Annotated in this window: 55 protein-coding genes, 1 pseudogene and 1 riboswitch (1 of these 57 running past the window's edge); of the genes and pseudogenes, 28 read left to right on the top strand and 28 right to left on the bottom strand. The window is 75.0% G+C overall.

The features are described from left to right. From EPD83_RS07855 to trpB, 3 genes are all read right to left on the bottom strand, one after another. On the bottom strand, positions 1–247 hold the 5' end (the start) of the coding sequence (locus tag EPD83_RS07855; protein WP_128367871.1) for a (2Fe-2S)-binding protein. The gene continues 308 nt to the left of window position 1, outside the view; the window shows 247 of its 555 coding nt (coding positions 1–247); the start codon lies at positions 245–247; its stop codon lies beyond the left edge, outside the window. A 127-nt stretch (positions 248–374) separates the two neighbouring features. Then, positions 375–1,169, bottom strand: a complete 795-nt coding sequence (gene trpA / locus EPD83_RS07850) for a tryptophan synthase subunit alpha (protein ID WP_165566430.1) — start codon at positions 1,167–1,169, stop codon at positions 375–377. Beyond that, positions 1,166–2,422 (bottom strand): tryptophan synthase subunit beta, encoded by a 1,257-nt coding sequence (gene trpB / locus EPD83_RS07845; RefSeq protein WP_128368388.1) that lies wholly within the window; start codon positions 2,420–2,422, stop codon positions 1,166–1,168. The genes trpA and trpB overlap by 4 nt, the downstream gene beginning before the upstream one ends. A gap of 303 nt (positions 2,423–2,725) precedes the next feature. Here trpB and EPD83_RS07840 point away from each other — a divergent pair, with 303 nt between their 5' ends. Further along, positions 2,726–3,055 carry a histone-like nucleoid-structuring protein Lsr2 gene (locus tag EPD83_RS07840; RefSeq protein ID WP_128368389.1) on the top strand — a complete coding sequence of 110 codons (330 nt, stop codon included), beginning with the start codon at positions 2,726–2,728 and terminating at the stop codon, positions 3,053–3,055. A gap of 241 nt (positions 3,056–3,296) precedes the next feature. Here EPD83_RS07840 and EPD83_RS07835 read toward each other — a convergent pair whose 3' ends face one another. From EPD83_RS07835 to EPD83_RS07810, 6 genes are all read right to left on the bottom strand, one after another. Further along, on the bottom strand, positions 3,297–3,587 hold the full coding sequence (locus tag EPD83_RS07835; RefSeq protein ID WP_128366080.1) for a hypothetical protein: 291 nt from the start codon (positions 3,585–3,587) through the stop codon (positions 3,297–3,299). 96 nt (positions 3,588–3,683) lie between these two features. Beyond that, positions 3,684–6,710 (bottom strand): bifunctional diguanylate cyclase/phosphodiesterase, encoded by a 3,027-nt coding sequence (locus EPD83_RS07830; protein ID WP_164896224.1) that lies wholly within the window; start codon positions 6,708–6,710, stop codon positions 3,684–3,686. A gap of 236 nt (positions 6,711–6,946) precedes the next feature. Continuing rightward, on the bottom strand, positions 6,947–7,804 hold the full coding sequence (locus EPD83_RS07825; protein ID WP_128366082.1) for a C40 family peptidase: 858 nt from the start codon (positions 7,802–7,804) through the stop codon (positions 6,947–6,949). A 3-nt stretch (positions 7,805–7,807) separates the two neighbouring features. Beyond that, positions 7,808–7,972, bottom strand: a riboswitch (cyclic di-AMP (ydaO/yuaA leader). 192 nt (positions 7,973–8,164) lie between these two features. Next, entirely contained in the window at positions 8,165–9,004 is an 840-nt protein-coding gene (locus EPD83_RS20620; RefSeq protein WP_128366083.1) for a hypothetical protein, read from the bottom strand. Between the two features lie 135 nt (positions 9,005–9,139). Further along, complete coding sequence (locus EPD83_RS07815; protein WP_128366084.1) at positions 9,140–9,838, bottom strand: metal-dependent transcriptional regulator; 699 nt, start codon at positions 9,836–9,838, stop codon at positions 9,140–9,142. Between the two features lie 10 nt (positions 9,839–9,848). Next, on the bottom strand, positions 9,849–11,090 hold the full coding sequence (locus EPD83_RS07810) for an MFS transporter (protein ID WP_128366085.1): 1,242 nt from the start codon (positions 11,088–11,090) through the stop codon (positions 9,849–9,851). Positions 11,091–11,189: 99 nt separating this feature from the next. Between EPD83_RS07810 and EPD83_RS07805 the strand changes: the two genes are divergently transcribed. Continuing rightward, entirely contained in the window at positions 11,190–11,930 is a 741-nt protein-coding gene (locus EPD83_RS07805) for a hypothetical protein (RefSeq protein ID WP_128366086.1), read from the top strand. 10 nt (positions 11,931–11,940) lie between these two features. Continuing rightward, positions 11,941–12,741 carry an SDR family NAD(P)-dependent oxidoreductase gene (locus EPD83_RS07800; RefSeq protein ID WP_128366087.1) on the top strand — a complete coding sequence of 267 codons (801 nt, stop codon included), beginning with the start codon at positions 11,941–11,943 and terminating at the stop codon, positions 12,739–12,741. 220 nt (positions 12,742–12,961) lie between these two features. Here EPD83_RS07800 and pdxH read toward each other — a convergent pair whose 3' ends face one another. Further along, positions 12,962–13,639: a pyridoxamine 5'-phosphate oxidase gene (gene pdxH / locus EPD83_RS07795; protein WP_128366088.1), complete on the bottom strand. Its 678-nt coding sequence runs from the start codon at positions 13,637–13,639 to the stop codon at positions 12,962–12,964. Between the two features lie 212 nt (positions 13,640–13,851). Between pdxH and EPD83_RS20615 the strand changes: the two genes are divergently transcribed. The 3 genes from EPD83_RS20615 to serC all read left to right on the top strand — a co-directional run bounded on the left by EPD83_RS20615 (position 13,852) and on the right by serC (position 17,380). After that, positions 13,852–14,745, top strand: a complete 894-nt coding sequence (locus tag EPD83_RS20615) for an NYN domain-containing protein (RefSeq protein ID WP_165566429.1) — start codon at positions 13,852–13,854, stop codon at positions 14,743–14,745. Positions 14,746–14,890: 145 nt separating this feature from the next. Next, positions 14,891–16,009 (top strand): citrate synthase 2, encoded by a 1,119-nt coding sequence (locus tag EPD83_RS07785; protein ID WP_165566428.1) that lies wholly within the window; start codon positions 14,891–14,893, stop codon positions 16,007–16,009. Between the two features lie 243 nt (positions 16,010–16,252). Continuing rightward, positions 16,253–17,380 (top strand): phosphoserine transaminase, encoded by a 1,128-nt coding sequence (gene serC / locus EPD83_RS07780; protein ID WP_128367050.1) that lies wholly within the window; start codon positions 16,253–16,255, stop codon positions 17,378–17,380. Between the two features lie 173 nt (positions 17,381–17,553). Here serC and EPD83_RS07775 read toward each other — a convergent pair whose 3' ends face one another. From EPD83_RS07775 to EPD83_RS07765, 3 genes are all read right to left on the bottom strand, one after another. Continuing rightward, on the bottom strand, positions 17,554–18,864 hold the full coding sequence (locus tag EPD83_RS07775) for an MFS transporter (protein WP_128367049.1): 1,311 nt from the start codon (positions 18,862–18,864) through the stop codon (positions 17,554–17,556). After that, positions 18,861–19,310 carry a MarR family winged helix-turn-helix transcriptional regulator gene (locus tag EPD83_RS07770; RefSeq protein ID WP_235950402.1) on the bottom strand — a complete coding sequence of 150 codons (450 nt, stop codon included), beginning with the start codon at positions 19,308–19,310 and terminating at the stop codon, positions 18,861–18,863. The genes EPD83_RS07775 and EPD83_RS07770 overlap by 4 nt, the downstream gene beginning before the upstream one ends. A 438-nt stretch (positions 19,311–19,748) precedes the next feature. Further along, positions 19,749–21,248, bottom strand: coding sequence for an NCS2 family permease (locus EPD83_RS07765; RefSeq protein ID WP_165566427.1), 1,500 nt, complete (start codon positions 21,246–21,248; stop codon positions 19,749–19,751). 138 nt (positions 21,249–21,386) lie between these two features. Between EPD83_RS07765 and EPD83_RS07760 the strand changes: the two genes are divergently transcribed. Together EPD83_RS07760 and EPD83_RS07755 are read left to right on the top strand one after the other, a co-directional pair. After that, positions 21,387–21,650 (top strand): DUF2530 domain-containing protein, encoded by a 264-nt coding sequence (locus EPD83_RS07760; RefSeq protein WP_205859457.1) that lies wholly within the window; start codon positions 21,387–21,389, stop codon positions 21,648–21,650. A gap of 53 nt (positions 21,651–21,703) precedes the next feature. Next, the gene (locus tag EPD83_RS07755) at positions 21,704–22,801 is read left to right on the top strand and encodes a mechanosensitive ion channel family protein (protein ID WP_128367697.1); all 1,098 of its coding nucleotides are present in this window, start codon (positions 21,704–21,706) and stop codon (positions 22,799–22,801) included. Between the two features lie 17 nt (positions 22,802–22,818). Here EPD83_RS07755 and EPD83_RS07750 read toward each other — a convergent pair whose 3' ends face one another. Together EPD83_RS07750 and EPD83_RS20950 are read right to left on the bottom strand one after the other, a co-directional pair. Further along, positions 22,819–23,565, bottom strand: a complete 747-nt coding sequence (locus EPD83_RS07750; protein ID WP_128367698.1) for a DUF3027 domain-containing protein — start codon at positions 23,563–23,565, stop codon at positions 22,819–22,821. Continuing rightward, on the bottom strand, positions 23,565–23,963 hold the full coding sequence (locus EPD83_RS20950) for a cold-shock protein (RefSeq protein WP_128367699.1): 399 nt from the start codon (positions 23,961–23,963) through the stop codon (positions 23,565–23,567). The genes EPD83_RS07750 and EPD83_RS20950 overlap by 1 nt, the downstream gene beginning before the upstream one ends. Before the next feature lie 159 nt (positions 23,964–24,122). Between EPD83_RS20950 and EPD83_RS07740 the strand changes: the two genes are divergently transcribed. Further along, positions 24,123–25,454 (top strand): MFS transporter, encoded by a 1,332-nt coding sequence (locus tag EPD83_RS07740; RefSeq protein WP_165566426.1) that lies wholly within the window; start codon positions 24,123–24,125, stop codon positions 25,452–25,454. A gap of 22 nt (positions 25,455–25,476) precedes the next feature. Here EPD83_RS07740 and EPD83_RS07735 read toward each other — a convergent pair whose 3' ends face one another. Further along, positions 25,477–26,412: a hydroxymethylglutaryl-CoA lyase gene (locus EPD83_RS07735; protein ID WP_165566425.1), complete on the bottom strand. Its 936-nt coding sequence runs from the start codon at positions 26,410–26,412 to the stop codon at positions 25,477–25,479. Between the two features lie 147 nt (positions 26,413–26,559). Here EPD83_RS07735 and EPD83_RS07730 point away from each other — a divergent pair, with 147 nt between their 5' ends. The 6 genes from EPD83_RS07730 to EPD83_RS07705 all read left to right on the top strand — a co-directional run bounded on the left by EPD83_RS07730 (position 26,560) and on the right by EPD83_RS07705 (position 33,916). Continuing rightward, positions 26,560–27,237 (top strand): hypothetical protein, encoded by a 678-nt coding sequence (locus tag EPD83_RS07730; protein ID WP_128365551.1) that lies wholly within the window; start codon positions 26,560–26,562, stop codon positions 27,235–27,237. A gap of 66 nt (positions 27,238–27,303) precedes the next feature. Further along, the gene (locus tag EPD83_RS07725) at positions 27,304–28,017 is read left to right on the top strand and encodes a response regulator transcription factor (RefSeq protein WP_128365550.1); all 714 of its coding nucleotides are present in this window, start codon (positions 27,304–27,306) and stop codon (positions 28,015–28,017) included. Next, entirely contained in the window at positions 28,017–29,555 is a 1,539-nt protein-coding gene (locus EPD83_RS07720) for a sensor histidine kinase (RefSeq protein WP_128365549.1), read from the top strand. The genes EPD83_RS07725 and EPD83_RS07720 overlap by 1 nt, the downstream gene beginning before the upstream one ends. Positions 29,556–29,633: 78 nt before the next feature. Then, entirely contained in the window at positions 29,634–31,034 is a 1,401-nt protein-coding gene (locus EPD83_RS07715) for a S1C family serine protease (protein ID WP_128365548.1), read from the top strand. A 228-nt stretch (positions 31,035–31,262) separates the two neighbouring features. Beyond that, entirely contained in the window at positions 31,263–33,161 is a 1,899-nt protein-coding gene (locus tag EPD83_RS07710; RefSeq protein WP_128365547.1) for a DUF2339 domain-containing protein, read from the top strand. Positions 33,162–33,247: 86 nt separating this feature from the next. Then, a complete protein-coding gene (locus EPD83_RS07705) occupies positions 33,248–33,916 on the top strand; it encodes an HD domain-containing protein (RefSeq protein ID WP_128365546.1) in 669 nt (222 codons plus the stop codon). Between the two features lie 52 nt (positions 33,917–33,968). Here the strand turns inward: EPD83_RS07705 and EPD83_RS07700 are convergent, their stop codons facing one another. Then, a complete protein-coding gene (locus EPD83_RS07700; protein WP_128365545.1) occupies positions 33,969–34,751 on the bottom strand; it encodes a DUF4031 domain-containing protein in 783 nt (260 codons plus the stop codon). Between the two features lie 115 nt (positions 34,752–34,866). Here EPD83_RS07700 and EPD83_RS07695 point away from each other — a divergent pair, with 115 nt between their 5' ends. Then, on the top strand, positions 34,867–35,157 hold the full coding sequence (locus tag EPD83_RS07695; protein WP_128365544.1) for a WXG100 family type VII secretion target: 291 nt from the start codon (positions 34,867–34,869) through the stop codon (positions 35,155–35,157). Positions 35,158–35,213: 56 nt separating this feature from the next. Then, on the top strand, positions 35,214–36,146 hold the full coding sequence (locus EPD83_RS07690) for a PrsW family intramembrane metalloprotease (RefSeq protein ID WP_128365543.1): 933 nt from the start codon (positions 35,214–35,216) through the stop codon (positions 36,144–36,146). Positions 36,147–36,150: 4 nt separating this feature from the next. Here the strand turns inward: EPD83_RS07690 and EPD83_RS07685 are convergent, their stop codons facing one another. From EPD83_RS07685 to EPD83_RS07660, 6 genes are all read right to left on the bottom strand, one after another. Beyond that, positions 36,151–38,703, bottom strand: a complete 2,553-nt coding sequence (locus tag EPD83_RS07685; protein ID WP_128365542.1) for an ABC transporter permease — start codon at positions 38,701–38,703, stop codon at positions 36,151–36,153. A 2-nt stretch (positions 38,704–38,705) separates the two neighbouring features. Further along, positions 38,706–39,551: an ABC transporter ATP-binding protein gene (locus EPD83_RS07680; protein ID WP_165566423.1), complete on the bottom strand. Its 846-nt coding sequence runs from the start codon at positions 39,549–39,551 to the stop codon at positions 38,706–38,708. A 178-nt stretch (positions 39,552–39,729) separates the two neighbouring features. Continuing rightward, entirely contained in the window at positions 39,730–40,113 is a 384-nt protein-coding gene (locus EPD83_RS07675; RefSeq protein ID WP_128365540.1) for a hypothetical protein, read from the bottom strand. 85 nt (positions 40,114–40,198) lie between these two features. Continuing rightward, complete coding sequence (locus EPD83_RS07670; protein WP_235950401.1) at positions 40,199–41,992, bottom strand: alkaline phosphatase D family protein; 1,794 nt, start codon at positions 41,990–41,992, stop codon at positions 40,199–40,201. Between the two features lie 175 nt (positions 41,993–42,167). Further along, positions 42,168–43,796: a chaperonin GroEL gene (gene groL, locus EPD83_RS07665; RefSeq protein WP_128365539.1), complete on the bottom strand. Its 1,629-nt coding sequence runs from the start codon at positions 43,794–43,796 to the stop codon at positions 42,168–42,170. Positions 43,797–44,003: 207 nt separating this feature from the next. Further along, positions 44,004–44,468, bottom strand: coding sequence for a hypothetical protein (locus EPD83_RS07660; protein ID WP_128365538.1), 465 nt, complete (start codon positions 44,466–44,468; stop codon positions 44,004–44,006). A 131-nt stretch (positions 44,469–44,599) separates the two neighbouring features. On the opposite strand from EPD83_RS07660, the pseudogene EPD83_RS07655 reads away from it, so the two are divergent. From EPD83_RS07655 to EPD83_RS20345, 3 genes and pseudogenes are all read left to right on the top strand, one after another. Further along, positions 44,600–45,827: pseudogene (locus tag EPD83_RS07655) on the top strand (anion permease). 24 nt (positions 45,828–45,851) lie between these two features. Then, positions 45,852–46,157 (top strand): hypothetical protein, encoded by a 306-nt coding sequence (locus EPD83_RS07650; RefSeq protein WP_128365537.1) that lies wholly within the window; start codon positions 45,852–45,854, stop codon positions 46,155–46,157. Positions 46,158–46,165: 8 nt separating this feature from the next. Continuing rightward, complete coding sequence (locus EPD83_RS20345; protein ID WP_205859456.1) at positions 46,166–46,756, top strand: DUF3349 domain-containing protein; 591 nt, start codon at positions 46,166–46,168, stop codon at positions 46,754–46,756. Positions 46,757–46,861: 105 nt separating this feature from the next. Here the strand turns inward: EPD83_RS20345 and EPD83_RS07640 are convergent, their stop codons facing one another. The 5 genes from EPD83_RS07640 to EPD83_RS07620 all read right to left on the bottom strand — a co-directional run bounded on the left by EPD83_RS07640 (position 46,862) and on the right by EPD83_RS07620 (position 49,731). After that, complete coding sequence (locus tag EPD83_RS07640; protein WP_165566422.1) at positions 46,862–47,155, bottom strand: DUF3263 domain-containing protein; 294 nt, start codon at positions 47,153–47,155, stop codon at positions 46,862–46,864. A gap of 177 nt (positions 47,156–47,332) precedes the next feature. Further along, positions 47,333–47,989 carry an HAD-IA family hydrolase gene (locus tag EPD83_RS07635; RefSeq protein ID WP_165566421.1) on the bottom strand — a complete coding sequence of 219 codons (657 nt, stop codon included), beginning with the start codon at positions 47,987–47,989 and terminating at the stop codon, positions 47,333–47,335. A gap of 94 nt (positions 47,990–48,083) precedes the next feature. Further along, entirely contained in the window at positions 48,084–48,500 is a 417-nt protein-coding gene (locus EPD83_RS07630; RefSeq protein ID WP_205859455.1) for an arsenate reductase ArsC, read from the bottom strand. Continuing rightward, positions 48,497–49,237, bottom strand: coding sequence for an aquaporin (locus EPD83_RS07625; RefSeq protein WP_165566420.1), 741 nt, complete (start codon positions 49,235–49,237; stop codon positions 48,497–48,499). The genes EPD83_RS07630 and EPD83_RS07625 overlap by 4 nt, the downstream gene beginning before the upstream one ends. Next, a complete protein-coding gene (locus EPD83_RS07620; RefSeq protein ID WP_165566419.1) occupies positions 49,234–49,731 on the bottom strand; it encodes an ArsI/CadI family heavy metal resistance metalloenzyme in 498 nt (165 codons plus the stop codon). The genes EPD83_RS07625 and EPD83_RS07620 overlap by 4 nt, the downstream gene beginning before the upstream one ends. A gap of 107 nt (positions 49,732–49,838) precedes the next feature. On the opposite strand from EPD83_RS07620, the gene EPD83_RS07615 reads away from it, so the two are divergent. The 8 genes from EPD83_RS07615 to EPD83_RS07580 form a co-directional block, all read left to right on the top strand. Next, the gene (locus EPD83_RS07615) at positions 49,839–50,180 is read left to right on the top strand and encodes an ArsR/SmtB family transcription factor (RefSeq protein ID WP_128368316.1); all 342 of its coding nucleotides are present in this window, start codon (positions 49,839–49,841) and stop codon (positions 50,178–50,180) included. Between the two features lie 26 nt (positions 50,181–50,206). Beyond that, entirely contained in the window at positions 50,207–50,965 is a 759-nt protein-coding gene (locus EPD83_RS07610; RefSeq protein ID WP_165566418.1) for a uracil-DNA glycosylase, read from the top strand. Then, complete coding sequence (locus EPD83_RS07605) at positions 50,962–51,807, top strand: SGNH/GDSL hydrolase family protein (protein ID WP_165566417.1); 846 nt, start codon at positions 50,962–50,964, stop codon at positions 51,805–51,807. Before EPD83_RS07610 ends, EPD83_RS07605 begins: the two co-directional genes overlap by 4 nt. A gap of 74 nt (positions 51,808–51,881) precedes the next feature. Next, entirely contained in the window at positions 51,882–52,277 is a 396-nt protein-coding gene (locus EPD83_RS07600) for a TOBE domain-containing protein (protein ID WP_128366824.1), read from the top strand. Between the two features lie 38 nt (positions 52,278–52,315). Beyond that, the gene (gene modA / locus EPD83_RS07595; protein WP_128366825.1) at positions 52,316–53,119 is read left to right on the top strand and encodes a molybdate ABC transporter substrate-binding protein; all 804 of its coding nucleotides are present in this window, start codon (positions 52,316–52,318) and stop codon (positions 53,117–53,119) included. Continuing rightward, entirely contained in the window at positions 53,116–53,958 is an 843-nt protein-coding gene (locus EPD83_RS07590; protein ID WP_165566416.1) for an ABC transporter permease, read from the top strand. The genes modA and EPD83_RS07590 overlap by 4 nt, the downstream gene beginning before the upstream one ends. Next, positions 53,955–55,265: an ABC transporter ATP-binding protein gene (locus EPD83_RS07585; protein ID WP_205859453.1), complete on the top strand. Its 1,311-nt coding sequence runs from the start codon at positions 53,955–53,957 to the stop codon at positions 55,263–55,265. The genes EPD83_RS07590 and EPD83_RS07585 overlap by 4 nt, the downstream gene beginning before the upstream one ends. 427 nt (positions 55,266–55,692) lie before the next feature. Beyond that, the coding region (locus EPD83_RS07580; RefSeq protein ID WP_205859452.1) for an acyl-CoA dehydrogenase family protein at positions 55,693–56,423 on the top strand (731 nt) is incomplete at its 3' end.

The following is a 56,423-nucleotide window of genomic DNA, read 5'->3' as shown; positions in this document are numbered from 1 at the left end:
CGGCCTCCTCCCCACCGACGAGGTCCAGGACCGTCGCGGACCCCCACGAGCCGATGACGACGTCGGTGAGGGCGGGATGCAGGGCGTGCCCGAACCACTCGCCGCGCAGCACCCGCCCGCGGGCCCCGTCCCCGAAGAGCCGCCCGGCGGTGGCCGCGGCCGCGTCCACGACGTCGTCGAGGGGCTCGAGCTCCTCGAGCCGCCGGACCCACCGCACCGTCGGGGGTGGGGTCGTCGTCACGTGCATGGTGCCTCCTGCGTCGAGACGGGGTGCACCGGCCCGACCGGACGCCGCACGCCCGGACCTGCCGGTCCCGACGCACGCTACTCCCGTCGCTCGCGGCGCGCCCCGACGGCGACGAGCCGAGGCCGGCTCAGCGGGTGCCGGCCACCAGCGCGTCCAGCAGCTCGCGGTAGCCGGGCTCCCCGCCGTCCAGCCAGGCCTGGGTGCCGGCCGTGCCGACGATGGCGACGTCGGCCAGGCCGCGCAGGGCCCGGACGTCGTCGGCGGTGCGGATGCCGAACCCGACGCCCAGCGGCACCGAGGTCGCCTCGCGGCAGCGCGCGAGGAACTCCGGGACGCCCTGCGAGAGGTCGGTCTGCCGGCCGGTGACACCGGTCCGGGCGGCGCAGTAGACCATCCCCGAGGCGTGCCGGCCGATCTCCGCCAGACGCGCCGGGCTCGAGGTCGGCGTCATGATCTGCACCTGGTCCAGGTCGTTCGCCCGGGCGTGCTCGCGCAGCTCGGCGGCCTCCTCCGGCGGCAGGTCCGGGACGATGAAGCCGCGCATGCCGGCCTCGGCGAGGCGGCCGGCGAACGGCTCGGCGCCCATCCGGTAGACGCTGTTGTAGTAGCCCATGAACAGGGTCTCGAACGAGAACGCCGCCGAGGCCCGGGCGGTGAGGTCGAAGTACTCCTCCCACCCGATGCCGGCCGCGATCGCCTCGTGGTTGGCCTTGACGAACGCCGGACCGTCGGCGATGGGCTCGCTGAACGGCAGCTGGAGCTCGACGAGGTCGACGCCCGCGGCGTCCATCGCCTCCAGCATCACCCAGTTGTCCTCGAGCGAGGGGTAGCCGACGACGAGGTGGGTCATGAGGAGCAGCGGCTTGTCCGCCAGGCGCTCGCGCAGCCGGCCCTCGAGGGTGGGGCGCTGGTCGACGGTCATCGGGCGTAGCCCGCGGCGCGCTGCCGAATGAACTCGCGCCAGCCCTCGTCGTCCAGGGCGTCGGCGACGGTGAAGATGTCCTTGTCCCCGCGCCCCGACTGGTTGACGAGGATGCGCTGGTCCGGCGACAGGTGCGGCGCCTCGCGCACGGCGGCGGCGAAGGCGTGCGCGCTCTCCAGCGCCGGGATGATGCCCTCGGTCCGCATGGCGAGGCGCAGCGCGTCGACGACCTCGGCGTCGGTGACCGACTCGAACCGGATCCGGCCCTGCTGCCCGAGGTGGGCGAGGATCGGCCCGACGCCGATGTAGTCCAGCCCGGCCGCGCACGAGTACGTGTCGTGCATGAGGCCCTCGTCGTTCTGGAGGAAGACGGTGCGGTAGCCCTGGGCGACGCCGGTGCGGCCCTGCCCGCCGGCCAGCCGCGCGGCGTGCTGCCCGGTGTCGATGCCCTTGCCCCCGGCCTCGACGCCGACCAGCTCGACCCCGGCGTCCTCGCCGAACCCGGCGAAGATGCCGGACGCGTTCGACCCGCCGCCGACGCAGGCGTAGACCGCGTCGGGCAGGGCTCCCGCCGCGTCGAGCATCTGGGCGCGCGCCTCGGTCCCGATGATCGACTGGAACCAGGTGACCATCTGCGGGAAGGGGTGCGGCCCGCACACCGTGCCCATGACGTAGTGGGTGTCGGCCATCGACTCGGCCCAGTCGCGCAGGCAGGCGTTGATCGCGTCCTTGAGGGTCCGGGTGCCGTCGGTGACGGCGACGACCTCGGCCCCGAGCTGCTCCATCCAGAAGACGTTCGGGTGCTGGCGCTCGACGTCCTCGGCACCCATGTAGATCGTGCACTCGAACCCGAGCCGGGCGGCCATCGTCGCCGTCGCGACGCCGTGCTGGCCGGCGCCGGTCTCGGCGATGACCCGCTTCTTGCCCATCCGCTGGGCGAGCAGCCCCTGCCCCATGACGTTGTTCGCCTTGTGCGCGCCGGTGTGGTTGAGGTCCTCGCGCTTGACGTACACCTGCGCCCCGCCGAGCTGCCGGGTGAGGTTCGGGCAGAAGGTGACGGGGGTGGGTCGACCGGCGTACTCGGCCATCGTGTCGACGTACAGCCGCCAGAAGCCGGGGTCGCGGCGGGCCGCCTCGAACGCCTCGCGGACCTCCTCGAGGGTCTCGTGGAGGACCTCCGGCACGAACGAGCCGCCGAACTCCCCGAAGTAGCCTCCGGGCGACGGCTCCCACATGGACAGCTGTGCAGTCATGCTTCCTCTTCCCGTTGCGTCCGGGCGGGTCCGTGACGGCTTCCGGCCGGCCCCGGCTCGCCCAACTGTTATACAACACCTGGCGCGCGGGGCTCGTCAACCGCGTCCCGGCCCGCGGGGTCGGACCCGGGAACCGGGCGACCGGTCGGCAAATGCGCCTTTTCCCGGGCCGCACATTCCGCGGAGTTTCCGACAATGCGGTCGGCGACATTCCACGGAGGAGCTCCTGCCGAGAATGCGGAATGCCCTAGGGTGAGTCCCGTACGCCTTCCCACCCTGCATGCACGACAGAAAGGCGCCGCCATGGCCCAGCGCACCATCACCGTCCTCAGTGACGACCTCGACAGCACCGAGTCCGACGACGTCGAGACCGTCGTCTTCGGTCTCAACGGGGCCTCCTACGAGATCGACCTCGGCCCGGCGAACCGGCAGAAGCTCGACGCCGCCCTGGCGCCCTTCCTCGACAAGGCACGCAGGACCGGCGGGCGGGCGCCCGCGAAGCGGTCCACCACCCGGCGCGACGCCGCGCAGACGGCGGCGATCCGCGAGTGGGCCACCGCGAACGGCTACGAGGTCTCGCGCCGCGGCCGCATCCCCAAGCAGGTCGAGGAGGCCTACGAGCAGGCCACCTGAGCAACCACCCACCGCGCCGGGCGGCGGTCGTCGACAGGATGCCCGCCGGCCGGCGCATGTGTGCTCGGCCGCATTCCCGGGGCCGCGATGCGCGACATTTCCCCAGGACGCAGGAATGGTCGTGTCCCCGGACCCACCGGCCGCACCGCATTCGACGACGGACCAGTCGACCGGGACGACGAGCAGCAGGTGGACCCGCCTGACCTGTGTCCCACGGCCCGCCCGCGGCGCGTGTGCCGGGTCAGTCGATGACGCGGTTCTCCAGGTGCTTCGGCGGCTGCGGGACGTCGGTCTCGCGTCGGGTCGCGGTCGTGACGACGTAGGCCTCGCCCCGCACGACCCCCTCGGCGACCGCGGTGACCCAGCTGGGGGCCCGGGGCGGCAGCCCGGCGGCCTCGATGCCGTCGCGCAGCTCGGTGGCGGCGGCGTCCACCGTCCACGCCCGGTCGGTCCGCACCAGCTCGTCGATCACCTGCTGGAGCACGACGTCCTCGCTGTCGTGCCGGGCCAGCTCCTCGTCCTCGATGCTCATACACCTCTCCTACCCGGGTCCGTCGGTCGGCACCCAGCGTGCCGAACCCGCCTGTGAGACCGCCCAACCCTCGACAGGCCGTGGGCGGCCGGCGGTTCAGCCGCCGCGGGCCGTGGCCAGGTCGGCGGCGCCGCGCGGTGCCGGACCCTCGGTCGTCCAGGCCGCGCTGCCCCCGGGGCAGTAGCGGGCGACGAACTCCGCGGCCGGCACCGGCTCGCCGACCAGGTACCCCTGCGCGTAGTCGACCCCGAGCTCGCGGACGACGGCGAGGACGGCCTCCTCGGCGACGAACTCCGCCACCGTCTCCTTGCCGAGTCCCCGGGCCACCCCGACGATCGAGCGCAGGATGGCCCGGTCGACCGCCGACCGGTGCGCGCCGGCGACGAACTCCCCGTCGATCTTCACGATGTCGAACGGCAGGTGCTTGAGGTAGTAGAAGGAGCCGAACCCGGCCCCGAAGTCGTCGATGGCCACCCGGGTGCCGAGTGCGGCCAGGCGCTGGCTGAAGGCGCGCGCCGCGGCGACGTCCGCGACCGCGGCGGTCTCGGTGGCCTCGACGACGATGCGGTGCGCCGGCACCGCGTGCCGGTCCAGGGCGGCGAGGAACTCCCGCTCCACCGACTCGTCGCCGATGGAGTGCGCGGACAGGTTGACCTCGAGCGTCAGGTCCGGCGCGTGCTCGTGCAGCCGGGAGAGGAGCGCAACGGCGTTGCGCACCACCCAGCGGTCCAGACGCGGCGCCAGGCCGGCGCGCTCGGCGACGTGGACGAAGCGCGCGGGCGAGACCGGCTCGTCCCGGTCGACGAGCCGTAGCAGGGCCTCGGCCGCGACGACCCGGTCGGTGCGCACGTCGAGGATGGGTTGCAGGTACAGGGCGAAGGAGTCGTTCTCCAGGGCGGCCTCGACCCGGGCCGTCCACTCCAGGCGGGCCCCGGTCCGGGGCTGCTGGGTGCCGCCCGGGTCGAGCACGGCGTGCCGGTTGCGGCCGGCGTCCTTGGCGTCGTAGAGCAGCATGTCGGCCAGCGCCAGGGGGTCGACCGACTGCTGCGCGGCGGCGGCGAAGGTGGCGACGCCCACGCTCGCGGTCACCCGGCGGTTCACGCCCTCGAGGGTCGCGCAGTGCGCACGCACCCGGGCGACGAGGGCGGCGGCCACGGCCTCGGCGCCCGCGGCGTCCGCGTCCGGCAGCAGCACCGCGAACTCGTCGCCCCCGAGCCGGGCCACGAGGTCGCTGTCGCGCAGGGTGTCCCGCACCAGGGCACCGACGGCGACGATGAGCCGGTCGCCGGCGTCGTGGCCCATCGTGTCGTTGACCTCCTTGAAGTTGTCGAGGTCCAGCAGCAGCAGCGCGCCGGTCGGACCGCCGCGACGGCAGCGCTGCAGGTGCCGGTCGAGCACCTCGTCGAACCGGCGGCGGTTGGGCAGGCCGGTGAGCGCGTCGTGGTCGGCGAGGTAGGTGAGCTTCTCCTCGTAGCGCCGTCGCTCGGAGAAGTCGACGACGTTGACGAGGATGACGTCGTCGTCGCCGTCGGCCACGAGCACCCGGCTCGTCAGCGACACGTGGGCGTCCTCGCCGCTCGGGGACTCGATGGTCCAGTCACCGACGAGCAGCTCGCCCGGGACGGCGACCGCCCGCTCGAGGTACACCGCGATCCGGTCCCGGTGCGCGGGCGCGAGCTCGTCGAAGCTCAGGCCGACGAGGTCCTCGACCCGGCGCCCCGCGAGGGTGGCCAGCGCGTCGTTGACCTCGAGGATGTGGCCGGACATGTCGAGGACGGCGACCCCGTGCGGAGCGTCGGAGATCAGCCGGGCGGTGCGCTCGCGCTCGGCCTCGAGAGCCCGCAGGCGGGCCTGCTCGTCCGACACGTCGTGCAGGACGACGAGCGCGCGGTCCGGCGGGCCCTCTCCGCCGTCGGCCATCGGCACGGCGTCGACGGCGAGGACCCGGGTGGCGCCCCGCCCGGTGCCCGGCACCTCCAGCACGGCCCCGCGCACGGTCTCCCCGGCCAGGGCCCGCACGACCGGCCGGTCCTCGCCCCCGTCGTCGGCCTCCTCGACGTCGTCGGCGGAGCGGGCGGCGACCCGCAGGCCGGCGCCGGCGTCGTCGAGCCACTGCCGGGCCGCGTCGTTGTGCAGGAGGACCTCCCCGGAGCGGTCGACGACGACGATGCCGTCGGGGATGGTCTCGGTGATGACCCGCAGGTCCTCCGCCTGGTGCCGGGCGTGCCGGGCCGCGGCGGCGAGGTCCCCGACGAGGGCGTCACGCTCGCGCTGGACGGTGGCCACGACGACGGCGAGGCCGACCGCCAGGAGCATGTAGGCCTGGAGGGTGACGGCCAGGACGCGCGGGTCGTCGATGGCGCCGAACGGCCCGCCGCCATAGCCCGTGACCAGCGCGAGCGTGCCCACGGCGACGACGCCGCCCTGGGCGACCGCGAACGGCAGCGGCAGGCGCAGCCCGGACCAGATGACGAGGGCGAAGGGGACGAAGCCGAGCGGCAGGGTGCGGCCCGGCCCGAAGACGAGCCACAGCACGGCGAGCGTCGCGAGAAGGTGCGGCAGGGCCCGCAGCGCCGCCCGCCGGGTCAGGAGGGCGGTGGCGTCGCGCAGGGCCAGCCCGGGCGCCGCGACGACGACGACGGCGGCGAGGTTGCGCACGAGCCACACCGACGCGCTCTGCCAGGTCACGGGCGCCCCGGTGGTGGCCAGCCCCGGCATCCCCAGGGCGGCGCTGACCAGGGTCGTCCCCCCGGCCGCCGCGAGGAACCGGTAGACGTCGCTGACCCGCGAGAGCGTCGGTCGGGCGGTCCCGAGGGTGCGGAGGCGCCCGTCCCACGACATGACGCCGCGGACGCCGAGGACGAGGACGGCGTTCGCGCTCCCGTAGGCGAGCGCGGCCGTCGTCGGGACGCCGGTGAGGGCGTTGGCGACGGCCGCGAGCACGGCGGCCAGGCCCGCGGCGAGGCCGAGCTCGAGCCGTGAGAGGGCGTGGAGGCCCCACAGGGCGGCGACCCCGGCGGCCGGCCAGAACAGGGCGAGGCCGGTGTCCGGGAGCGCGGTGGCGCGCCCCACGGCGAGCGCGAGGGCGAAGACGGCGGCGAACGAGAGGGTCCGCGTGGACATGCGTGGTCGGGTTCCTGGTTCGGCGAGGAGGAGCCCCTGCGTGTCCATCGTGCGGTGCCGGCCGGGCTCCCGCCAGCCGGTGCGGCGGATCCGGGCCGCTCGTCCCCGTGATCCGGCCGAACGGCCCGGCCGTCGGGGACGCCGGCGCGGCCCCGGCGCGACCGGCGCCGCGCCCCGGAACGCGCGAACGCCCCGGACCGTGACGGTCCGGGGCGTCGGCGCGGGTGGTGCCGGGGTCAGAACCGGCCGTAGCCGCTGACGCCGGAGAAGACGGCACGCTCCTGGGTGACCTCGCCGGGCTTGCCGGAGTCGACCATCATGCCGCCGCCGGTGTAGATGCCGACGTGCCAGGCGGGCGAGCCGAAGAACACGAGGTCGCCGGGCTGCGGGTCGCTGACCGGGGTGGCCGCGGCCTGCTGCTGGGCCGCGGTGCGGGGCAGCGACACCCCGGCCTTGCCGAAGACGTACATCGTGAAACCGGAGCAGTCGAAGCCGCTCGGGGTGCTGCCGCCGTACACGTACGGGATGCCGAGCAGGCCGCGGGCGATGTTGACCACGCCGCTGGAGCTCTGCGCCTTCGGGGCGGGCGGCGGGGGCGGCGGAGGCGGCGGGGTCGGGGTCGGGGTCGGGGCGGCGGACCGGCTGGCCGTGCCCGTGCTGGACCGCTCGGCGAGAGCCTGCTGCACCGGCGCCGGCTCCGGGGCCACGACGGGCTCCGGCTTCGGCTTGGGCTTCGGCTTGGGCTTGGCCACCGCCGTGACGCCGGCGATCCCGACCGTCTCGGTCATGACCGGGGCGGCGGCCTGCGGCGCGACGAGCGCCGGGGCGGCAGCCGCGACGCGGGTCGTCGTCGCGGCGCGTACGGGGTCGGCGGCCGGCGCCGCGGCGGCGGTCCCGGCGACGGCCGTGTGGCCGGTGCTGGAGCCGACGGCGTGGGCCGGGAGGGCGAAGGTGGCGACGAGACCGCCGGAGGCGGCGAGGACGGCGGAGGCGCGGGCTCCGGTCTCGCCGGCACTGCGGACGATGGTCGAGAGCTCGGCCACGGGGCTGTACCGGGTGGCGCTGCGATGGCGGCCACGAGTGTGCTCGGACACGTGAGTACCTCTCCAGGCCTACGGGGTGAGCTGTCGGGTTCGGGCGAAAGGTTGCCCGGCCGTGCGGCCCCGAAGGACCGTCCGGCTTCACCCCGAGGAGCCCTGCGAGAAGGTGGCTCCGAAGGTGGTTCCCCCGCTCCTGCCTAGCGGATGTGGTGCGTGAGAACCGAGCGGAGGTGGCAGGACTCGGCGGTCCACCGCGCGGGCCCGACGTCCGGGGTCGGTCGGGCGAGCCGAACCTAACACGGAGTGGCGGGATGGTCACAAAACGGTTACAAGGAAACTCTCAGGTGTCGGAGAGACGTCTCAGCCCCCGCCGGCGAGAGCCGGGGCGGGGGCTGAGGACGGTGCGCGGAGGCGTCAGAAGTTGATCGTCACGTGCACGTGGTCGTAGTGGTTCGCGGTGGTCGAGCCGCGGTCCTCCATCATCTTCCAGCCCTGGCCGGGGGCCCAGTAGCGCTGCTGCCAGATGAGGTACTTGACGTTGAACTCGCCGACGTGGGACTGCACGTAGGCGGCGATGGCGTCGCCCTGGCCGGCGCTGGAGATCATGAAGTCGATGGCCTGGCCGGTGCCGTGCTCGTCGGCGCTGGCCCGACGCCCACCGATGGTCGGCGGACCGTAGGCCTGGTCGACGGCCGAGCACAGGCGCTGGGCGTTGGTGATGAGGCCGATGCTCGTGCAGCGGCCGGTGAGGGCGCCGTTGTAGCCCGGCGCGGCCGGCGGGGCCGCCTGGGGCGCCGGTGCCGCAGGCGCGACGGGCTGCGGGGCCGGCGCGGCCTCGACCGGCTCCGGGGTCGGCGTGGGCGTCGGCTTCGGCTTGGGTTTCGGCTTGGGCTTGGCGACGGCCTTGACGCCCTCGACGCCGACCGGCTCGGGGACCCGCGGGGCGGCGTCGACCGGGGCCGACACGGCGGGGGCCGCCGCGGCCGGGGCGCGCTGCTCGGAGCGCGAGGCGGCCTCGGGGGCTCCACGGGTGAGGGCGGCGGCCTGCGCGCCGGCGGTGACCTGGACCGAGGGGTCGACCTCGGCGTCCGCGGACTCGGCCGGGATGGTCAGGGCGACGGCGGCACCGCCGACGACTCCGAGGCTGGCGACGGACTTGACGGCCCACGACGCCCCCGTCCGGGGGAAACCGTCGGGGAAGCGGCGGACGCGGCCGGGCGCACGACGGCGACCGGGCTGGCGGTGGGATGACACGAACGAATCTCTTCCGGGGCGGGAACGGCTCGCAGCGCACCCTACGTGACGACTCCGGGTGGTGTCACGTTTCGGTAACGCGGGTCGTCCAACCCTTCCCCCGACAGGCGCCGGACAGCGCTGCGGACCGCGATGTCAGGCCGGCGCGACGAAGACGTGGACCGCGATGTCGTCCGGCAGCGACACGCCGGTGGACTCGTCGGCGCCCTCGCGGCTGACGACGACCCGCGAGCCCTCGCGGCGGACCCGGGCGGGCTGGCCGGGCATGAGGCCGGCCTCGGTGAGCAGCTGGAGGGCTTCGGAGTCGACCTGCACCGGCTCCCCGATACGGCGGACGATGACGGACGCGCCGCCCTCGTCGGCCACCCGGTCCAGGGTACGCAGCCCGAGCCGGAAGTCGACCATCTCGCCGACCTCGCCGAGCTCGTCGAGCCCGGGGATGGGGTTGCCGTAGGGCGACTCGAGGTGGTCGGTGAGGATGGCGAGGATCTTCTGCTCGACGCGGTCGGACATCACGTGCTCCCAGCGGCACGCCTCCTCGTGGACGTACTCCCACTCCAGGCCGATGACGTCGACGAGCAGCCGCTCGGCGATGCGGTGCTTGCGCATGACGCGGGTGGCGAGCCGCCGGCCCTCGTCGCTCAGCTGGAGGTGACGGTCGTCCGCGACGCTCAGCAGACCGTCGCGCTCCATGCGGGCGACCGTCTGCGACACCGTGGGCCCGGAGTGGCTCAGCCGCTCGGCGATGCGGGCGCGCAGCGGCGTGATGCCCTCCTCCTCGAGCTCGAAGATCGTGCGGAGGTACATCTCCGTGGTGTCGATGAGGTCCGTCACGTCGCCCAGCCTAGTCGGGCGCGCCGACGGCCGGGTCCCGCCGACGGGGGTCGTAGCGCGGCAGCCAGCGCAGAAGCCAGGCCCCGCCGCCCAGCGTGAGGACCCCGACGGCGACGCTCGCCGCACCGATCGACGCCGCGGCCGCCACCGCCGCGACGACGAGGGAGGCGCCGTTGTGGCCGACGAGGGAGAGCAGGCGCCACACCCCGAGGAAGGCCGCACGGCCGGTGCGCGGCGCGGCGTCGGCGCCGAGGGTCATGACGATGCCCGAGCCCAGGCCGTTGCCGACGGCCATGAGGACCGACACCGCGCCGACCGCCGCGAGGGTCGAGGTCAGCGGCAGCACGAGGAGCCCGACGCCGAGGGTGACGGTGACCGGGACCGCCACCCACACGCGTCCGCGGCGGTCCATGAGCGAGCCCGCCGGGTAGAAGAGGAGCACCTCGACGAGCCCGGCGACGCCGAACACCAGGGCCGTCTGCGCCGCGGTGAGGCCCACGCTCTCGGCCCACAGCGGCACGACGACGACCCGGGAGGACCGGGCCAGCCCGATGGCGAGCACCCCGAGCCCGACGGTGGCGAGGACCCCCCGGTGCTCGCGGACGACGGCGGCCACCCGGGTCCGGACGACCAGCCCGCCCGGGACGGTGGCGCCGGGCCCGTGCGCGCCGAGGTCCGGTGAGCCCCAGGCCACCCCGGCGGCGAGCAGGCCGCCCGCCACGGCGATGGCGAACGCGGCGCGCGGGCCGCCCGCGTGGACCACCGGCGCCGCGAGGAACGGCCCGACGAACAGCCCGATCCGGGCGACGCCGCCGAGGGTCGACATGGCCCGCGCGCGCATCGACTCCGGGGCGGCGGCGGTGAGGTAGGACTGGCGGGCCAGGAGGAAGACCGCGCCGGTGGGCCCGGCGAGGACGACGGCGAGCGCGAAGACCCAGAGGGTCGGCGCGAGGAGGGCCAGCAGGGCGGCGGCGGCGTCCGCGACGCCGGCCACGACGAGGGCCCGCCGCTCCCCCACCCGGTCGACAAGAAGGCCCGCGGGGATGGCCGACGCGAGCTCGGAGACCGTGCCGAGCCCGACGAACAGGGCAGCCACGGCCACCGACGCGCCGAGGTCGCGCGCGCTGAGGGCGATGACCGGCGCGGTCGCACCGAGCCCAACCGACCAGAGCGCGGTCGGCGCGAAGGCCGGGACGGCGATGCGGCGCAGCGAGAACGGCTCGTCCCGCGCGCCGTCGGTCCGGCCGTCCATCCGTCCCTCCTTGTCCGCCACAAGTATCTCGACATCAAGATACTCCTCGTGACCCACGCCACAGCGCGCGGTCCGGGCGGGCGTCGGTACGTTGGCCGGATGGAGCTCACCGTCCCCCGCCGCTACTGCGGGCCCCCGGCCTCGGGCAACGGCGGGTGGGTGAGCGGCGCGCTCGCCGCCCACGTGCGCACCGCGGCCTCCCTCCCGGCGGTCGGCGTGCGCCTGTCCTCGCCGCCGCCGCTGGACCGGCCGCTGGCCCTCGTCGCCGACGACCCCGACCCCCTCACCGCGACCGCCGTCACCCGGCTCCTCGACGGCGACACGCTCGTCGCCACGGGGACCGCGGTCGCGCCGCTCGACGAGCCGGTCCCGGCCCCCGCGGACGTCGACGCGGCCCGGGCGGCCGAGGACCGGTACGAGGGCGCCGAGGACCACCCCTTCCCCACCTGCTTCTCCTGCGGCACCGACCGCGCCCCGGGCGACGGCCTCGGCCTGCGCCCCGGACCCCTCGAGGACGGCAGCGGCCGCTACGCGACGACGTGGACGGTGCCGGACGACGTCGACGACGCCGTGCTGTGGGCGGCGCTGGACTGCCCCGGCGGCTGGTCCGCCGGCATCGCGGGCCGCCCGATGGTCCTCGGGACGATGACCGCCCAGGTCTTCGTCCGGCCCGAGCCCGGCGCGCTCGCCGTCGTCACGGCGTGGCAGCGTGGGGCCGACGGACGACGGCACCGCTCGGCGACGATGCTGCACGTCGGCGGCGAGCTCCTCGCCCGCGCCGAGGCCACGTGGATCACCGTCGCCGACCCCGCCGCCGTCCGGCCCGCCGCCCGCGCCTGAGGAGACGCCGATGACCGACCCCGCCCCGTCCTCCACCGCCCCGACCGTCGACCCCGACCCGGCCGACCGCCGGCGCACCGCCGTCGTCACCGGGGCGAGCAGCGGGATCGGCGCCGCGACCGCGCGGCTGCTCGCGGAGCACGGCTACCGCGTCGTCTGTGCCGCGCGCCGGGCCGAGAAAGTCCAGGACCTCGCCGACGAGATCGGCGGCGTCGCCGTCCCCTGCGACGTCACGGACGCCGACGACGTCGCCCGGCTCGCGCAGGCCGCGGGGGAGCAGGTCACCGTCCTCGTCAACAACGCCGGCGGGGCGCTCGGTCTCGAGCCGGTGGCCGAGGCGGACGCCGAGCTGTGGCAGACGATGTACTCCGTCAACGTCCTCGGCACCCTCGCGGTCACCAAGGCGCTGCTGCCGGCGCTCGTCGCCGCCGGCGGCGAGGGCGTGGTCGTCAACGTCGGGTCGATCGCGGGGCTGCTCGCGTACGAGGGCGGGGGCGGCTACACGGTGGCCAAGCACGGCGTCCACGTGATGACCGAGACGCTGCGCCTCGAGCTCTACGACCAGCCGGTCCGGGTCACCGAGATCGCGCCGGGGATGGTGCACACCGAGGAGTTCTCGCTCACCCGGTTCGGCGGCGACCGCGAGCGCGCCGACCAGGTCTACGAGGGCGTGCCGGGCCCGCTGGTCGCGCAGGACGTCGCCGAGGCCGTCGTGTGGATGGCCACCCGCCCGGCCCACGTCAACGTCGACCTCCTCGTCATCAAGCCCCGCGCCCAGGCGGCCCCCCACAAGGTCCACCGCACCACCTGACCCCACCCTCACGTCCCGACTCACCCCACCCCACCCCCGCGTCCCGACTTTCCCGCCCCATCCGGGTCGTCGGGGGTTCGCCGGGGAAGACCGACCACGCGAACCCCGGACAAGCCTTGCGAACCCCCGACGTGTCTTGCGAACCCCGCACGGCCACGCGAACCCCGGACGTGTCGTGCGAACCCCGGACGTGTCGTGCGCACCGGGTCGGCGGCCGCGCTCAGGGCTGGCGGCGCGAGACCTCCCACGACCCGGCGTCGCCGAGGTCGCCCTCGCCGACCCGGGTGTACACGATCCGGTCGTGCAGCCGGTTGCGCCGACCGCCCCACAACTCGACCTCGTCGGGCAGCACGCGGTAGCCGCCCCAGAAGTCGGGCACGGGCACGTCGTCGTCGGAGCCGGTGTCCGGGAACTGCGCGGCCCGCTCCTCGAACGCCGCCTCGAGGTCGGCCCGCGAGTCGGTCGGCTGCGACTGCTGCGAGGCCCAGGCCGAGATCCGCGACGCCCACGGCCGCGAGGCCCAGTACCCCTGCAGCTCATCGGCATCGACGGGGACCGCCCGCCCCCGGAACCGGATGGAGCGGAACATCGCCGGCCAGGTGAGGGCGGCGGCGAGGTACCCGGTCTCGCCGATCTCGCGGCCCTTGGTCGACGTCGTCGCGGTGACGAAGCCGGGGCCGCGCTCGTCGAGGAAGCGCATGAGGACGGTGCGCACGTTCGGCCGGCCCTGGGCGTCGGCGGTCGCGACCGACAGCGCGTACGGCTCGGGGACGTCGTCCTGCGCGTCGGCCCGGGTCACCGCCTCGTCGACCCAGAGCCGGATCTGCGCGTACGGGGTGTCCAGCAGGTCGCTCTCGCTGATGCCCTCACCGGTGTAGTCGACGCGTCGTGGGTCCATGCGCTCCACCCTAGGCCGACCGCACCGGGCGACCTCCGGTCCGCCGGAGGGCTTCGACACCACGGGAGGTCCACCGGGCGGCCGCCCCCGCCTCGTGACGCGCGGGTCACGGTTGCTGCCCGGCACCGGACCGCCCGACGACCGGCGCGCGCTGGTCCACAGGCGACCCCGGGCCCGCCCGTCGGACGGGCACCGCCCGCTAGCCTGCATCGATGACCGACTCCGCGCGCATCGCGCTGCTCATCGACGCCGACAACGCGCGGGCCCGGCGTATCGACGTCATCCTCGGCGAGCTGTCGGCCCTGGGCGAGACGACCATCCGGCGCGCCTACGGCAACTGGACCAAGACCGAGCTCAAGGGCTGGACCGACGTCCTCCACGAGAACGCGATCCGGCCGGTGCAGCAGTTCGACCCGGCCAAGGGCAAGAACGCCAGCGACATGGCCCTCGCGGTCGACGCCGTCGAGATCCTCCACACCCAGCGCCCCGACGCCTTCGCCATCGTGTCCTCCGACGCCGACTTCACCCCGCTCGTCATCCACCTGCGCGAGCACGGCGTCGCCGTCTACGGGTTCGGCGACGCCAAGACCCCGAGCGCGTTCCAGGACGCCTGCACCCGCTTCCTCGTCCTGGACCGGCTCAAGGCGCCGAGCGGCCAGGACGACGCCGACGAGACCCCGGCGCGGGGCGGCCGGTCGGGGCGCACCTCGTCCGGGTCGGCGGCGACCCCTGCCGCGTCAACGACGCCCGAGCCCCTGGAGCCGCTGGACGCCTCCGAGGCACCGGAGCCCGCGAAGAAGACGGCCAAGGCGGGGACGCGCAAGGCGGCGGCCACCGCCGCGTCCACCGAGCGCGCCACCCGCTCCCAGCTGCGCCGCGACACCAAGCTCGTCGCCCTCCTGCGGCGCGCCATCGACAGCGCGTCCGACGACGACGGCTGGGCGCGCATCGGCACCGTCGGGCAGCGCATCAACAACCAGTCCTCCTTCGACTCGCGCAACTACGGCTACGCCAAGCTGAGCAAGCTCATCGAGGCCACCGACCTGTTCGAGATCCGCGACATCGGGACCCCCGACATGACGGTGCGCGACCCCAAGGCCGGCTGACCCCTGGCCCCGGACCCCGGGTGCCCGCCGGGCCGCCCGTCGCGCGCGGCCGCTGCCGTCCAGGACAGCGGCGCGGCCCTGGGCGCGCCGGGCCCGGCCGTGCACAATGGCCCCGCGCGACAACGACGAGCGAGAAGGAGCACCGATGGCGGACCCCACCGCGAAGGACCCGAACTTCTACCCCGGGCTGGAGGGCGTCATCGCCTTCGAGAGCGACATCGCCGAGCCGGACAAGGAAGGCGGGGCCCTGCGCTACCGGGGCGTCGACATCAACGACCTCGTCGGCACCGTGTCCTTCGGGCAGGTGTGGGGGCTGCTCGTCGACGGCGAGCTCGACCCCGGCCTGCCGCCCGCCGAGCCGTTCCCGCTGCCGGTGCACACCGGCGACATCCGGGTCGACGTCCAGTCCGCGATCGCCCAGCTGGCCCCCGTGTGGGGGTTCAAGCCGCTGCTGGACACCGCCGACAACGAGGCGCGCGAGAACCTGGCCCGGGCCTCGGTCATGGCCATCTCTTTCATCGGCCAGTCGGCCCGCGGCCAGGACCGGCCGATGGTGCCGCAGTCCGAGGTCGACAAGGGCAAGACCATCCCCGAGCGGTTCATGATCCGCTGGCGGGGCGAGCCCGACCCCCAGCACGTCGAGGCCATCGACTCCTACTTCATCAGCGCCGCCGAGCACGGCATGAACGCCTCGACGTTCACCGCGCGGGTCATCGCCTCCACCGGCGCCGACGTCGCGGCCTGCCTGTCCGGCGCCATCGGCGCGCTGTCCGGGCCCCTCCACGGCGGGGCGCCGTCGCGGGCGCAGCACATGATCGAGGGCGTCGAGCAGATGGGCGACGCCACCCGCTACGTCAGGTCCGTCATGGACCGCAAGGAGCGGCTCATGGGGTTCGGGCACCGGGTCTACCGGGCCTACGACCCGCGCGCCGCGGTGCTGCGCGACACCTGCCGCCGGCTCGGCGCGCCCCGGTACGAGGTGGCGCTGGAGCTCGAGAAGGCGGCCATCGCCGAGCTCGCCGAGCGCTACCCGAACCGCCGGATGGAGACGAACGTCGACTTCTGGGCGGCGGTGCTGCTCGACTTCGCGGAGGTCCCGGGCGAGATGATGACGCCCCTCTTCGTCTGCGCCCGCACGGCCGGCTGGTCGGCGCACATCCTCGAGCAGAAGCGCACCGGCCGGCTCATCCGCCCCAGCTCCCGGTACGTCGGCGAGGGCGAGCGCCCGCTGTCGGCGGTCCCCGGCTACCGCGCCAAGCCCTGACCCACCGTCCCTAAACCCTCAGCCGGCGGTCACCGGACATCACCGCGAGCAGGGCGAGGAGGTTCTGCGAGCGGAACGTCGGGGGCGCCCACGTGGTGGACCCGGCGTCCGGCATGCGGGCGGCACCTGTGACGATGGTCGCGGCCGGTTCGCCAGCGACGTCGACCCGGCCGGCTCGGCGCGACCGTCCCGCGCCGCCCGCCGGCCCACCGCCGCGCGGCCGACCACACCACGGAGAGACACGTGAGCGACGCCCCCATCACCATCCCCGCCGACCTGCTGCCCACCGACGGTCGCTTCGGGTCCGGACCCTCCAAGGTCCGCCCGGCCCAGGTCGAGGCGCTCTCCGCGCTCGGTCGCACCGTCCTCGGCACCTCCCACCGGCAGGCCCCGGTGAAGAACCTGGTCAAGGGCGTCCGTGAGGGGCTCGGCACGTTCTTCGGCCTGCCCGACGGCTACGAGGTGGTCCTCGGCAACGGCGGCTCCACGGCGTTCTGGGACATCGCGGCCTTCGGTCTCGTCCGCGACCGCGCGCAGCACCTGGCCTTCGGCGAGTTCTCCAGCAAGTTCGCGTCGGTGACGGCGAAGGCCCCCTTCCTCGGCGAGCCCACCGTCATCAGCTCCGACCCCGGCACCCGCCCCGAGCCGAAGGCCGAGGCCGGGGTCGACACCTACGCCTGGGCGCACAACGAGACGAGCACCGGCGTCATGACCGAGGTCCGCCGGGTCGAGGGCGCGGACGACGACGCCCTCCTGCTCGTCGACGCGACGTCCGGCGCCGGCGGACTCCCGGTCGACGTGGCCGAGGCCGACGTCTACTACTTCGCCCCGCAGAAGTCGTTCGCCTCGGACGGCGGGCTCTGGATCGGTCTCTTCTCCCCCGCGGCGCTGGCCCGCGTCGAGGAGATCGCCGGCGGCGGCCGCTGGGTCCCCGACTTCTTCAGCCTGCCGACCGCGATCGACAACTCGCGCAAGGACCAGACCTACAACACCCCGGCCGTCGCGACGCTGGCGATGCTGCTGAACCAGGTCGAGTGGCTCAACGACCAGGGCGGCCTGGAGTGGGCGACCGCCCGCACGGCCGACTCCTCCGGCCGCCTTTACGAGTGGGCCGAGCGCACCGACTACACGACGCCGTACGTCACCGACCCCGACCACCGCAGCCGGGTCGTCGCGACCATCGACTTCGACGACGCGGTCGACGCCTCAGCCGTGGCGAGGACACTGCGGGCCAACGGTGTCGTCGACGTCGAGCCGTACCGCAAGCTCGGCCGCAACCAGCTGCGCGTCGCGTGCTTCCCGGCCGTGGAGCCGGACGACGTCAGCGCCCTCATCGGCTGCGTCGAGCACGTCGTCGAGACGCTGGGCTGATCCGGCGGGCCGGCCGGTGCACCGCCGGCCGGCCCGCCGCGGGTCACTGCGTCAGCGCGTAGACCACGGCGACCGCGACGAGCAGCGCGAGCACGGCGAGGGTCATCCGGCGCCGGAAGGTCGGGGTCACGAGGCCCATCGTCGCAGCCGCGGTGACCGCCGGCCGCGACCGGTCACCGGGCCGTCTCGGGCACCGGGACCGACACGTCCTCGTGCCGGTCCGCGCGCAGCGGCGTCGAGGTGACCTGCAGGTGCGGCGAGCCGTGGGACTCGAAGCTGACCCGGACGTTCTCGGTCCGGGTGAGGTAGACCGCGGCCGCGGCGACGGCCAGCCCGACGGCCACCGTGCCGACGCCGATGGTCCAGCGCGGCCCGAACAGCTCGGACACCCAGCCGATGAGCGGCGCCCCCGCCGGCGTCCCGCCCATGAGGATGGCGAGGTAGAGGGCCATGACCCGGCCGCGCATCTCGGGGGCGACGCGGGTCTGCACCATCGCGTTCGCGGTGGTCAGGGCGGTCAGCGACGCGAGCCCGACGAGCGTCAGCGCCGCGGCGAAGGTCCAGTACGTCGGGGCCAGCGCGGCCGCCGCCGTCGCGACGACGAACCCGAGCAGGGCGACGAGCAGCACCCGCAGGCGCGGCCGACGTCGTCGGGCCGACAGCAGTGCGGCCGTCAGGGACCCGACCGCCATGACCGACCCGAGCAGCCCGAACTCGCTGGCGCCCTTGTCGAACACCTTGGTCGCCATGAGCGCCATCGTGATCTGGAAGTTCATCCCGAAGGTCCCGAGCACGAAGACCAGCCCCATGACGAGCTGGAGGTCGCGGCGGTGGCGGACGTAGGCGATGCCTTCGCGGATCCGCCCGCGGCCCCGGCTGAGCGGCACCGGCTTCAGCTCGTCGGGCCGGATGCGCAGCAGCGCGACGATGACGAAGACGAAGGTCAGGGTGTTGACGAGCAGCGCCTCGCCGGTGCCCCACCAGGCGATGACGAGCCCGGCGACGGCCGGCCCGACGAGGCGGCCGGAGTTGAAGGACGCCGAGTTCAGCGCCACGGCGTTGGCGATCCGGTCGGTCGGCACCATCTCGGAGACGAACGCCTGCTGGGCGGGGTTGTTGAGGGCCGTCATCACGCCCTGGAAGGAGGCGATGGCGTAGACGTGCCACAGCTGCGCGGTGCCGGTGACGGCGAGCAGCCCGAGGACGAGGCTGTTGAGCAGCAGCATCGACTGGGTGAACAGGAGCACGCGGTGCTTGGGGAAGCGGTCGGCGACGAGCCCGGCCCACGGCGCCAGCAGCAGGAAGGGGAGGAACTGCAGCCCGGTGACGATGCCGAGCGCGGTCGCGGACCCGTTGGAGAGGACGGTGAGGACCAGCCAGTCCTGCCCGACGCGCCCGACCCAGGTGCCGATGTTCGAGACGAAGCCGCCGGTCCACCAGAGCCGGTAGTTGCGGATGCCGAAGGAGCTGAAGGTGGGGCTCACTCCGCCGCCACGCGTTCCAGGATCGCCGCCGCTTCGACGAGCACCGCCCGCTCGGCGTCGTCCAGGTGCTCCAGACGGGTCGCCAGCCACTGGTCGCGGCGTCGTCGGGTCTCCTTGATCGCCCGACGCCCCTCCGCGGTCAGCGACAGGATCACCTGACGGCCGTCCGCCGGGTCGTCCGAGCGCTCGACGAGCCCGCGCTCGACGAGCCCGCCCACCGTCCGCGACACGCTCGGCGCCGACAGCTGCTCGATGTCCGCGACCTCCTTCGGGGTCCGCGGGCCGTTCTCCAGCCGGACGAGGACCGAGAACTGGTGCGGCGCGAGGTCCGTCGTGCTCTCGAACCTGGACCGCCGGGAGATGCGCATGCACGCCATCCGCAGGTCGCTGGTCAGGCGGTCCTTCTGCGCGCGGGTCAGCGCCGGCGCGGTGGCGGATGTGGGCACGGCTGTCTCCGGTGGTCGTCGTCATGGGTAGTTAGCACAACTCATTACCTGTGCTAACTATTCCACGGCGGCCTCGCGGTATGTCGGGCGGCCCCCGGCCGGCGCCTCGTCCGCGGGACGAGCGTCGGACGACCCCCGCCGACGCCGTGTCCGCCATCGTGCGCTGGACAGTCCCGCCAGCGCCGTGTCCGCGGTCGCGCGTCGGGCAGGCCCGGCCGACGCCGTGCCCGCGGGTCGTGCGCCGGGCGGAGGCGCCATGCCCCACGCGCGCGGGTCGGCGGGAGGTCGACACCCCGCCGAGGACGCACCCGCCACCCCTCACTCGCCGACACCCCGGTTCGTCACCGAGACCCCGCTTACGAACCCCGTCCCGGCGGACATTTCGGGGTCACCCCGAAATGTCCGCCGGCCGGCGCCGGGTGGGGTGGGGGGCGGGGGTCAGGTGAAGAGCTCGGTGATGGGCTCGATGAAGAAGTAGACGAGGAACATCGCCGCGGTGCCCCACATCATCGGGTGGATGTCGGCGGCCTTGCCGCGGACGAGCTTGATGAGGACGTAGGCGACGAACCCCGCGCCGATGCCCACGGTGATCGAGTACGTGAACGGCATGAGGATGATCGTGAGGAACGCCGGGATGGCGATCTCGAGGTCGTCCCAGGCGATGTCGGTGACCTGCTGCATCATGAGGAACCCGACGAGCACGAGGGCGGGCACGGCGGCCTCGTTGGGGATGACCTGCACGAGCGGGGCGAACAGCGTGGCGACGAGGAAGAGCACCCCGGTCACCACGGACGCCAGCCCGGTGCGCGCGCCCTCGCCGACGCCGGAGGCCGACTCGATGTACGAGGTGTTGGACGACACCCCGGCGGCGCCGCCCGCCGCGGCCGCGACGGAGTCGACGACGAGGATGCGGCGGGTGTTCGGCGGGTTGCCCTGCTCGTCGAGCAGCCCGGCCTCGGCGCCGATCGCCGTCATCGTGCCCATGGTGTCGAAGAAGTCGGCGAGCATGAGGGTGAAGACGAGCAGCACGGCCGCGACGACCCCCACCCGGGTGAAGGAGCCGAGCAGGCTGAACTCCCCGAGCGTCCCGAAGCTCACCGACGCGATCTGGTCCGGCCAGGCCGGCACGTTGAGGTTCCAGCCCGTCGGGTTGACGACGTTGTTGCCCTCGGCGTCGACCCCGGTGACGGTGGGTCCGACGTGGGCGATGGCCTCGACGACGAAGGCGACCACCGTCATCGTGAGGATCGAGATGACGATGGCGCCCTTGACCCGGCGCACCCACAGGGCGACGACGAGGACAAGCCCGAGGGCGAACACGAGCGAGGGCCACCCCTGCAGCTGCCCGCCGACGCCGAGCTCGACGGGAACCGGACCCGCGCCGGTGCGGCGCACGAACCCGGCGTCGACGAGCCCGATGAGCGCAATGAAGAGGCCGATGCCCACGGAGATCGCGACCTTGAGCTGGGCCGGCACCGCGTTGAACACCGCCTGCCGGAACCCGGTGAGCACGAGGACGAGGATGACCAGGCCCTCGAGCACGACCAGGCCCATGGCGTCGGCCCAGGTCATCCGGCTCGCCACGGCGTAGGCGACGAAGGCGTTGAGCCCGAGCCCGGTGGCGAGTGCCAGCGGGTAGTTCGCGACGACCCCCATGAGGATGGTGAGCACCCCGGCGACGAGCGCGGTGCCGGCGGCGATGGCGGGCAGGTTCGGGGCGTCCCCGCCCCCGAGGAAGCGGCCGTCGGCGTCCTGGACGAAGCCGAGGATGAGCGGGTTGAGCACGACGATGTAGGCCATCGTGAAGAACGTCGCGACGCCGCCGCGCACCTCCCGCCCGAGCGTCGATCCGCGCTCGTGGATGCGGAACCAGCGCTCGAGGGAGCCCCCGGGGGCCGGGCCGTCGGGGTCGGTCGTCACCTGCGAGGTCTCGGTCATGCGCCGCAGGCTAGTGGCGGCAGGGGCCCCGCGCGTTTCGCGCAGGTAACGGCCGCCGATCCGCAAGGACCCCGCGCCGACACGGCCCCGCTGGGGCGGCGGCCGGGCGGGCGGACGAGCCCTGGCTAGGCTGACGGCGTGACCGAGCAGCCGCCCCCCGACCGTCCCCGCGGCGGCTTCGGCGAGTCGGCGCCCGTCGACCCGCCGGTCGTCCCCACGAGGACCATCGCCCTCGTCGGCACGGCCCTGTGGGTGCTGGCGCTCGCCGTCACCCTCGTCGTCCCCGCCCTGCACACCGGCGAGCGGGACTGGTGGCCCTGGGCCTGCGTCAGCGGCATCGCCCTCGGCGTCTTCGCCTGGTGGTACGTGCGCCGGGGCCGGGGGAACGCCGCCGGAGCCTGAGCGCCGGACTCAGGTGTAACACCGCGTTCACGACACCCGTCGACACTGGCGAGATGTCCGACCGCTGGATCGCCTTCACCGTCGTCCTCGTCATCGGCCTCGCCGTCGCGGCCACCCTGTCCCTCTCCACCGGCCTGCTCCTGCGCCTGGTGTTCCGGCGCCGCCCGGCCGTCCACGTCCTCGTCCGCCGCGGCCGCCTGCCGCTGCGCCTCCTGCTCGGCAGCATCGCCGTGTGGGTCGCCCTGGCCACCGCCCTGCCGGTCTCCCCCGCGGACACCGGCGGCGTCCCGCCCTCGGTCGACCGCGTGCTCGCCGTCCTGGCCCGGCTCGTGACGATCGGCGCCCTCACCTGGTTCGTCGCCGTCGTCGCGGTGTGGATCCAGGACCGCGGCCTCGCCCGGAACCGCGTCGAGCGCCCCGACAACCGGACCGCCCGGCGGGTCCGCACCCAGATGATGCTGCTGCGCCGGCTCACCGTCGGCGGCGTGGTCGTCGTCGGCCTCGGCGCCGCGCTGTTCACCCTGCCCGGCGTCCGCGCCCTCGGCGCCAGCGTGCTCGCCTCGGCGGGCGTCGTCTCGATCATCGCCGGCCTCGCCGCGCAGTCGACGCTCGGGAACGTCATCGCCGGCATCCAGATCGCGCTCAGCGACTCCGTCCGCTTCGACGACGCCGTCATCGTCGAGGACGAGTGGGGCTGGGTCGAGGAGATCACCCTCACCTACGTCGTCGTCCGGCTGTGGGACGACCGCCGGCTCGTCCTGCCGTCGACCTGGTTCACGACGCAGCCCTTCCAGAACTGGACGCGCAACCACTCCGAGCTGCTCGGCTCCGTCGAGCTCGACCTCGACTGGCGGGCCGACGTGGCGGCGCTGCGCGAGCACGTCCGCGAGGTCGTCGGCGGCACCGAGCTGTGGGACGGCCGGGTCGCGCACACCCAGGTCACCGACGCCGTCGGCGGCACGGTGCACGTCCGGGTGCTCGTCACCGCCCGGGACGCCCCGACGCTGTTCGACCTGCGCTGCCACGTCCGCGAGGAGCTCGTGGCGTGGGTGCGCACCGAGGACCCGGATGGCCTGCCGCGCACCCGCGTCGAGTCGGTGGCGGCCGGCCCGGCGGTCCACACCGCCCTCGACCTGCCCGCCACCGGCTGAGCAGCGGGCGGTTCCGGTCAGGACAGGTCGAGCGCGTCGTCGTCGAGGATGGGCGGGGTGACCCGCTCGGGCTCCGGGCCCTCGAGGTCGGCCTCGGAGTGGGCGCCGCAGCCGTGGTCGAGGCTGACGACGGCCCCGTCGGACGGGGACCACGCGTTGGCGCAGACCCCGAAGACCGAGCGCAGCGCCCCCGGCATGGGGACGAGGAACCCGCACGAGGAGCAGGGCAGCGGCGCCTTGCGGGCCACCGCGGAGGTCGGCCCGTGCTCGCCGTCGTACCAGCGCTGCGCGGCGGCGTCGCGGCCCTCGGCCGAGAGCACCCGCGGCCGGCCGAGGCCGAGCTCCCAGAGCGCGACCTCGTCGACGTCCTCCTCGCCCGTGGCCTCGAAGCCGGCGACGAGCAGCGGGTCCTCGGCGAGGTAGGGGGTGACGTCGCCCGGGCCCAGGTCGCCCGGGGCCAGGCGCGCGGAGTACGGCACCCACGTCGGGGACAGCAGCGAGTCCTCGCCGGGGACGAGGTCGGTCTCGCAGACCGTGACGGTCTTCGAGCGCGGGATGCGTGCCACCGACACCGCCCACCGCCAGCCGCGGTAGGCGGGCGAGGCGGACGCGAAGTAGTGCGTGGCGAGCCGGTCCTGGACCATCTCCATGCCCAGGTGCTCGCCCACGGCGTCGGACCCCGCGACGTCGACGGCCGCCGCGTGGGCGACGTCGACCGCGCCGCGGAGCGTGGCGTCGGGACGGACGGCGGTGGCGGCGGCCATCAGAGCTCGAGGTCCCCGGCGACCGCGCGGAGCACCTGCGCGACCTTGTTGCCGTGCGAGCGGTCGGGGTAGTGCCCGCGCCGCAGCGACTCCGAGACGTCGTCGAGGAGCTTGATGACGTCCTCGACGATGACGACCATCTCCTCCGGCTCCTTGCGGTCGCGCACCTTGCGGCCGGTGGTGACGGACGGGGCGGGGCCGAGGATGCGCACGGCCATCGCCTGGGCGCCGCGGCGGCCCTCGACGATGCTGAACTCGATGCGCTGGCCGCCCTTGAGCCCGGGCACACCCGCGGGCAGCGCGGAGGCGGGGACGAACACGTCGCCCTCGCCGGACTCCCCGGCGACGAAACCGAAGCCCTTCTCGCTGTCGAAGAACTTCACCTTGCCTGTCGGCACGGTCCACCTCATCCATGGCTCGTGGGATCGGGCGTCCACGGCGGACGCCGACGACAAGGCTAACCGCTGGGAGCGCCACCGCGCTGCCCGGTTCTGCGCGGGCCGCCCCGGCGGAAACCGGGTCGAGCGGTGTCGGTGCCCCGTGCGAGCGTGGGCCCCGTGAGCGACGCGACATCGGCCCCGCCGGAGGCCGGCGGACCCGGTACCGGCGGGTCCGCCGCGCCCGCGTCCCCGGACCAGGCCCGACTCACGCTGCGCGGCTTCTGGACGGCGTTGCCGCCGGCCGGCCGCTGGCTGCTGTCGACGACCGCCATCTCCACCCTCGGCCGCGGGATGGTGCTGCCGTTCACCGTCATCTACATGCACGAGGTGCGCGGCATCGACCTCGACGTCGCCGGCCTGCTCATGGGCCTCATCGCGGGGGTCGCCGTCCTCGTCACGGCGCCGATGGGCGTCGTCACCGACCGGCTGGGCGCCCGCCCGGTCGTCGTGCTCGGCCTGCTCGCGCAGGTCCTCGGCGCGGTCGTCATGGCCTTCGCCACGACCGTGCCGGCCTTCGTCGTCGCCGTCGCCCTGCTCGGGGTCAGCTTCGGGGTGGGCTGGCCGGCGTTCAACGCGATGATCGCCTCGCTCGTCGAGGGCCGGCTGCGCACGCAGTACTTCGGGGTGAACTTCGCGCTGGTCAACCTCGGCATCGGCGTCGGCGGGGTGGTCAGCGGCTTCCTCACCGACGTCGAGCGCCCGGGCACGTTCACGACGATCTTCCTCGTCGACGCGGCGTGCGTCCTCGTCCCGGTCGCGCTGCTGCTCGGACCGCTGCGCACCGTGGCCGGGCGGCCGCCGCCGGCCGAGGACGGACCCCGCGGCGCCGACTACCTCTCGATCCTGCGGCGGCCCGCCGTGCTGTGGATCACGGCGCTCACCTTCCTGTCCAGCTTCGTCGGCTACGGGCAGATGGAGGCCGGCTTCCCGGCGTTCGCCCGCCAGGTCAGCGAGGTGTCCACCCGCACCATCGGGCTCGCCTTCGCCGCGAACACCGCCGTCATCGTGCTCATGCAGTTCCTCGTGCTGCGCCGCATCGACGGGCACCGCCGCACCCGGGTGTTCCTCGGCCTCGTCGTGCTGTGGGCCGTGGCCTGGCTGCTGCTGGGCTCCACCGGGCTCGTCGCCGGCGCGCTCGCGGCGACCGCCGGCGTCATCGTCTTCCACGTCTTCTTCGGCCTCGGCGAGACGATGCTCCAGCCCACCGTGCCGGCCATCGTCAACGACCTCGCGAGCGACCGCGACCGCGGCCGCTACAACGCGGTGTCGGCGATGGCCTTCCAGCTGGGCGCGATCACCGCGCCGGTGGCCGCCGGGCTCCTGCTGGACCGGCGGCTCGGCGGCGTGTTCGTCGGGGTGCTGCTCGTGTGCCTCGGGCTCGTAGCCGGTCTCGCCCTGCTGCTCGAGCGGCAGATCACGCCCGAGGTCAACGGCGTTACCCCACGCTGAGCCGCCCCGGGTGCCCCCCGGGTCAGCCGGCCAGCGCGGTGACGACCCGCGACGGCGACGGGCGCCCGAGCCGCCCGGCCAGCCACGTCGAGGTCTCGACGAGGGCGTCGAGGTCGACCCCGGTCTCCACCCCGGCGCCGTCGAGGGTCCAGACCAGGTCCTCGGTGGCGAGGTTGCCGGTGGCGGACCTCGCGTACGGGCACCCCCCGAGCCCGCCGGCCGAGGCGTCGACGACGGTGACGCCGTCGCGCAGCGCGGCCATCGTGTTCGCCAGCGCCTGCCCGTAGGTGTCGTGGAAGTGCACGCCGACGCGCTCCGGGCCGATGCCCGCCGCCCCCAGCGCGTCGAGCAGGCGGTGGACGTGCCCGACCGTGCCCACGCCGATCGTGTCGCCGATCGAGAGCTGGTGGCAGCCGAGGTCCATGAGGCGACGGCAGGCGTCGACGACCTGCGGCACCGGCACCGGCCCCTCCCACGGGTCGCCGAAGCACATCGAGACGTAGGCCCGCACCCACAGCCCCTCGGCCCGCGCCCGCTCGACGACCGGCGCGAACATCGCGACCGACTCGGCCAGCCCGCGGCCGAGGTTCTTGCGGGCGAAGGTCTCGGTGGCGCTGCCGAAGATCGCGACGGCCCCGACCCCGGACTCCAGGGCGCGGTCCAGCCCTCGGACGTTGGGGACGAGCACCGGGCGGCGGGGTCCGCGGCCCTCGTCGCCGAGCAGGTCCAGCAGGTCCGCGGCGTCGGCCAGCTGCGGCACCCAGTCCGGGTGGACGAACGACGTCGTCTCGACGGTGTCCAGGCCGGCCGCGACGAGCCGCCGGACGAGCTCGGCCTTGACCTCGGTCGGCACCGTGGCGGACTCGTTCTGCAGCCCGTCGCGCGGGCCCACCTCGTAGACGGTGACCCGGGAGGGCAGCCCCGGGTCCGGCTCGACCTGCGGCAGGGCACGGCTCATCCCCCGATCCTGGCACGCCGCGGTCCGCACCCCCTCGCCGGCGGACCGGCCCGGTCCGGTGCAGAACGCCCGCCCGCACGCCCGCGGCCCCGCTACCCTCGGCGGCGACGGGCCGGAGACCGGCTCCCGACCACGCGGAGGGGCGAGGTGGCGACGCACGACGAGGGCGAGCGGCCCGAGCAGGACGCGGACGTCCTGCGCGACCCGACGGCGCCCCCGCCGGCGAACTCCTCGGGCTGGGAACGTCCGACGTACACCTCCCCGAGCTACTCGCTGCCGTCCTACGACCTGCCCGCCCCGCCACCGGCCCCCTCGCCCGCGCCGGCTCCCCCGGCCGGCCCTCCGGCCCCGCTCCGCTACGGCGACGCCGGCCGCCCCGCGCCGCCGCGCACGACGGGCGACGCCACCACCTCGCCCCCGTCCTCCCCGCCGCCCGCGACCTATCCACCACCCCCGCCCGGCGGCGTCCCGTCCGGATGGCCGGGCACCACCGACGCCCCGCCGGCCGGCGACGCCTACCCCTACGCGACGCCGCCGAACCCCCTCACCCCCACGACGACGAACGGCAGCGCCCTGGCCCTGACCATCGTCTCCGGGCTGCTCGTGCTCTCCTGCTGCGGCGCGCTGATGGTCCCGGCGCTCGTCCTCGGCATCCTCGCCCTGACCCGGCAGGCCACCGACCCCGCGTGGGCGTCCGCCACGGCCCGGAAGGGCTGGCTCGCGCTGGCCGGCGGCGTCGCCCTCACACTGGTGCTCGCCGTCGGCTGGCTGGTGATCGACCTCGTCGCGTCCAGCACGGGCTCCGGCTCGCCGCCCGGCATCTGACCTTCCGGGGCGTCCACCCAGGCCACGTCCAGCCACTTCACAGGAAACGGGCCGAGACTGTGAACCGTGACCGCGACCCAGACCCCCGAGGCCCGCCTCCTCGTCGTCGAGGACGAGCCCAACATCCGCGAGCTCCTCGCGACGTCCCTCCGCTACGCGGGCTTCGACGTCGCCACGGCGGCCAGCGGCTCCGAGGCCATCACCGTCGCCGGGAAGCACGACCCGGACCTCTGCGTCCTCGACGTCATGCTCCCGGACATGGACGGGTTCACCGTCACCCGCAAGCTGCGCGACCAGGGCCGCCAGCTGCCCATCGTCTTCGTCACCGCCCGCGACTCGGTGGACGACAAGATCAAGGGCCTCACCGTCGGCGGTGACGACTACGTCACCAAGCCGTTCAGCCTCGAGGAGGTCGTCGCCCGCATCCGCGCCGTGCTGCGGCGCACCCGCGGCGAGGGCGACGAGGACCGCCAGGTGCTGCGCTTCGAGGACCTCGAGCTCGACGAGGACAGCCACGAGGTGAGCCGCGCCGGCCGCGTCATCGAGACCAGCCCGACCGAGTTCAAGCTGCTGCGCTACCTCATGCTCAACCCGAACCGGGTGCTGTCCAAGGCGCAGATCCTCGATCACGTCTGGGACTACGACTTCCGCGGCGAGTCCGGGATCGTCGAGTCCTACATCTCCTACCTGCGCCGCAAGATCGACAGCGACGGCGCGCCCGCGCTCATCCACACCAAGCGCGGCGTCGGGTACGTGCTGCGGCTGCCCCCGCAGAGCTGATGCCGGCCGCGCAGCCCGCCGCCGACGCCCACCTCGCAGGACCCGCACCGGACCCGTCCCCGACGCCGGACCGGGGCTCCGGAGCGGGCGCTCACCCCGAGGGCCGGCGACGGCTGCGCCGGGCCGTCGGGCGCCTCGAGGCGATCCCGCTGCGGACCCGGCTGCTCCTCATCGTCGGCGTGCTCGTGGGCGCGGCGCTGCTCTCGACGAGCCTCATCACCGCGTACCTGCTGAAGACCGACCTCGACGCCCGGGTCGACGCCGAGCTGCGCAGCGTCCTCACCCCGGTCGCCCGGCAGGGCGTCAGCGAACTGCAGACCCCCTCGGACAACCCCATCCCGACGACGTACGCCTTCGTCCTGCGCACCCCGGACGGACAGCGGATCGTCCGCCCGCCGACCAACACCACGGCCGAGCCGCGGATGCCGTCCCTGGCCCCGAGCGACCCCGTCGTCGTCGACCAGACGCCGTTCACCGTCGGCTCGGACAACTCCCCGATGCGCTGGCGGTTCATCGCCAGCCGCACCGACAACCCCGAGATCACCGTGGCCGTCGGGGTGCCGCTGGAGCCGGTGACGCACACGGTGACCCGGCTGCTCGTCTCGACCGCGCTGCTCGGCACGGTGGCCCTGCTGCTCTCGCTCGTGCTCGGGCACTTCGCGGTGCGGCGCGCGTTCCGGCCGCTCCGGCGGATCGAGGACACGGCGGCGACGATCGCCGGCGGCGACCTCACCCAGCGCGTCCCGGTCCGGCACGCCGACGACGAGGTCACCTCCCTCTCGCGCAGCCTCAACGTCATGCTGGCCCGGATCGAGCAGTCCTTCGCCGTCCGCGAGGCCAGCGAGGAACGGATGCGCCAGTTCGTCGCCGACGCCTCCCACGAGCTGCGCACGCCGCTCGCCACCGTCCGCGGGTACGCCGAGCTCTACCGCCAGGGGGCCGTGCGCGACCCCGAGGGCGTCGAGGGGGCGATGGCCCGCATCGAGGCCGAGTCCGGCCGGATGAGCACCCTCGTCGAGGACCTGCTCGTACTGGCCCGCCTCGACGGCGAGCGCGAGGAGACCCCGACCGACGTCGACCTCACGGTGCTGGCCGCCGACGCCGTGGCCGACGCCCGGGTGCGCGCCCCCGACCGGCACATCGCCCTGCTGGGCCTCGACGGCGACGTCGAGCCGACGGTCGTGCGCGGGTCGGAGGCCCGCCTGCGCCAGGTCGTCACCAACCTCGTCGCGAACGCGCTGCGGCACACCCCGGCCGGGACACCCGTGGAGGTGGCGGTCGGCGTCGAGGACGGTGTCGCGGCGCTCGAGGTGCGCGACCACGGCGACGGCGTGCCGCCGGAGATCGCGACGAAGGTCTTCGAGCGGTTCTTCCGCGCCGACCCCTCGCGCGGGCGCTCCAGCGGCGGCAGCGGCCTCGGGCTGGCCATCGTCGCCGCCATCGTCGCCGCCCACGGGGGCCGCGTCGGGGTGGCGCGCACCCCGGGCGGCGGGGCGACGTTCGTCGTCCGCTTCGCACAGCAGACTCCCAGCCGCTGACCAGCGGACCCCCACGCGGGGGGTGTGGAGTGGGGATCGACCTCGACAGAGACGATCCGAAGGAACAGCGAGCGAGCGATGAGCGACCAGCAGCCGAACCGCACCGGGAACGGTCCCCAGTGGACTGCTCCGCAGTGGTACACCCCGCACGGCGGGACGGCCACCGCCGACCGCCCGGGCGGCGCGGCCGCCCCCGGGACCACCGCCGGCCCGTACTCCCAGAGCTCCCCGACGACCCCCATGGCCCCTCCCCCTCCGTCGGGGCCGTTCGGGTCGTCGGGGCCGTCCGGACCCCAGGGGAACCGCCCTCGGTCCGGACGCCGCCGCACGGCGGAGATCACCGCCGTCGCGGTTCTCGCCGCCATCCTGTCCTCTGGCGGCACCATCGCCGCGGCCCGGCTGTGGGACGACACGCAGACCCCCTCCGCTGCGTCCTCGTCCACCCAGCTGGGCCGCGGCACGGACCCGGCTCCCGTGCAGCAGGCCGACGCCACCGCCCCGAACTGGACGGCGACGGCGGCCGCGGTCTCGCCGAGCGTCGTGTCGATCACCGCGACCCTGGCCAACGGTGAGGCGCAGGGCTCCGGCGTCGTCATCGACGACGCGGGCCACATCGTGACGAACAACCACGTCGTCGCCGGCGCGCAGAAGCTCCAGGTCACCCTGGACGACGGGCGCACCTTCTCGGCCAAGGTCCGGGGCACCGACCCCTCGACCGACCTCGCGGTCGTCACCCTCGACACCCCGCCGAGCGACCTGACGCCCATCGCCATCGGCAGCTCCGACGCGCTCAAGGTCGGGGACCCGGTGATGGCCGTCGGCAACCCGCTCGGGCTCGCCGGCACGGTGACCACGGGCATCGTCAGCGCGCTGAACCGCCCGGTGACCACCCAGGCCGAGGAGCAGCAACAGCAGCAGAGCCCCTTCAACGGCGGGTTCCAGCAGCAGAGCCAGGCCGAGCCGGTCGTCACCAACGCCATCCAGACCTCGGCGGCGATCAACCCCGGCAACAGCGGTGGCGCCCTGGTCAACGCCTCGGGACAGCTCGTCGGCATCAACTCCTCGATCGCCTCGCTGGGCTCGTCCGGCGGCGGCCAGTCGGGCAGCATCGGCATCGGCTTCGCGATCCCCGTCACCGAGGTGCAGTCGATCGCCAAGCAGCTCATCGAGACCGGCAGCGCCCAGCACGCCTTCCTCGGCGTCGTCCCGGGCGACGGCACGGCCTCGGACGGCTCGGCGACCCGCTCCGGCGCGGTGGTGCAGTCGGTCGAGTCCGGCACCCCGGCGTCCAGCGCGGGCCTGCGCAAGGGCGACCTCATCACCGCCGTGAACGGCGAGCCGGTCGACGGCGCCGAGTCCCTCATCGGCTACGTCCGCGAGCAGGCCGTCGGCTCGACGGTGAAGCTCACCGTCATCCGCGACGGACAGACCCAGCAGGTCGACGCCACCCTCGTGGCCCGGACCGCCGGCTCCGACTGACCGCCCCGACCCGACGCCCCCGGCCCGCCCCGGCCGGGGGCGTCGCCGTGTCCGAGGCGGCCGCGCGGGCCTCCCGCGAGCTCGTCGTCACGGGGCGGGCCGGCGTGGCTCCGGTCGCCGCTCGAGGTCCGTCCAGGCCCGGCGCGCCGGTCGAGGAGCCGTAGTCCGGAGGACCCGGTGAGTAGCCGTGCTCAGGACGTCGCCCGGCCGCGCCGGGACCCTGGTCGCATGAGCCACCAGGACGACGTGCTGTTCCTCGAACGGGAGTTCGCGGACGCGATGCAGCGCATGTACACCGTGGGCAACGGGCTGGCGCGACTGCGCGCCGACCTGTCCCGCCCCGCGACGGACCCCGCCGCGGGACTCCTCCCGGTGCTCCCGACGTCCGGCGGTCCGGCGAGCCCGCAGGGGGCGCACGCCGGACCGTCGGCACCCTCTTCCGTCCCGGCCGGACCGGCCACCGACCCCGCGGTGCCCGCCGCCGGTCCGCTCGGTCCGCCGCCCGGAGCGCGCGCCGCCCGCTCCGGCGACGGTGACGTCCCGCCTCCGGTGACGCGGGAGTCCTGGTACCGCCGCGAGGGGATGGTCACCCGCGTCCTCGGCGTCGCCGGGGCCGTCGTCACCCTCTCCGGGGTCGCGATGCTCCTCGTGCTCGCGGTGCGGCACGGGTGGTTCGGGCCTGGGGCGCGGGTCACCGCCGGTGGCCTGCTCGCGGTCGTCCTCGGCCTGCTCGGGGCGCGTGGAGGGGCGCGCGACCGGGCCCGGGACGGGACGGTGGGGAACGCCCCGGTGGCCCTCGTGGCCACCGGGGCGGCGGCCGGGTACCTCGACGTCGTCGCCGTCACGACGGTCTACGGCTGGGTCCCCGCCGCGCTCGGGCTGCTCCTGTGCACCGGAGTGGCGGCCGCCGGGCTGTGGCTGGCCCGGACCTGGCGCAGCGACCTGCTGGCCGGGCTGGCCGTCGGCGGCGCCGCCGCGTTCTCGCCGGTCGTCGCGGGCGAGCCCGGCTGGGTCCTCACCGGCGTCCTCGGCGTCCTCGCCGCGGCCGGCTGGTGGGCGGCCGACGGCCGGCCGGCACCCCGGCTCACCGTCGTGCGGACCGTCCCGGTCGCGCTCTCGACCCTCGCGGCCGCGGGGTCCGTCACCGGCCCGGCACGGCTGCTCGCGCTCCTCGTCGTCACCGTGCTCGTCCTCGCCGGGGTGCTCGCGGCGTCCGCGGCCACCCTGCGACGGCACCCCGCGGACGTCGTCTCCACCGTGGCCGTCGCGGCGGTGGCCGTCGGCGCCCTCGCCGTGGCGGCGGCCCAGCCGGAGCCGCTGCGCACCCTCGCCCTCGGGGGCCTGGCCGCCGCCCTGCTGCTCTGCGCGACGGCGTTCGGCCGTCCACCCGTCGGTCCGCTGCCGGCGCACCTCGTCGCGACGACGGCGGTGTCCGGGGCCCTGGCCGCGGTGCTCGCGGTCCTCGCCGGGGCCCCCGACCGGTTCGTCGGCACCGGCCTGCTCGTCCTCGCGCTGGCGCACGTCGCCGTCGCCGGTGCCACCCGCTCGCGCCTGACGCTCGCCGTCGGCGCCGGGGTGGCGGCGGTGGCCGTCACGGTCTGGCTGCAGCACCCCGTCGCGATGGTGTCGGTCGGCGCCGCCACCGCCCACGACCTCGCGGTCGCCGCCGTCGACAGCCTCCTCGTCGTCGGCCTGGCGGCCCTCGCGGCCGGCGTCGCCGACGGAGTGCGGAGGATCCCCGCGGCCGTGCGTCGCGCCGTCAGCGTCCTGACCGTGGCCCTCGCCCTCGCGGCGCTGGCGACGGCGCTCGTCGGGCTCGGCACGCTGGCCGGCGCGATCGCGGGTGCGGCCCTCCTCGGCTTCACCGTCGGGCACGCCCTGGCCACCGTGGTCTGGATGGTGGCCGCGGCCGCCCTCCTCCTGCGCTCGCGGGAGCGGGGGTCGGACCTGGCGCTGCGCTGCGGACTGGCGCTCGTGGCCGTGGCCGTCGCGAAGCTGTTCCTCTTCGACCTGGCCTCCCTGGACGGCGTCGTCCGGTCGGTGGCCTTCATCGCCACCGGGCTGCTCCTGCTCGCCACCGGCAGCCGCTACGCCCGCTCCTGGGAGCGCCCGCGGGCCGGCGCGTGACCGGGGTCCACCCGCCCGCCGGCCGGGTCCCGGAACGACCGTCCCGACCGCGCGCCAGGGGTCCTCGCGTCTGCCACAGTGTCCCGATGCAGGCGTTGCCGGGGCGCTGGGTCGTCGACGTGCGGGCCGCGCTGCCCGGGGCGGACCCCGCTGCGGTGGCCGCCGCCGGCCGCGATCTCCTCGCGCGCTGGGACGAGCCGCACCGGCACTACCACGACCGCGTCCACCTCGGCGAGGTGCTCGGCGCGCTCGACGTCCTCTGCCGGGCCGGCCGCGTCGGTCCCCGCGCCCGGTCGGTGGCGGTGCTCGCCGCCTGGTTCCACGACGCCGTGTACGCCATGGCCGGGGCCGGAGAGGACGAGCGGCGCAGCGCCGCACTCGCCCGCTCGGTCCTCCAGGGGCTGGGGGCGCACGAGACCCTCGCCGACGACGTCGCCACCGCCGTCCTCGACACCGTCGACCACGACCTGGCCGGCCGGGACGCGGGCGCGGCGTCCGGCACCGCCCGGGGGCTGCTGCACGACGCGGACCTGTGGATCCTCGCCGCCCCCACCCCCCGCTTCGACGAGTACTGCGAGCAGGTGCGCGCCGAGTACCGTGAGGTCCCCGCCCGCGACTACGCCACGGGCCGCTCGGCCGTGCTGCGTCCCTTCCTCGTCCGCGAGCACGTCTACGTCACGGAGCGGGCCCGATCCGCCTGGGAGCCGGTCGCGCGCGAGAACCTCGCGCGCGAGCTGACCCGGCTGGCCGGCTGAACCGCGGCGGGCACCCGCCACCCGTCGTCGGCGGGGGCGTCCGGCCGACCGGTCACCACCCCGCGGGATCGGGACCGAGCACGGCGGCGAGGATCGGCCAGTAGAACTCCCCGGCGCACAGCGCCTCGAGCTCGGCCCAGGACACCCAGCGGCACCCGTCGACCCCGTCGAGCCGCTCGCCGAACGCCGGACGGACGGTCGGCAGGTCGACGGCGTAGAGCTGCAGGAGGTCCTGGCCGGGGCGCCACAGCGGTCCCGTCGCCGTGACGCGGAACCGCTCGTAGCCGACCGGGACGAGGGTCTCCGGGGCCACGACGAGCCCGGTCTCCTCCCGCAGCTCGCGGACCGCGTTCTCCCGCACCGACTCCCCCGCCTCCCGCCAGCCCCCGGGCGGACCCCACTGGTCGCGGCGGACCGAGTGCACGACGACGTGGTCGCCCGCGGCGTCGCGGACGAACGCCATGGCGGCGAAGGTGCGGCGCGGCTCGACCTCGCGGCCGGAGCGGACGAGGTCGATGTCCGCGACCGTGCCGTCCGGCAGGTGCACGTCCGGCACCCGGGCCACCCCCGTGTCGCCCCGGCGCTTCGGCAGGCGCAGCCCGCTCGCGACCAGGGCGCGCAGCAGCGTCCGCACGTCGGTGGGCCGGGCCCCGGCGGCGACGACCGCGGCGTAGCGCTCCTCGGGGACGTCGTAGTGGTCGCCCTCGAAGCCGCGGGCCGGGAGGCCGCAGCCGCGGGCGAAGGCGTGCAGCTCCTCGAGGTCGGTGTCGCTCACCAGGTGCGACCACCGCCGGCCGTGCGCCTCGAACAGCGGAGGGTCGATGAGGATGGCCACGGGGCGATCGTAGGAGGCGGGGCCTGTGGAAAACTCCGCGGCCGTCCGGGCCGTCCTGCCTAGCGTGGCGTCAGCAGGGTCGGCCACCGGGCCGGCCACGACGAAGGGGGACCCCATGGCCGCGCAGTTCCAGGTCGACACCGACCGCATCGCCGCAGCGAGCGCCGACGTCGCGCGGATCTCGGCCGAGATCGAGGGCCAGGTGGGGGTCATGCTGGCCCGCCTCACCGGCCTCCAGGACGCCTGGACCGGCACCGCCGCGGCCCAGTTCCAGGGCGTCGTCATCGAGTGGCGCGGCACCCAGCAGCAGGTCCGCGAGTCGCTGGACCGCATCGGCCAGGTGCTCGGCGCCGCCGGGTCGCAGTACGCCGAGACCGAGGCGCAGGCGGTACGGATGTTCACATAGCCGACGCACAGCCGGCGCACGGCCACCGTGCGGCAGGCGTCCATAGCGTTGCCAGCATGGACACAGCGGAGCACGACACCGCCGCAGCAGGCGGTCCCACGACGAGCACCGGCACCGGGCCGGAACGCCCGGTCCCCACCCGGGCCGAGGTGCACGGACACCCCCGCCCCGGGCAGAGGCGGTGGCCCCAGGGCGACCCCGACGGCCGCGCCGCCCGCACGACCCGGCCCTGGTACCGCCGGCTGGGCTGGCTGTGGGTGCTGCTGGTCGGGACGGCGGCCTACGTCGCCGAGCTCGTCGTGCTCGTGGGGACGGGCAACCCCAACTTCTTCCCGTCCATGCTGCTGCTCGGCGCCACGGTCGTCCCGCTGTCGGTCCTCACCTTCGCGGCGACGAGCGGGACCCGCGTCAGCACGCCGACCGGCTGGCTCGTGGCCGTGGTCGTCGTCGGGGGCGTGCTCGGGACGCTGGCCGCCGGCCTCCTGGAGTACGACACGCTGCGCCGGCTGGTCTGGGGTCAGTACCTCATGGTCGGGCTCATCGAGGAGGCGAGCAAGCTCGTCGTCCCCCTCGTCGCGATGGCGGTCCTGTGGCGGCGGTACCCGTACGCGGGGGTCGTCGTCGGGGTGGCCAGCGGCATGGGGTTCGCCGCCCTGGAGACGATGGGCTACGGCTTCACGGCGCTGCTCCAGGCCCGCAGCCTGGCCGCGGTGGACCAGACGCTCCTGCTGCGCGCGCTGCTCGCGCCGGCGGGCCACGTCGCGTGGACGGGCCTGACGATGGCGGCGCTCTGGCGGGTGCCGCGGGCGGCCCACCGGGTCCGGGCCCTGCTCGGCGCCGCCGGGGTGTTCGTCGTGGCCGTGCTGCTCCACGCCGCCTGGGACGGGCTGAACGGCCTGCCCGCACACGTCGCGGTCGGGGTGGTCTCGGTGGTCGCACTGCTGTGGACCATCCACCGCGTGCACCACGACGAGAAGCTCTTCGCCTGACGGGCTACTCGGTGGCGATGGCCCGCAGGACGTCGAGGCGAGCGGCCCGCCGGCCCGGCCACAGCGCGGCGAGGACGCCGACGACGGCCGACAGCCCGACGAACCCGGCCAGCTGCGGCCAGGGGATGGCGAGCACGTCGATGCCGTCGTCGGCCAGCGAGCGCTGGAGGGCGAGGGCGAACGCCAGACCGAGGACGATGCCGAGCACCGCGCCGAGGACGGCGATGAGGACCGACTCCAGCCGCAGGAGCGTGCGCAGCTGGCGCCGACTGAGACCGACGGCCCGCAGCAGCCCGATCTCGCGGACCCGCTCGACGACCGACAGCGCGAGAGTGTTGACGATCCCGAGCACGGCGATGACGACGGCCAGCCCGAGCAGGGCGTAGACGATGAACAGCAGCCGGTCGATGGGCTCGCGCTGTTCGGCGGCGTACTTCGCCTCGTCGGCCACGGTGACCGAGGGCAGCCCGGTGACGGCGGCGTCCAGCCCCCGCTGCAGCGACGCGCGGTCGGTGCCGGGGGCGGCGACGACGTAGGCGGTCCGGTCGGTCGGCGGCACCCCGAGAGCGTCGAAGGCCTGCAGCGACATCGTCACGTCGCCCTGGAGCACGGCGTCGGGCTCGTAGGTGGCGACGACCCGGGTCGGCACCTCCTCCCCGGCGAAGTCGACGGTCACCTCCGACCCGACGGTGAGCCCGTGGCCGGCGGCGTACGTCGTGGACAGCGCCACCCCGTCGGTGCCGAGGTCCTCCAGCGCCCCGGAGGACACGACGGGACGCGCGACCCGGACGACGCCGGCGGGGTCGATGCCGGTGGCGAACTCCCGGTCGCCGTCGACGGAGATCCGGGCGGCCCGCACCCGGACGACCTCCTGGACCCCGTCGACCTTCGCCACGGCGTCGGTGACCGCCGCGGAGAAGCCCTGCCCGACGACGCTGGAGACGACGTAGTCGGCGACGACGTCCTCGGCCAGCGCCTTGTCCAGGCTGGCCTTGGTCGAGTCCCCGAGCACGGACATCAGGGTGACGAGCGAGACCCCGATCATCAGCGCCGACGCGGTGGCCCCCGTGCGCCGCGGGTTGCGCAGGGCGTTCTGCTCGGCCATCCGCCCGACCGCCCCGAAGGCCCGGCGGTAGACCCAGCCGACCGCCGTGAGCACCGGGCGGCCGAGCACCGGGCTGAGGAGGGCCGTGCCGACGAGCACCCCGAAGATCCCCCCGCCGAGGACGTAGGTGGGCTCACTGGTCCACCCGGCGAGGCCGCCACCCATGGCGACGACGCCGGCGACGAGCAGGGCGCAGCCGACGACGACCCGCCAGCGCATGCCGCCCTCGGCGAGCACCGCGTCGTCGCGCATCGCGGCCACCGGGGCGACCCGGCCCGCGCGCCGCGCCGGGAGGTAGGCCGACACCAGCGTGACGAGGAGCCCGACGACGAGGGCCACGACGACGGTCCGCGGGCGCAGCACGAGCGGGTCGGACCCGAGGTCGAGGCCGACCCGGCCGAAGACCCAGCGGATGCCGACGGCGAGGACGAGTCCCAGGCCGATCCCGAGGGCAGAGCCCGCCAGACCCACCACCCCGGCCTCGAGGAGCACCGAGCGCGACACCTGGCGGCGGCTCGCCCCGATCGCCCGCAGCAGCGCGAGCTCGCGGCTGCGCTGGGCGACGAGGATGGAGAAGGTGTTGACGATGAGGAAGGCCCCGACGGTGAGGGCGACCCCGGCGAAGACGAGGAGGAAGGTCGTGACGAACGAGAGGGCGTCGTCGATCCGGCTGGCGGCGCGCGCGGCCGCGGCGTCCCCGGTGGTCGCCTCGTAGCCCTCCGGGAGGACGGCCTCGACGGCGGCCTTCAGCGTGTCCTGGCTCGTGCCGTCCGCGGCCGTCACCCAGACGGTCGACCAGGCGTCGGCCCCGCCGAGGTAGATCTGCTGCGCCTGCGCGGGGGAGAGCATGACGATGCTCGCCCCGACGAGCGAGGTGCCGGCGAACTCGGCGGTGCCGACGAGCCTCACCTCGACCCGCGGCTGCGCGCCCGAGGTGACGAGCGGGACGGTGTCGCCGAGGCGCCAGCCAGAGCGGGCCGCGGTGTTGGCGTCGACGACGACCTCCCCGGACGCCGTGGGCCAGCGGCCGGAGTCCAGGGTCGAGGTGGGCACCCCGTTGGCGGCGGGCCCGTCGGAGTAGGAGACGACGATGCCCGGCGGCCCGGCGGTGCCGACGAGCTTGCCGTCCCGGCCGACGACGAAGGTGCCGAAGCTTGTGATCCGGCCGTCGGCGCGGGCGGCGCCGGGGACGTCGGCCAGGGTCGCGACGAGCCGGTCCGGCACGGTCGCGGTGCCGCCCTGTCCGGCCAGCGGGGCTCCGCCGGTGCCGCCCACGGGACGGACGATGACGTCGCCCACCGCACCGCTGGTGAGGCCGGTGAAGGCCCGGTCCAGGGTGTCGGTGAAGACGTAGGAGCCGGCGACGAAGGCCACCCCGAGGACGACCGCCACCGTGCTCAGCAGCAGCCGCAGCTTGTGCGCGAGGATGCCGCGCCAGGTCGCCCGCAGCACCGTCAGTCCCGGACGCCGGCGGGTGCGCCTGACCGTGCCGGGGCACCCGCGTGCCCGTCGCCTCCGGCGTCGGCCGCCGGGGCCTCGGCCTCGGCCAGCCGCGCCATCCGCTCCAGGACGGCCTCGGTCGTCGGCTCGCGCAGCTCGTCGACGACGTGGCCGTCGGCGAGGAAGACGACGCGGTCGGTCCAGCGCGCGGCACCGGGGTCGTGGGTGACCATGACGACGGTCTGCCCGTGGGTGTCGACCGCCCGGCGCAGGAAGCCGAGCACCTCGGCGCCCGAGGTGGAGTCGAGGTTGCCGGTGGGCTCGTCGGCGAAGACGACGTCGGGTCGGCCGACGAGGGCCCGGGCGCAGGCCACGCGCTGCTGCTGCCCGCCGGAGAGCTCGCCGGGGCGGTGGCCCAGGCGGTCGCGCAGCCCGACGGTGTCGACGACCTCGTCGAACCACGCCGGGTCCGGGCGGCGGCCGGCGATGTCGAGCGGCAGGGTGATGTTCTCGGCGGCCGTGAGCGTCGGGACGAGGTTGAAGGCCTGGAAGACGAACCCGATGCGATCACGGCGCAGCTCGGTGAGGCGGCGCTCCTTGAGGCCGGTGAGGTCGACGTCGCCGAGGAGCACCCGGCCCGAGGTCACCGAGTCCAGCCCGGCGGCGCAGTGCATGAGGGTCGACTTGCCGGAGCCGGACCGGCCCATGATCGCGGTGAACTCGCCGGCGTGGAGGTCGAGGGTGACCTCGTCCAGCGCGGTGACCGCCGTCTCGCCGCTGCCATAGACCTTGGTCAGGCGCTCGACCCGGGCGGCGGGAGGCCGCGCGGGGTTCTCGGATGGAGGCGTAGCGACCGTCATACGTCGTCCTCGGGTTTGGCGGGCGGCCGGGCGGACGGCACCGGTCCTTCCCGGGGGCAACGCTAGGGGACGGCGCTCGCGTTCCCGCGCCCGGTCCCCGCCTCCGCCGACCGACGAACGCCGGGCCGGTGGACACCTCCTCGGTCGGGATCGCCGCCGCGACCGGGGAGGGTCTCGCTCAGGCGGGCCGCGAGGTCGTGGGCGCCCGCAGGTGGAGCGCGGCGAGCAGCGCGACGAGCAGCTCGGAGACCAGGGCCACCACGCCGAGCGGGTCGGCCCAGTTCCCGACGTCGTCGCCGATCTGCGGCAGCCCGACCGTGCGGGAGAGGACGAACGCGAGGGCGGCGAGGACGCAGACCACCCCGCTCAGCAGCCAGACCCGGCGGTCCTCGGTGCGCAGCACGGCCACCGCCAGGCCGAGACAGGCGAGCGCGAGGAGCACGAAGAGCACCCCGACGTACGGGGCCTCCTCCAGGTGCTCGGGGACGAGGGGCACGTGCACGCCTCCGGCGACGAGCAGCAGCGCCGCGAGGACCCGGCGGTCGAAACTGGTGCGGTCCATCGGGGACCCCTTCCCGGCGGGCTCGGCTCGCCACCACCTGGTTCGGCGCGGTGGCGGCCCGTGGATGGCCGGGCCGGGGCCGGGGTCAGGCGACCGAGTGCGCGCCGCGCCGGTCCGGTCCGCTGTGGGCGGGCTCCGGGAGCTCGTCCTGCGGGGTCGGGCGGCCGTCGGAGCCGGTGTCCTCGGTCCCGCGGGCGGCGGGCACCTCGACCTGCCACACGCGCCGCAGTCGCGGATGGTCGTGGTCGCCGTCGTCGACGCCGGTCACCCAGGTCAGCTCCAGCGCGTCCGGCAGGACGCGGCAGAGGGCGACGTTGTTGTCGAACCACGGGCCCTGGGTGACCGTCCACGGGTACCGGGGGTCGGGCACCCGCTCCGAGCGCGCGGCGAGGAAGCGCATGGGCCGCACGAGGGACTTCGCGAGCATCGACACCGCGACGCGCACCCCGCGCGGCATGGGGTTGCGGATCGGCGAGCAGACGGCCTGGGTGATCCGCGAACGGGCGCCGTACTGCTCCTCGTCGGTGACCTCGGCGAAGTAGGAGTTGTGCACGTCCCCGGAGAGGAAGGTGACCGTCTGCGGGGCCTCGTCCCGGTGGCCGCGGGCGAGGTCCATGACCATCTCGAAGACCTCGTCGAAGCCGTGGTTGAACGCGGCCCAGTGCTCGAGGTCGATGCTGCGGCGCATGGACTCCGCGAGCCGGGCGGCGCGGCGGCCGAAGGCGCCCTGCGCGACGGCCTCGTCCATGGCCTCGAAGTCGTGCAGCCCGGGCGGCAGGAGGAACGGCAGCGAGGTCCCCACGAAGACGTGCCGGTACCCGCCGCGCAGGGTGTCGTCCAGCCACTGCGCCTCGGCCCGGTCGAGCATCGAGCGCTCGTCGGGCTGGAGGTCGCGGGCCGCGCGCGAGTCGACGACGACGAGCAGGCAGTCGCCGACCTCGCGGGTGTAGCTCCATCGGTAGGTCTCCGGCTCGGCGTCGGCGCGCGCGGCGAGCGCGTCGAGGTCGGCGGTGAGGTCGACCTCGCCGTCGCGGCCCTCGGCCTCGTGCTCCAGCACCCGCCGGAACAGCGGCTCCTGCGCGAGTCCGGCGGGCGAGAGGTTCCCCAGGTGCTGGTTCACCCAGTACGCCGCGAGCCCGGACACGATCCGCTCCTGCCACCACGTCGTCGCGCGGATGTCGCGGCGCCAGGAGTACGAGGTGTTCCAGTCGTCGCGGATGTCGTGGTCGTCGAAGATCATCGCCGACGGCACGGTCGACATGGCCCAGCGGATGACGGGGTCGCCCCAGGTGAGGCGGTAGAGCTCGTCGTACTCGACGTAGTCCTTGATCTCCTCCCACGGCGGCTCGCTGACGTCGCGCCGGGCCCGGAGGAACTCGTCGAGGTCGGGGTTGGGGGTGGTGTCGGCGTAGACCTGGTCGCCGAGGAGCAGCAGGAGGTCGGGCCAGCCGGCCTCGGGGTCCTCGCGCAGCGCGACGGCGAGGCTGCGCAGCGCGTCCACCCCGTGCACCCGGTTGCCGGCGTCGTCGTGGGTGCCGGTGGTGCGGCAGGACCCGAAGGCCAGGTACGGCAGGCGTCCCGGGTCCAGGGTGCGGATGCGGCTCGGCGGCTCGCCCTCCAGCGGCCAGACGGTCTCGTCGTCGAGGCGGACCTCGTAGGTCTCGTCGGTCGCGGGCTCCATGCCGTCGCAGACGACGAGTGCGTAGTGCGAGCCGTGGACCCCGAAGGTCCGCGCGCTCCACGTGCGGCCCGCCCGCTCGACGGTCACCGTGCAGGCCTGCGCGGTGCGGACCCAGACCGTGGCCGAGGTCGCGTCGACGTAGCGCAGCATCGGTCCGAGGACGAGGGGGTGCTGGTCGGCGTCTCCGGGGCGGCTCATACCTGCCCATCCTGCCAACGGCGACTGTGCCACGGCTGTGGGGGCGCATCCGGATCCGGGTCGGCGTCGGGGCGCGACGTGCGCGCCGCGATCGGCAGGCCCGGGCACACGCCGACGGGCGGCCCTCCGTCGTGGAGGACCGCCCGTCGGTCGGTGGGACGTCAGGCGAGGAGGCTCAGAAGCCCATCCCGCCCATGTCGTCGCCGCCGCCCGGCATGGCCGGAGCGGCCTTCTCGGGCTTGTCGGCGATGACCGCCTCGGTGGTGAGGAACAGCGCGGCGATCGACGCGGCGTTCTGCAGCGCCGAGCGGGTGACCTTCGCCGGGTCGATGACGCCCGCGGAGACGAGGTCCTCGTACTCGCCGGTCGCGGCGTTGAGGCCGTGACCCGGGGTGAGGTTGGAGACCTTCTCCGCGACGACGCCGCCCTCGAGACCGGCGTTGACCGCGATCTGCTTGAGCGGCGCCTCGACGGCGACCTTGACGATGTTCGCGCCGGTCGCCTCGTCGCCCTCGAGCGTGAGGTTCGCGAACGCCTTGGCCCCGGCCTGGATGAGGGCGACGCCGCCACCGGCGACGATGCCCTCCTCGACGGCCGCCTTCGCGTTCCGGACGGCGTCCTCGATGCGGTGCTTGCGCTCCTTGAGCTCGACCTCGGTGGCCGCGCCCGCCTTGATGACGGCGACGCCGCCGGCGAGCTTGGCGAGGCGCTCCTGGAGCTTCTCGCGGTCGTAGTCGGAGTCCGACTTCTCGATCTCGGCGCGGATCTGGTTGACCCGCCCCTGGATCTGGTCGTTGTCGCCGGCACCCTCGACGATCGTCGTCTCGTCCTTGGTGACGACGACCTTGCGGGCACGCCCGAGGAGGGACAGGTCCGCGGTGTCCAGCTTGAGGCCGACCTCCTCGGAGATGACCTGGCCGCCGGTGAGGATGGCGATGTCGCCGAGCATGGCCTTGCGACGGTCGCCGAACCCGGGGGCCTTGACCGCGGCGGACTTGAAGGTGCCGCGGATCTTGTTGACGACGAGCGTGCTCAGGGCCTCGCCCTCGACGTCCTCGGAGATGATGAGCAGCGGCTTGCCGGACTGCATGACCTTCTCGAGGAGGGGCAGCAGGTCCTTGATGGAGCCGACCTTGGAGTTCGCGATGAGGACGTAGGGGTCCTCGAGCACGGCCTCCATGCGCTCGGTGTCGGTGACGAAGTAGTGGCTGATGTAGCCCTTGTCGAAGCGCATGCCCTCGGTGAGCTCGAGCTCGAGGCCGAAGGTGTTGCTCTCCTCGACGGTGATGACACCTTCCTTGCCGACCTTGTCCATGGCCTCGGCGATCATCTCGCCGATCTGCGGGTCGGCCGCGGAGATCGACGCGGTGGCGGCGATCTGCTCCTTGGTCTCGATGTCCTTGGCGTTGGCGGCGAGCTCGTCGGAGACGGCCTGGACGGCCTTCTCGATGCCGCGCTTGAGCGCCATCGGGTTGGCCCCGGCGGCGACGTTGCGCAGGCCCTCGCGGACCAGCGCCTGGGCGAGGACGGTGGCCGTCGTCGTGCCGTCACCGGCGACGTCGTCGGTCTTCTTGGCGACCTCCTTGACCAGCTCGGCGCCGATCTTCTCGTACGGGTCGTCGAGCTCGATCTCCTTGGCGATCGAGACACCGTCGTTGGTGATCGTGGGGGCGCCCCACTTCTTCTCCAGGACGACGTTGCGGCCCTTGGGGCCGAGCGTCACCTTGACGGCGTCGGCGAGGGTGTTCATGCCTCGCTCGAGCCCGCGGCGCGCCTCCTCATCGAAAGCGATGATCTTGGCCATTCGGGTGGTTCCTCCCACGCGAATCGAAGGTGGGACCGGGCGGCGCCCGCGACGGACGGGCCGGGGCCGCGGCTCACGTCACCGACGACACACCTGCCCTCACCGGACCGGTCGGGTTGTCACTCTCGGCATGAGAGTGCCAATGCTCATTATTGGCACTCTCGGGGTGAGAGTGCAAACGAGGGGCCACGCCGGGACGGGCCGGTGTCAGACCTGCGGCGCGTGGCCCTCGAAGGTCGTGCGCATCGAGGCGTCGGCCTCGGAGGAGACCGGGTCGCCCGGGTCGGCCACGAAGACGGCGACGGCCTCGCGGGCCGGGTTGCCCTCGAGCTCGTGGAGCACCTCGCGCCAGGCGGCGAGGTTGGGGTGGGGCAGCTCGGTGCACGCCTCCGCCGGCTCCAGCGAGGTCACGGCGGCCTCGAGGTCGGCGCGGGAGACCGGCAGGGTCGCGGTCGAGCCGTCGTGCCGCAGGATCGTCCCGAGGACGACGGCGGGCAGACCGTGCGCCCCGCCGGGGGTGTTGACGTGCGGGTAGACCCAGTCGGGGGTCGAGCTCGCCGGGGACACCCCGACCGCCCAGGCCGCCGGGGCCCGCCAGCCCTCCAGCTCTCCGGCCAGGTGGTCGCGGATCGCGGCGAGGCCGTCGGGGGTGCTCCAGTCCAGGTCGCTCATCCGGCCAGTCAACCAGGCGCGTCCGTCCCACCCGTCCCCCGAGACCCGTCGGCCTCGCGGAAGATGAACAGCGGGTGAACGTGGCGGTCGGGGTTGGTGAACCCACGGTGTCGACCCCACACCGAGCGCTCGTGGACGCTGCAACCGTCATCCTCGTGCTCGTCGTCGTCACCGCGCTGGCGTTCGACTTCACCAACGGCTTCCACGACACGGCGAACGCGATGGCCGCCTCGATCTCCACCGGCGCCCTCGCCCCCAAGGTCGCGGTCGGGCTCTCGGCCGTCCTCAACCTCGTCGGCGCGTTCCTCTCCGTCGAGGTCGCCCTCACCGTGTCGAACGCCGTCATCCGCATCCAGGACTCCGACGGCGCCCCGCGTCCGGAGCTGCTGAGCGACGGCGGCGAGGCCCTGCTGCTCATCGTGCTCGCCGGGCTCGTCGGCGGCATCGTCTGGAACCTCTTCACCTGGCTGCTCGGCCTGCCCTCCAGCAGCTCGCACGCGCTGCTCGGCGGCCTCACCGGCGCCGGCGCCGCGGGGCTGGGGTTCGCCGGGGTGAAGTGGACCGGCGACGGCACGAAGCTCGACGGCGTCGTCGGCAAGATCCTCCTGCCCTCGCTGCTCTCGCCGCTGGTCGCCATGCTCGTGGCGTTCGTCGGGTGCTGGGTCGTGCACCGGGTGACCCGCTCGGTGATGGACCGGCTCCAGGAGCGCCACTTCCGCTGGGGCCAGATCGGCAGCGCCTCGCTCGTGTCCATCGCGCACGGCACGAACGACGCCCAGAAGACGATGGGCGTCATGACCCTCGCCCTCATCGCGAGCGGCCACTGGGAGCGCACCGACGCCGTCCCGGTGTGGGTCAAGGTGAGCGCCGCCCTGGCCATCGCGCTCGGCACGTACATCGGCGGGTGGCGGATCATCCGCACCCTCGGCAAGGGCCTGGTCGACATCACCCCGCGCCAGGGCCTGGCCGGGGACGGGTCCACCGCGGCGGTGCTGCTCGCCTCCAGCCACCTCGGCTTCGCGCTCTCGACGACGCACGTGGCCACCGGCTCCGTGCTGGGCGGCGGCCTGGGCCGCGGCACCACCGTCCGCTGGTCGACGGCCGGCCGGATGGCCGTCGCCTGGGCGATGACCTTCCCCATCGCTGGCGCTCATGGGCGCCGTCATGTGGTGGGTGGGGAACACCCTGGGCGGCGTGCCCGGCGCGGTCCTCGTCTTCGCCGTGCTCGTCGCGGCCTCGTGGACGATGTACCGCCGCTCGCGCGTGGCCCACGTCGGCGCCCACAACGTCACCGCCGACTGGGAGCGTCCGCAGGACGCCGTCGGCGAGCAGCCGCCCACGAAGACCCCCACCCACTGACCGGCCGGACAGGAACGGACCACGATGCGCAGTCTCGAGCTCGCCCTCCTCGGCGCCGGCAAGGTGCTCCTCGCCGGACTCGTCTTCGGAGCCGGCCTCCCGGTCGTCTACGCCCTCGCCATGCGGGCCCTCACCATCGGCACGACGACGGTCGCCGGGCCGGACGGCGACGGGCGCGAACGCCGCTCGCCGCTGGGCCTGGCCCTGGCCGGCGTGCTCGTGGCCGTCGTCGCCGGGGGCGTCGTCCTCGGTCTCGTCCTCATCGTCGCCGGCGGCTTCGGCAAGGCCGTGAGCTTCGAGCACGTCGTCCCCGTCGTCGTCGACAAGTGAGCCCCGCGATGCCCCAGCGGTCCCACGCCGTCCTCGCCCACATCCGCACCGGCTTCCCCGGCGGCGTCGCCGACTCCGAGGCCGCGGCGCTCGGGTCGGTGCTGCAGGAGCGCCTCGGCACCGAGGCCGCGCACGACGTCCTGCGCCTGCTCGCCGACGAGGGGCTGCTGTCGCGGGGGGCGGTCCGCGCCCTCGTCCCCGAGGACGCGCAGGTCCGCGAGGTGTCGGCCAAGCTCGTCCTCGGCGGCTGGCCGCTCGGCGGGATGGAGGAGGACGAGGACGAGGCGCCGCCCCGCGAGGGCAGCCCGCTCGCGCGGATCGTCAGCTGGCTGCGCGAGGGGTACCCCGGCGGCGTGCCGGAGCACGACTACGTGCCGCTGCTGGCCATCCTCGAGCGCCGGCTCACCCGCAGCGAGGTGAAGAAGGTCGCCAAGGCGCTCCGGCGGGCGGACGTCAGCCCGGCCGGGCCGCACGACATCGCGGCGGCGATCACCTCCTACACCCACGCCGACCCCTCGGCGCAGGACCTGCGGCGGGTGCGCGACCAGCTGGCGAAGAAGGACTGGCCGGTCGAGTTCCCCGACCCCGACCTCCCCTGACACCTCCCGCACCCGGGCGGGTGCGGGCACAGAGACGCCCGTCCGGCTTCCCTCACGGACGGGCGTCACTGGCTGGTGGGGCGGCGGGTCAGGCCGCGGGAGGGGTCACGGCTCCATCCCGAGCCGGCGGGCCGAGCGGGCGCGCTGCCGGCTGGCGCGCAGCCGGCGGAGCCGCTTGACGAGCATCGGGTCGTGGGCGAGCGCCACCGGGTTGTCGATGAGCGCGTTGAGCACCTGGTAGTACCGCGTCGAGCTCATGTCGAAGAGCTCCTTGATCGCGGTCTCCTTCGAGCCCGCGTACTTCCACCACTGCCGCTCGAAGGCCAGGATCTCGCGGTCGCGCTCGGACAGGTCCGGGACGCTGACGGCGGTGGTGGCGTGGTCCGAGGCGGCGCTCACGGTGTGGTGTCGACCCTTCGATGTCGTGCGGACTGCGGCGGGACCCACTGTAACGGAGGGAATGACACGGATGTCATTCCCTCGGGCGCGTTGCCGCGTGTCGACTGGACACCTTCCGCCGCCCTGGACTCACGAGTCACAAACGCACCACGGGCCTCGCGACGACGGGCCCGGGGGTCAGGAGGCGGGGACGAGGACGGCCCCGAGCGCCGCGACGTCGTCGACGAGGGCGTCCGGGCCCTCGGCGGCGAGCGCGGCCGGCTCCCCCGCACCCCAGGTGACGGCGACGGCCGCCATGCCTGCGGCGCGGGCGGCCCGGACGTCGACCGTGGCGTCCCCCACGTAGACGCAGTCGTCGGGGCGCACCCCCAGCGCGGCGGCGGCGTGCAGGAGCGGGTCGGGCGCGGGCTTGTGCCGCTCGGTGTCCTCGAGGGCGGCGACGACCTCGACGAGGTGGTCGGCCCCGACGCCCTCCAGCGCCAGGCGGGCGGTCTCGCGACGCTTGGAGGTGACGACGGCCGTCCGCACGCCGGCGGCGGTGAGGAGGGCGAGCAGCTCGGGGACGCCGTCGTAGCGGCGGATGAGCCGGGCGGTGTTCGCGAGGTTCCACTCCCGGTAGGCGACGTCGAGGGCGTGGCCGTGCTCGGGCGACTCCTCGAGCAGCGCCTCCAGCAGCGGCCGGCCGATCCAGGCCCGGGCCCGGTCCTCGGCCACCTCCTCGCCGAGCACGGTGCGGAAGGCGTGCCGGTAGGAGGCGACGATGAGCGGGATGGTGTCGGCGAGCGTGCCGTCGAGGTCGAAGAACACCGTCGGCCAGCGCGGGGAGGCGGTCACGGACCTCAGTCTGCCGGGCGGGGGCGGGCGCCCGGACCCGGGTCCGCGGTCCCGGCCGGCCCCCGCCACCGGGTCGGGCCCGGCGGGACGCGGCTCAGGGGGTGACCGGCGGGACGCCCAGCTCGCCGAGGAGCGCGAGCACCCGGCGGCGGATCTCGTCGCGGATCGGCCGCACGGCCTCGATGCCCTGCCCGGCGGGGTCGTCGAGCTCCCAGTCCTCGTAGCGGACGCCGGGGAAGACCGGGCAGGCGTCGCCGCAGCCCATCGTCACGACGACGTCGGAGGTCCGCACGGCGTCCGGGGTGAGGACCTTCGGCCGCTCGCCGGCGATGTCGATGCCCTCCTCGGCCATGGCCCGCGTGGCGACGGGGTTGACGGCGTCGCCGGGCGCCGAGCCGGCCGAGCGCACCTCGACGGCGCCGCCGGAGAGGTGGCCGAGGTAGGCGGCGGCCATCTGCGAGCGACCCGCGTTGTGGACGCAGACGAAGAGGACGGACGGGCGGTCGGTCACGAGGGCTCCTGGGGGTGGTCTCTGCGGTCGGGACGGGGGTGGGCGGGTTCCGGGTCGGGCGCCTCGAACGTCGTCGCGGCCCGGGGCGCGGCGACGAGGGCCATGAGGGCGAGGCCGACGGCCACGCCGACGAGCTGGGCGAGGACGAAGCCCGGGGCGTCGGCCGGGGCGATGCCGGCGAAGGTGTCGGACAGGGTGCGGGCGAGCGTCACCGCCGGGTTGGCGAAGGAGGTCGAGGAGGTGAACCAGTAGGCGGCGAGGATCCACCCGGCGACGAGCAGCGGCGCCTGCCGCTCGCGCCCGCCGCGTGCGACGAAGCCGACGACCATGAGGAGCCCGGCGGTGGCGAGCACCTCCCCCAGCCACTGCCCGACCCCGCCGCGCGCCGTCCGCGAGGCCTCCACCGCGGGCAGGTCGTACATGAGGTCGGCGAGCACGGTCCCGAGGCAGGCCCCGAGGACCTGGGCGACGACGTAGCCGGGCAGGTCGCGCCACGGCAGGTCACCGCGGACGGCCTGGGCCAGCGAGACGGCGGGGTTGAAGTGCGCACCGCTCAGCGGGGCCAGGCAGGCGATGAGCACCCCCAAGGCGGCCACCGACGCCAGGGCGTTGGCGAGCAGCTGGACGCCGACGTCGTCGGTGAGCCGGGTGGCCATGATCCCGGACCCGACGACGGCGGCGAGCAGGCCGGCCGCCCCCACCGTCTCCGCGACGAGGGCCCGGACGCGGGGGGTCACGAGCAGCACGCCGCCGCGCCGCGCGGCGGGTGGCCGGCCTCGGGGGTGCAGCAGCCGTCGGAGACCGGCAGCGACGCGGTGGCGGGTCGCGGGTGCGCGGGGTCGTCGTCCTTGACGGTGTAGAACTCCCACCCGGCGCCGTGCGGGTCGTGGACCCACACCTTGTCCTGGAGCGCCCAGCAGCAGGTCGTGTCGTCCTCGTCGAAGGCGGCGAGACCGGCGGAGGAGAAGCGCTCCCGTGCGGCGGTGACGTCGTCGACCGAGGCGACCTCGACGCCGAGGTGGTTGAGCGCGCCGGTCGTGCCGGTGCCGCGCTCGGCGGCGGTGGTCTCGATGAGGACGAGCTTGAGCGGCGGCTCGGCCACCTCGAAGTTGGCGTACCCGGGGCGGCGCTTGTGCGGCGCGACGCCGAACATCGCGGTGTAGAAGTCGACCGACGCCTCGAGGTCGGCGACGTTGAGGGCGAGCTGGACGCGGCTGGTGGGTGTGGCCATGGGGACCTCCGGCGGGACGGACATCGACGGTCGTCGATGCGATGCGCAGCACACCACACCCATCGACGTGTGTCAATATAGACGTTCGTCGATGACAAGGAGGACCCGTGCCGACCCGAGAGCTGCCCCTCGCCGCCACCACCCCGTGCTGCGGCATCGGCACCGACGGGGGCCTCAGTGCCGCCGAGGCCGAGCGCAGCGCCGCGCTGCTCAAGGCCGTCGCCGACCCGGTCCGGCTGCGGCTGCTCAGCGCCATCCGCGCGACGGCGGCCGGCGAGGCCTGCGTCTGCGACCTCACCCCCCTCGTCGGCCTGTCGCAGCCGACCGTGTCGCACCACCTCAAGGTGCTCGTCGAGGCCGGTCTGCTCACCCGGGACAAGCGCGGCAGCTGGGCCTGGTTCCGCATCGTGCCCAGTCGCGTCGAGCAGGTCCGCGCCATCTTCGGCTGACGCCGCCGCGTACTACCGTGGGCCCGATGTCCGACTCCCCCACGCCCCCCGGCCCTCCGTCGGCGGAGCAGCCGGCGGCTCCCGCCCCGGACGCCGACGAGGGCGCGCACGCCGCGCGTCCGCTGCGCGAGCTCGTCCACCCGTCGTGGGCGCAGGCCCTGGCCCCGGTCGAGCCCGTCGTCGCCCGGATGGGCGAGTTCCTCCGGGCCGAGGTCGCGAGCGGCCGCGGGTACCTGCCGGGCGGGCCGCACGTGCTGCGCGCCTTCCAGCAGCCGCTGGACTCGGTGCGCGTGCTCGTCGTCGGCCAGGACCCGTACCCGACCCCGGGGCACGCGATGGGCCTGTCGTTCTCGGTGAACCCGGACGTGCGGCCGGTCCCGCGCAGCCTCGTGAACATCTACCAGGAGCTGCGCGACGACCTGGGCCTGCCGATGCCGACCACCGGCGACCTCACCCCCTGGGCCGAGCACGGCGTCCTCCTGCTCAACCGGGTGCTCACGGTGCGGCCCGGCACGCCGGCGAGCCACCGCGGGAAGGGGTGGGAGGAGGTCACCGGCCGGGCCATCGAGGCCCTCGTCGAGCGCGGTGGCCCGCTCGTTGCCATCCTCTGGGGACGCGACGCCCGGTCCCTCGCGCCGCACCTGCGCGGCATCCCGTGCATCGAGTCCGCGCACCCCAGCCCGCTGTCGGCGCGCAACGGCTTCTTCGGCTCCCGGCCCTTCTCGCGGGCCAACGCCCTGCTCGCCGAGGCCGGCGCCGACCCCGTCGACTGGCGGCTGCCGTGACGTCGTTGCCGGCGGACCGCCGCGTCTGGACCCGCTACGTCGCCATCGGCGACTCCTTCACCGAGGGCCTCAGCGACCCCGACCCCGAGCGCGAGGACGCCTTCGTCGGCTGGGCGGACCGGCTGGCGCTGCACCTGGACCGGGTCGCCGCCGACGAGCACCTGCCCTTCGGGTACGCGAACCTCGCCGTCCGCGGACGCACCCTCGGCGACGTCGTCGGCCCGCAGCTGGACGCGGCGATGACGATGACCCCGGACCTGGTGTCGATGGTCGGCGGCGGCAACGACCTGCTGCGCCCGTCCGTCGACCTCGACGCGCTGGCCGCGCGCCTCGAGGAGGCCGTCGTGCGGATCCGCGCCGGCGGCGCCGACGTCCTGCTCGCCACGCCCACCGACACCCGCGACGCCGGCCTGTTCCGGGCCCTGCGCGGCCGGCACGCGGTGCACGCCGCCAACCTGTTCACCATCGCCGCCGACCACGGCTGCCACGTCCTCAACCTCTGGGGGATGCGGGCACTGCGCGACTGGCGGATGTGGGCCGAGGACCGCATCCACCTGACGACCGAGGGGCACCGCCGCGTCGCCCTCGCCGCCCTCACCGCGCTCGGGCACCCCACCGACCGCGACGAGTGGTCCACCCCGCTGCCCCCCGCGGGCCCGTCGGCGCGCGCCGACGAGCTGCGCGGGCACGCCGAGTGGGTCCGCAGCCACGCGACGCCCTGGGTCGAGCGGCGGCTGCGCGGCACGTCCTCCGGCGACGGCCGCGACCCCAAGCGGCCCGAGCTCTCACACTTCCGCGACCCGCACGCCCGGCCCGAGCCCGGCACCCTGCCCGAGCCCTGACCGGCCCGTCCGGTCGGACGGTTCTGCTCTCCTCGCCGTCAGGAATCCGCAGGTGCGGGGTTAGAGTCCGTCACATGACGCAGATTCGGATCTCGGAGGCCGCCGCCCTCCTCGGGGTCTCCGACGACACGGTGCGCCGGATGGTCGACGCCGGACGCCTGCCCGCGACGAAGGACGACGCCGGACGCCTCGTCGTCGCGGGCGCCGACCTGGCCGCCGTCGCGCGCGAGACCGCGCGCCCGGCCCCGGTGGGCGTCGTCGCCGACGAGTCCGCCCGCAACCGGATGCGCGGGGTCGTGACCGGTGTCCTCACCGACACCGTCATGGCCCAGGTCGAGCTGCAGTGCGGACCGTTCCGGGTCGTCTCGCTCATGTCCAGCGAGGCCGTGCGCGACCTCGGTCTCGAGGTGGGCAGCGTCGCCGTCGCGACCATCAAGTCGACGAACGTCGTCGTCGGGGTGCCCCGGTGAGCCCGCGGCCCGCCCCTGCCCCCGCAGCGCGACGAACGGTGCGCCGATCGCGCCTCGCCGTCCTCGCGGCGGTGACGGGGCTGCTCGCCCTCACCGCCTGCTCGGCGGCGACCCCGCAGGACACCGCGCCCGGCGCCGCCGGCTCCACCTCCGCTCCGGCGTCGAGCGGCGGCGGGTCGAGGGTGGTGACCGTCCTCGCGGCGGCCTCGCTGACCGAGCCGTTCACCGCGCTCGCCACGGCCTACGAGCAGCAGCACCCCGGCGTCACCGTCGCCCTGAGCTTCGGCTCCAGCACGACGCTGGCCCAGCAGATCGCCGAGGGCGCCCCGGCCGACGTCTACGCCAGCGCGGGCGAGTCGGCCCTGGCGATGCTGCCCGCGGACGCCGCGGCCGACGGCGGCCGGGAGGTTGTCGCCCGCAACACCGTCGAGATCGCCGTCCCGCCGGACAACCCGGGGTCGGTGTCGAGCCTCGCCGACCTGGCCGACCCCGACCTCGACGTCGTGCTCTGCGCCGAGACCGTCCCCTGCGGCGCCGCGGCCGACCAGGTGCTGGCGAAGGCGGGCGTCACCCCCCACGTCGTCTCCCGCGAGATCGACGTCAAGGCCACGCTCACCAAGGTCACCCTCGGCGAGGCCGACGCGGCGATGGTCTACCACTCCGACGTCGTGAGCGCGGGCGCGGACGTCGAGGGGGTCGAGGTCCCCGCGGCCGACAACGTCGTCCTCACCTACCCGCTGCTGTGGTTCTCGAAGGACCGCGACGTCGCCGGCTTCGCGCGGTTCGTCGCGAGCCCGCAGGGCACGGCCGCGCTCACGAAGGCCGGCTTCCTGGCGCCGTGACCGCTCCCGCCCCACCACGCCCCCGCGCCCCGTCCACCCCGGTGGGACGGGCGCGGGCGCGGTCCGCCGGCTGGTCCCGGGCCGTGCTGCTCGTGCCCGCCGCGCTGGGCGTGGGGCTCGTCGTCCTGCCGCTGCTGGGGCTGCTGCTGCGGACCGAGTGGGGGGCCTTCGCCGCGCACCTGGCCGCCCCGGTGGTCTGGCCGGCCATCCGGCTCTCGCTGGTCACCACGCTCGTCACCGTCGCCCTGTGCGCCGTCCTCGGCACGCCGCTGGCCTGGCTGCTGAGCCGGGCCGACGGCCGGGCCGCGACGTGGCTGCGGGCCGTCCTCACCGTGCCCGTCGTCCTGCCGCCGGTGGTCGGCGGCGTGGCCCTGCTCATGGCCTACGGACGCCGCGGTGTGGTCGGCGCACCGCTCTTCGAGGCCTTCGGGCTGCGGCTGCCGTTCACGCCGTCGGCCGTCGTGCTGGCCCAGGTGTTCGTCTCGCTGCCCTTCTTCGTCCTCGCCGTCGAGGGCGCGATGCGGGCGGTCGACGGCCGCTACGACGCGGTCGCGGCGACCCTCGGGGCCTCCCCACTACGCATCTTCGTCCGGGTGGCGCTCCCGCTGGCAGCCCCCGGCATCGCCTCGGGCGCCGCGCTGGCCTGGGCCCGGGCGCTCGGCGAGTTCGGCGCGACGATCACCTTCGCCGGCAACTTCGCCGGCCGCACCCAGACCGCGCCGCTCGCCGTCTACGTCGCCCTGCAGAACGACCCGCAGGCCGCGCTGGCCCTGAGCATCGCCATGCTCGCGGTGTCGCTGCTCGTGCTCGGGCTGCTGCGCGGGCGGTGGATGCGATGACCCTGGACGCCCGCCTGCGCGCCCACCGCGGCGGGTTCACGGTCGACCTCCCCCTCGCCGCGCAGGACGGCGAGGTGGTCGCGGTCCTCGGGCCCAACGGCGCCGGCAAGACTACCGCGCTGCACGCGCTGGCCGGTCTCGTGCCGCTCGAGGCCGGGCACGTCCGGGTCGACGGCGAGACGTGGGCCGGCGACGGGCGGCACCTCGGCCCGGAGCGGCGGGCCGTCGGGCTCCTGGCCGCCGACCACCTGCTCTTCCCGCACCTCACCGCCCGCGCCAACGTCGCCTTCGGCCCACGCAGCCGGGGCGCGTCGCGCCGGGAGGCCGAGGAGCGCGCGGACGCCGAGCTGGGGGCGCTCGGCGTCGCCGAGCTGGCCGGCCGGCGTCCGTCGGCGCTCTCGCACGGCCAGGCCCAGCGCGTCGCCCTGGCCCGGGCCCTGGCCACCGACCCGCGGCTGCTGCTGCTCGACGAGCCGCTGTCGGCGCTCGACCCCGCCACCCGGCCGCAGGTGCGCGCCACCCTCGCCGCCCGGCTGCGCGCCTACGACGGCGTCACCGTCGTCGTCACGCACGACCCGCTCGACGCCCTCACCCTGGCCGACCGGCTCGTCTTCGTCGAGGGCGGCGCCGTCGTCCAGGAGGGGACCCCGGCCGACGTCGTCGCCCGACCGCGCGACCCGTACGTCGCGCAGGTCGTCGGGCTCAACCTGTTCGCCGGGACCGCCGACGGCGAGGCGGTGACGACGCCGCTCGGGCCGGTCGTCACCGGGGGCCACGCCCACCGCGGGCCGTCCTGGGTGGCGTTCGCGCCGTCGGCGGTGGCGCTCTACCCCGAGAAGCCGCACGGCTCGACCCGCAACCTGTGGCCGGCGCGCGTGGGGTCGGTCGAGCTGTCCGGCCAGACCGCCCGGGTCCGCCTCCTCATCGGCGCCGGACGCCATGACGGGCCGCACGTAGCCGACACCGCACGCGACCAGGGGACGCGCGGAGCCGACGCCGCACGCGAGCATGGGCAGCGCGGAGCCCCCGGGCAGGGCGACCACGGACAGCGCGGTCACGCCGGACGCCATGACGGGCAGCACGGGGCCGACGCCGCACGCGACCACGAGGACCACGGGGCCGACGCCGGACGCCATGACGGGCCGCGCAGGGCGGAGCCAGGACGCGACCACGAGAACCGCGGTGACGGGACGGTCGCCGTGCTCGCCGACGTCACCGCCGGCTCGGTGGCCACCATGCGTCTCCAGCCGGGCGCCGACGTCTGGGCCGGCGTCAAGGCCACCGAGGTCAGCGCCTACCCCTCCTGACCGCCCACCCCCCACTCTCCCCGCCCCCGCCGCAGCTTTCTCGCCTGATCCCGCAACCTTCGGGTTCGCACCGGCACCGAACCCCGGCGAACCCGAACCTTCCGGGGCAGACCCGCCCGCCGCACCTCCGCCCCCGCCGCAGCTTTCTCGCTTGATCCCGCAACCTCCGGGTTCGGACGGCCACCGAACCCCGGCGAACCCGAACCTTCCGGGGCAGACCCGCCCGCCGCACCCCCGACCCCGCCGCAGCTTTCTCGCCTGATCCCGGAACCTTCGGGTTCGCACCGGCACCGAACCCCGGCGAACCCGAACCTTCCGGCGCGGACCTACCCGCCGCACCCCCGACCCCCGACCCCCGACCCCCGGCAGCACCGAACACCGGCCACGCGTTTACTAGGACGTCCGACCACCTCGGTAGTCTCGAGCCATGCCAGCGACGAGGCTCATGCCGACCGACGAGGGCCAGGAGCTCATCGACCTCACCCGCGAGATCTGCGCCAAGGAGCTCGCGCCGCAGGTCGACGACGCCGAGCGCGCCGCCGCCCACGACGAGTCCTTCCCGACCGAGGTGTTCCGCACCCTCGGAGCGGCCGGCCTGCTCTCGCTGCCGCAGCCGGAGGAGCACGGCGGCTACGGCCAGCCGTACGAGGTCTACCTCCAGGTCGTCGAGGAGATCGCCAGCGTGTGGATGAGCGTCGCCGTCGGCGTCTCCGTCCACGCCCTCACGACCTACCCGGTCACGGCCTTCGGCACCGACGAGCAGCGCGCCGCCCTGCTGCCGGACATGCTCTCCGGCGACCGGCTCGGGGCCTACTGCCTCTCCGAGCCGCTCGCGGGCTCCGACATCGCCTCGATGACGACCCGCGCGACCCGCGACGGTGACGCCTACGTCTTGCGGGGCCGCAAGGCGTGGATCAGCCACGCCGGGCACGCCGACTACTACACGACCTTCGCGCGCACCTCGGACGACGGCGGCAAGGGCCTCACCTGCGTCGTCGTGCCCGCGGACGCCGACGGCCTCTCCTTCGGCACGCCGGAGAAGAAGATGGGCCTGCACTGCGACACCGTCCGCGAGGTCCTCTACGACGACGTCCGCGTCGACGCCGACCGCCGGATCGGCGCCGAGGGGCAGGGCATGGCCATCGCCCTGTCCGCCCT

This window comes from Phycicoccus flavus, assembly GCF_004025965.2.
Taxonomy (GTDB): Bacteria; Actinomycetota; Actinomycetes; order Actinomycetales; family Dermatophilaceae; genus Phycicoccus; species Phycicoccus flavus.
Note: the sequence above shows the minus strand (reverse complement) of the source record. Positions and strands in the feature narration are given on the sequence as shown.

Bases quoted from the DNA above. Each gene is read 5' to 3' on its own strand.
- trpA (WP_165566430.1), bottom strand. From the start codon at position 1,169: ATGACCGTCGACCAGCGCCCCACCCTCGAGGGCCGGCTGCGCGAGCGC.
- trpB (WP_128368388.1), bottom strand. From the start codon at position 2,422: ATGACTGCACAGCTGTCCATGTGGGAGCCGTCGCCCGGAGGCTACTTC.
- EPD83_RS07840 (WP_128368389.1), top strand. From the start codon at position 2,726: ATGGCCCAGCGCACCATCACCGTCCTCAGTGACGACCTCGACAGCACC.
- EPD83_RS07835 (WP_128366080.1), bottom strand. From the start codon at position 3,587: ATGAGCATCGAGGACGAGGAGCTGGCCCGGCACGACAGCGAGGACGTC.
- EPD83_RS07830 (WP_164896224.1), bottom strand. From the start codon at position 6,710: ATGTCCACGCGGACCCTCTCGTTCGCCGCCGTCTTCGCCCTCGCGCTC.
- EPD83_RS07810 (WP_128366085.1), bottom strand. From the start codon at position 11,090: ATGGACGGCCGGACCGACGGCGCGCGGGACGAGCCGTTCTCGCTGCGC.
- EPD83_RS07805 (WP_128366086.1), top strand. From the start codon at position 11,190: ATGGAGCTCACCGTCCCCCGCCGCTACTGCGGGCCCCCGGCCTCGGGC.
- EPD83_RS07800 (WP_128366087.1), top strand. From the start codon at position 11,941: ATGACCGACCCCGCCCCGTCCTCCACCGCCCCGACCGTCGACCCCGAC.
- pdxH (WP_128366088.1), bottom strand. From the start codon at position 13,639: ATGGACCCACGACGCGTCGACTACACCGGTGAGGGCATCAGCGAGAGC.
- EPD83_RS20615 (WP_165566429.1), top strand. From the start codon at position 13,852: ATGACCGACTCCGCGCGCATCGCGCTGCTCATCGACGCCGACAACGCG.
- EPD83_RS07785 (WP_165566428.1), top strand. From the start codon at position 14,891: ATGGCGGACCCCACCGCGAAGGACCCGAACTTCTACCCCGGGCTGGAG.
- EPD83_RS07765 (WP_165566427.1), bottom strand. From the start codon at position 21,248: ATGACCGAGACCTCGCAGGTGACGACCGACCCCGACGGCCCGGCCCCC.
- EPD83_RS07755 (WP_128367697.1), top strand. From the start codon at position 21,704: ATGTCCGACCGCTGGATCGCCTTCACCGTCGTCCTCGTCATCGGCCTC.
- EPD83_RS07750 (WP_128367698.1), bottom strand. From the start codon at position 23,565: ATGGCCGCCGCCACCGCCGTCCGTCCCGACGCCACGCTCCGCGGCGCG.
- EPD83_RS07735 (WP_165566425.1), bottom strand. From the start codon at position 26,412: ATGAGCCGTGCCCTGCCGCAGGTCGAGCCGGACCCGGGGCTGCCCTCC.
- EPD83_RS07720 (WP_128365549.1), top strand. From the start codon at position 28,017: ATGCCGGCCGCGCAGCCCGCCGCCGACGCCCACCTCGCAGGACCCGCA.
- EPD83_RS07715 (WP_128365548.1), top strand. From the start codon at position 29,634: ATGAGCGACCAGCAGCCGAACCGCACCGGGAACGGTCCCCAGTGGACT.
- EPD83_RS07710 (WP_128365547.1), top strand. From the start codon at position 31,263: ATGAGCCACCAGGACGACGTGCTGTTCCTCGAACGGGAGTTCGCGGAC.
- EPD83_RS07705 (WP_128365546.1), top strand. From the start codon at position 33,248: ATGCAGGCGTTGCCGGGGCGCTGGGTCGTCGACGTGCGGGCCGCGCTG.
- EPD83_RS07695 (WP_128365544.1), top strand. From the start codon at position 34,867: ATGGCCGCGCAGTTCCAGGTCGACACCGACCGCATCGCCGCAGCGAGC.
- EPD83_RS07690 (WP_128365543.1), top strand. From the start codon at position 35,214: ATGGACACAGCGGAGCACGACACCGCCGCAGCAGGCGGTCCCACGACG.
- EPD83_RS07680 (WP_165566423.1), bottom strand. From the start codon at position 39,551: ATGACGGTCGCTACGCCTCCATCCGAGAACCCCGCGCGGCCTCCCGCC.
- EPD83_RS07675 (WP_128365540.1), bottom strand. From the start codon at position 40,113: ATGGACCGCACCAGTTTCGACCGCCGGGTCCTCGCGGCGCTGCTGCTC.
- EPD83_RS07670 (WP_235950401.1), bottom strand. From the start codon at position 41,992: ATGAGCCGCCCCGGAGACGCCGACCAGCACCCCCTCGTCCTCGGACCG.
- groL (WP_128365539.1), bottom strand. From the start codon at position 43,796: ATGGCCAAGATCATCGCTTTCGATGAGGAGGCGCGCCGCGGGCTCGAG.
- EPD83_RS07660 (WP_128365538.1), bottom strand. From the start codon at position 44,468: ATGAGCGACCTGGACTGGAGCACCCCCGACGGCCTCGCCGCGATCCGC.
- EPD83_RS07650 (WP_128365537.1), top strand. From the start codon at position 45,852: ATGCGCAGTCTCGAGCTCGCCCTCCTCGGCGCCGGCAAGGTGCTCCTC.
- EPD83_RS20345 (WP_205859456.1), top strand. From the start codon at position 46,166: ATGCCCCAGCGGTCCCACGCCGTCCTCGCCCACATCCGCACCGGCTTC.
- EPD83_RS07620 (WP_165566419.1), bottom strand. From the start codon at position 49,731: ATGGCCACACCCACCAGCCGCGTCCAGCTCGCCCTCAACGTCGCCGAC.
- EPD83_RS07610 (WP_165566418.1), top strand. From the start codon at position 50,207: ATGTCCGACTCCCCCACGCCCCCCGGCCCTCCGTCGGCGGAGCAGCCG.
- EPD83_RS07600 (WP_128366824.1), top strand. From the start codon at position 51,882: ATGACGCAGATTCGGATCTCGGAGGCCGCCGCCCTCCTCGGGGTCTCC.
- EPD83_RS07585 (WP_205859453.1), top strand. From the start codon at position 53,955: ATGACCCTGGACGCCCGCCTGCGCGCCCACCGCGGCGGGTTCACGGTC.